Annotated in this window: 55 protein-coding genes and 1 tRNA gene (1 of these 56 cut by a window edge); 27 read left to right on the forward strand and 29 right to left on the reverse strand. The window is 71.8% G+C overall.

Annotated features, from left to right (window positions below; genetic code table 11):
• The first annotated feature begins 134 nt into the window (after positions 1–134).
• The gene (locus ACFTXQ_RS28825; protein ID WP_382646009.1) at positions 135–1,394 is read left to right on the forward strand and encodes a cytochrome P450; all 1,260 of its coding nucleotides are present in this window, start codon (positions 135–137) and stop codon (positions 1,392–1,394) included.
• Positions 1,395–1,502: 108 nt separating this feature from the next.
• Here the strand turns inward: ACFTXQ_RS28825 and ACFTXQ_RS28830 are convergent, their stop codons facing one another.
• Complete coding sequence (locus ACFTXQ_RS28830; RefSeq protein ID WP_382646012.1) at positions 1,503–1,997, reverse strand: DUF5949 family protein; 495 nt, start codon at positions 1,995–1,997, stop codon at positions 1,503–1,505.
• A 57-nt stretch (positions 1,998–2,054) separates the two neighbouring features.
• Complete coding sequence (locus ACFTXQ_RS28835) at positions 2,055–2,660, reverse strand: DUF4352 domain-containing protein (RefSeq protein ID WP_382646015.1); 606 nt, start codon at positions 2,658–2,660, stop codon at positions 2,055–2,057.
• A 182-nt stretch (positions 2,661–2,842) separates the two neighbouring features.
• Between ACFTXQ_RS28835 and ACFTXQ_RS28840 the strand changes: the two genes are divergently transcribed.
• Positions 2,843–3,280 (forward strand): DUF6299 family protein, encoded by a 438-nt coding sequence (locus tag ACFTXQ_RS28840; RefSeq protein ID WP_382646018.1) that lies wholly within the window; start codon positions 2,843–2,845, stop codon positions 3,278–3,280.
• Between the two features lie 117 nt (positions 3,281–3,397).
• Here the strand turns inward: ACFTXQ_RS28840 and ACFTXQ_RS28845 are convergent, their stop codons facing one another.
• The 5 genes from ACFTXQ_RS28845 to ACFTXQ_RS28865 form a co-directional block, all read right to left on the reverse strand.
• A complete protein-coding gene (locus ACFTXQ_RS28845) occupies positions 3,398–3,565 on the reverse strand; it encodes a hypothetical protein (RefSeq protein WP_382646021.1) in 168 nt (55 codons plus the stop codon).
• Positions 3,566–3,636: 71 nt separating this feature from the next.
• Complete coding sequence (locus ACFTXQ_RS28850) at positions 3,637–5,724, reverse strand: SpoIIE family protein phosphatase (protein ID WP_382646024.1); 2,088 nt, start codon at positions 5,722–5,724, stop codon at positions 3,637–3,639.
• A 12-nt stretch (positions 5,725–5,736) separates the two neighbouring features.
• Positions 5,737–6,096 (reverse strand): hypothetical protein, encoded by a 360-nt coding sequence (locus ACFTXQ_RS28855; RefSeq protein ID WP_382646026.1) that lies wholly within the window; start codon positions 6,094–6,096, stop codon positions 5,737–5,739.
• Between the two features lie 12 nt (positions 6,097–6,108).
• Positions 6,109–7,377 carry an NAD(P)-binding domain-containing protein gene (locus ACFTXQ_RS28860; RefSeq protein WP_382646148.1) on the reverse strand — a complete coding sequence of 423 codons (1,269 nt, stop codon included), beginning with the start codon at positions 7,375–7,377 and terminating at the stop codon, positions 6,109–6,111.
• Between the two features lie 61 nt (positions 7,378–7,438).
• Positions 7,439–8,695 carry an ATP-grasp domain-containing protein gene (locus tag ACFTXQ_RS28865; protein WP_382646028.1) on the reverse strand — a complete coding sequence of 419 codons (1,257 nt, stop codon included), beginning with the start codon at positions 8,693–8,695 and terminating at the stop codon, positions 7,439–7,441.
• A gap of 294 nt (positions 8,696–8,989) precedes the next feature.
• On the opposite strand from ACFTXQ_RS28865, the gene ACFTXQ_RS28870 reads away from it, so the two are divergent.
• Positions 8,990–10,813 (forward strand): glycosyl hydrolase, encoded by a 1,824-nt coding sequence (locus ACFTXQ_RS28870; RefSeq protein WP_382646031.1) that lies wholly within the window; start codon positions 8,990–8,992, stop codon positions 10,811–10,813.
• A 5-nt stretch (positions 10,814–10,818) separates the two neighbouring features.
• Here ACFTXQ_RS28870 and ACFTXQ_RS28875 read toward each other — a convergent pair whose 3' ends face one another.
• From ACFTXQ_RS28875 to ACFTXQ_RS28915, 9 genes are all read right to left on the reverse strand, one after another.
• Positions 10,819–11,961 (reverse strand): GNAT family N-acetyltransferase, encoded by a 1,143-nt coding sequence (locus ACFTXQ_RS28875; protein WP_382646034.1) that lies wholly within the window; start codon positions 11,959–11,961, stop codon positions 10,819–10,821.
• The gene (locus tag ACFTXQ_RS28880) at positions 11,958–12,770 is read right to left on the reverse strand and encodes a YveK family protein (RefSeq protein WP_382646037.1); all 813 of its coding nucleotides are present in this window, start codon (positions 12,768–12,770) and stop codon (positions 11,958–11,960) included. The genes ACFTXQ_RS28875 and ACFTXQ_RS28880 overlap by 4 nt, the downstream gene beginning before the upstream one ends.
• Positions 12,763–13,992 carry a glycosyltransferase gene (locus ACFTXQ_RS28885; protein ID WP_382646039.1) on the reverse strand — a complete coding sequence of 410 codons (1,230 nt, stop codon included), beginning with the start codon at positions 13,990–13,992 and terminating at the stop codon, positions 12,763–12,765. The genes ACFTXQ_RS28880 and ACFTXQ_RS28885 overlap by 8 nt, the downstream gene beginning before the upstream one ends.
• Positions 13,989–14,765 carry a polysaccharide deacetylase family protein gene (locus ACFTXQ_RS28890; RefSeq protein ID WP_382646042.1) on the reverse strand — a complete coding sequence of 259 codons (777 nt, stop codon included), beginning with the start codon at positions 14,763–14,765 and terminating at the stop codon, positions 13,989–13,991. Before ACFTXQ_RS28890 ends, ACFTXQ_RS28885 begins: the two co-directional genes overlap by 4 nt.
• A complete protein-coding gene (gene murJ / locus ACFTXQ_RS28895; RefSeq protein ID WP_382646150.1) occupies positions 14,755–16,497 on the reverse strand; it encodes a murein biosynthesis integral membrane protein MurJ in 1,743 nt (580 codons plus the stop codon). Before murJ ends, ACFTXQ_RS28890 begins: the two co-directional genes overlap by 11 nt.
• A 578-nt stretch (positions 16,498–17,075) precedes the next feature.
• Positions 17,076–18,500: an O-antigen ligase family protein gene (locus ACFTXQ_RS28900; RefSeq protein ID WP_382646045.1), complete on the reverse strand. Its 1,425-nt coding sequence runs from the start codon at positions 18,498–18,500 to the stop codon at positions 17,076–17,078.
• Positions 18,501–20,021, reverse strand: coding sequence for an exopolysaccharide biosynthesis polyprenyl glycosylphosphotransferase (locus ACFTXQ_RS28905; protein ID WP_382646153.1), 1,521 nt, complete (start codon positions 20,019–20,021; stop codon positions 18,501–18,503).
• Positions 20,022–20,023: 2 nt separating this feature from the next.
• Positions 20,024–21,223 carry a glycosyltransferase gene (locus ACFTXQ_RS28910; RefSeq protein ID WP_382646047.1) on the reverse strand — a complete coding sequence of 400 codons (1,200 nt, stop codon included), beginning with the start codon at positions 21,221–21,223 and terminating at the stop codon, positions 20,024–20,026.
• A gap of 19 nt (positions 21,224–21,242) precedes the next feature.
• The gene (locus ACFTXQ_RS28915; RefSeq protein ID WP_382646049.1) at positions 21,243–22,340 is read right to left on the reverse strand and encodes a DUF3344 domain-containing protein; all 1,098 of its coding nucleotides are present in this window, start codon (positions 22,338–22,340) and stop codon (positions 21,243–21,245) included.
• 173 nt (positions 22,341–22,513) lie between these two features.
• Between ACFTXQ_RS28915 and ACFTXQ_RS28920 the strand changes: the two genes are divergently transcribed.
• The 5 genes from ACFTXQ_RS28920 (at position 22,514) to ACFTXQ_RS28940 (ending at position 25,626) form a co-directional block, all read left to right on the forward strand.
• A complete protein-coding gene (locus ACFTXQ_RS28920; RefSeq protein ID WP_382646052.1) occupies positions 22,514–22,762 on the forward strand; it encodes a chaplin in 249 nt (82 codons plus the stop codon).
• Positions 22,763–22,880: 118 nt separating this feature from the next.
• Complete coding sequence (locus tag ACFTXQ_RS28925) at positions 22,881–23,291, forward strand: rodlin (protein ID WP_382646055.1); 411 nt, start codon at positions 22,881–22,883, stop codon at positions 23,289–23,291.
• Between the two features lie 247 nt (positions 23,292–23,538).
• Positions 23,539–23,772: a chaplin gene (locus ACFTXQ_RS28930; RefSeq protein ID WP_382646058.1), complete on the forward strand. Its 234-nt coding sequence runs from the start codon at positions 23,539–23,541 to the stop codon at positions 23,770–23,772.
• Positions 23,773–23,893: 121 nt separating this feature from the next.
• Positions 23,894–25,081: a chaplin gene (locus tag ACFTXQ_RS28935; RefSeq protein WP_382646061.1), complete on the forward strand. Its 1,188-nt coding sequence runs from the start codon at positions 23,894–23,896 to the stop codon at positions 25,079–25,081.
• A gap of 194 nt (positions 25,082–25,275) precedes the next feature.
• A complete protein-coding gene (locus ACFTXQ_RS28940) occupies positions 25,276–25,626 on the forward strand; it encodes a hypothetical protein (protein WP_382646063.1) in 351 nt (116 codons plus the stop codon).
• An 85-nt stretch (positions 25,627–25,711) separates the two neighbouring features.
• Here the strand turns inward: ACFTXQ_RS28940 and ACFTXQ_RS28945 are convergent, their stop codons facing one another.
• The gene (locus ACFTXQ_RS28945) at positions 25,712–25,951 is read right to left on the reverse strand and encodes a chaplin (protein ID WP_382646065.1); all 240 of its coding nucleotides are present in this window, start codon (positions 25,949–25,951) and stop codon (positions 25,712–25,714) included.
• A gap of 144 nt (positions 25,952–26,095) precedes the next feature.
• Entirely contained in the window at positions 26,096–26,542 is a 447-nt protein-coding gene (locus tag ACFTXQ_RS28950) for a hypothetical protein (protein ID WP_382646068.1), read from the reverse strand.
• Positions 26,543–26,810: 268 nt separating this feature from the next.
• Between ACFTXQ_RS28950 and ACFTXQ_RS28955 the strand changes: the two genes are divergently transcribed.
• Positions 26,811–27,221: a rodlin gene (locus tag ACFTXQ_RS28955; RefSeq protein ID WP_382646072.1), complete on the forward strand. Its 411-nt coding sequence runs from the start codon at positions 26,811–26,813 to the stop codon at positions 27,219–27,221.
• Positions 27,222–27,292: 71 nt separating this feature from the next.
• On the opposite strand, the gene ACFTXQ_RS28960 is transcribed toward ACFTXQ_RS28955, so the two are convergent.
• Positions 27,293–27,934: a vitamin K epoxide reductase family protein gene (locus ACFTXQ_RS28960; protein WP_382646075.1), complete on the reverse strand. Its 642-nt coding sequence runs from the start codon at positions 27,932–27,934 to the stop codon at positions 27,293–27,295.
• A gap of 192 nt (positions 27,935–28,126) precedes the next feature.
• Here ACFTXQ_RS28960 and ACFTXQ_RS28965 point away from each other — a divergent pair, with 192 nt between their 5' ends.
• Positions 28,127–28,897, forward strand: a complete 771-nt coding sequence (locus ACFTXQ_RS28965; RefSeq protein WP_382646078.1) for a DUF6227 family protein — start codon at positions 28,127–28,129, stop codon at positions 28,895–28,897.
• 59 nt (positions 28,898–28,956) lie between these two features.
• Here the strand turns inward: ACFTXQ_RS28965 and ACFTXQ_RS28970 are convergent, their stop codons facing one another.
• Positions 28,957–29,142 carry a hypothetical protein gene (locus ACFTXQ_RS28970; RefSeq protein ID WP_382646081.1) on the reverse strand — a complete coding sequence of 62 codons (186 nt, stop codon included), beginning with the start codon at positions 29,140–29,142 and terminating at the stop codon, positions 28,957–28,959.
• Positions 29,143–29,155: 13 nt separating this feature from the next.
• Positions 29,156–30,367, reverse strand: coding sequence for a glycosyltransferase family 2 protein (locus ACFTXQ_RS28975; RefSeq protein WP_382646084.1), 1,212 nt, complete (start codon positions 30,365–30,367; stop codon positions 29,156–29,158).
• 445 nt (positions 30,368–30,812) lie between these two features.
• Between ACFTXQ_RS28975 and ACFTXQ_RS28980 the strand changes: the two genes are divergently transcribed.
• Positions 30,813–32,237, forward strand: a complete 1,425-nt coding sequence (locus ACFTXQ_RS28980; RefSeq protein WP_382646087.1) for a cellulose binding domain-containing protein — start codon at positions 30,813–30,815, stop codon at positions 32,235–32,237.
• Between the two features lie 31 nt (positions 32,238–32,268).
• On the opposite strand, the gene pfkB is transcribed toward ACFTXQ_RS28980, so the two are convergent.
• The 3 genes from pfkB to ACFTXQ_RS28995 all read right to left on the reverse strand — a co-directional run bounded on the left by pfkB (position 32,269) and on the right by ACFTXQ_RS28995 (position 35,717).
• Positions 32,269–33,225 (reverse strand): 1-phosphofructokinase, encoded by a 957-nt coding sequence (pfkB, locus tag ACFTXQ_RS28985; protein ID WP_382646090.1) that lies wholly within the window; start codon positions 33,223–33,225, stop codon positions 32,269–32,271.
• Entirely contained in the window at positions 33,222–33,983 is a 762-nt protein-coding gene (locus ACFTXQ_RS28990; RefSeq protein ID WP_382646093.1) for a DeoR/GlpR family DNA-binding transcription regulator, read from the reverse strand. The genes pfkB and ACFTXQ_RS28990 overlap by 4 nt, the downstream gene beginning before the upstream one ends.
• A 135-nt stretch (positions 33,984–34,118) precedes the next feature.
• Positions 34,119–35,717, reverse strand: a complete 1,599-nt coding sequence (locus tag ACFTXQ_RS28995) for an MFS transporter (protein WP_382646094.1) — start codon at positions 35,715–35,717, stop codon at positions 34,119–34,121.
• A 62-nt stretch (positions 35,718–35,779) separates the two neighbouring features.
• On the opposite strand from ACFTXQ_RS28995, the gene ACFTXQ_RS29000 reads away from it, so the two are divergent.
• On the forward strand, positions 35,780–36,724 hold the full coding sequence (locus ACFTXQ_RS29000) for a helix-turn-helix transcriptional regulator (RefSeq protein WP_382646096.1): 945 nt from the start codon (positions 35,780–35,782) through the stop codon (positions 36,722–36,724).
• A 269-nt stretch (positions 36,725–36,993) separates the two neighbouring features.
• Here ACFTXQ_RS29000 and ACFTXQ_RS29005 read toward each other — a convergent pair whose 3' ends face one another.
• Complete coding sequence (locus ACFTXQ_RS29005; protein WP_382646098.1) at positions 36,994–37,971, reverse strand: RNA polymerase sigma factor RpoD/SigA; 978 nt, start codon at positions 37,969–37,971, stop codon at positions 36,994–36,996.
• A 195-nt stretch (positions 37,972–38,166) separates the two neighbouring features.
• Here ACFTXQ_RS29005 and ACFTXQ_RS29010 point away from each other — a divergent pair, with 195 nt between their 5' ends.
• Together ACFTXQ_RS29010 and ACFTXQ_RS29015 are read left to right on the forward strand one after the other, a co-directional pair.
• On the forward strand, positions 38,167–38,697 hold the full coding sequence (locus ACFTXQ_RS29010; RefSeq protein ID WP_382646100.1) for a GNAT family N-acetyltransferase: 531 nt from the start codon (positions 38,167–38,169) through the stop codon (positions 38,695–38,697).
• Positions 38,698–38,800: 103 nt separating this feature from the next.
• Positions 38,801–39,445 carry a Uma2 family endonuclease gene (locus ACFTXQ_RS29015; RefSeq protein WP_382646103.1) on the forward strand — a complete coding sequence of 215 codons (645 nt, stop codon included), beginning with the start codon at positions 38,801–38,803 and terminating at the stop codon, positions 39,443–39,445.
• On the opposite strand, the gene ACFTXQ_RS29020 is transcribed toward ACFTXQ_RS29015, so the two are convergent.
• The 3 genes from ACFTXQ_RS29020 to ACFTXQ_RS29030 form a co-directional block, all read right to left on the reverse strand.
• On the reverse strand, positions 39,442–40,254 hold the full coding sequence (locus ACFTXQ_RS29020) for a dioxygenase (protein WP_382646105.1): 813 nt from the start codon (positions 40,252–40,254) through the stop codon (positions 39,442–39,444). The genes ACFTXQ_RS29015 and ACFTXQ_RS29020 overlap by 4 nt on opposite strands.
• 111 nt (positions 40,255–40,365) lie before the next feature.
• The gene (locus ACFTXQ_RS29025) at positions 40,366–41,913 is read right to left on the reverse strand and encodes an MFS transporter (protein ID WP_382646108.1); all 1,548 of its coding nucleotides are present in this window, start codon (positions 41,911–41,913) and stop codon (positions 40,366–40,368) included.
• A gap of 73 nt (positions 41,914–41,986) precedes the next feature.
• Positions 41,987–42,742, reverse strand: a complete 756-nt coding sequence (locus tag ACFTXQ_RS29030; RefSeq protein WP_382646111.1) for a TetR/AcrR family transcriptional regulator — start codon at positions 42,740–42,742, stop codon at positions 41,987–41,989.
• A 272-nt stretch (positions 42,743–43,014) separates the two neighbouring features.
• Here ACFTXQ_RS29030 and ACFTXQ_RS29035 point away from each other — a divergent pair, with 272 nt between their 5' ends.
• The 13 genes from ACFTXQ_RS29035 to ACFTXQ_RS29095 all read left to right on the forward strand — a co-directional run bounded on the left by ACFTXQ_RS29035 (position 43,015) and on the right by ACFTXQ_RS29095 (position 54,216).
• Positions 43,015–44,292, forward strand: coding sequence for a M6 family metalloprotease domain-containing protein (locus ACFTXQ_RS29035; RefSeq protein WP_382646114.1), 1,278 nt, complete (start codon positions 43,015–43,017; stop codon positions 44,290–44,292).
• Between the two features lie 570 nt (positions 44,293–44,862).
• Complete coding sequence (locus tag ACFTXQ_RS29040; RefSeq protein WP_382646116.1) at positions 44,863–45,486, forward strand: glyoxalase; 624 nt, start codon at positions 44,863–44,865, stop codon at positions 45,484–45,486.
• 18 nt (positions 45,487–45,504) lie between these two features.
• Positions 45,505–45,951, forward strand: coding sequence for an iron chaperone (locus ACFTXQ_RS29045; RefSeq protein ID WP_382646118.1), 447 nt, complete (start codon positions 45,505–45,507; stop codon positions 45,949–45,951).
• A 215-nt stretch (positions 45,952–46,166) separates the two neighbouring features.
• Positions 46,167–46,439 carry a hypothetical protein gene (locus ACFTXQ_RS29050; RefSeq protein ID WP_382646121.1) on the forward strand — a complete coding sequence of 91 codons (273 nt, stop codon included), beginning with the start codon at positions 46,167–46,169 and terminating at the stop codon, positions 46,437–46,439.
• 60 nt (positions 46,440–46,499) lie between these two features.
• On the forward strand, positions 46,500–46,805 hold the full coding sequence (locus ACFTXQ_RS29055; RefSeq protein ID WP_382646123.1) for a hypothetical protein: 306 nt from the start codon (positions 46,500–46,502) through the stop codon (positions 46,803–46,805).
• A gap of 465 nt (positions 46,806–47,270) precedes the next feature.
• Positions 47,271–47,633, forward strand: coding sequence for a hypothetical protein (locus tag ACFTXQ_RS29060; RefSeq protein WP_382646125.1), 363 nt, complete (start codon positions 47,271–47,273; stop codon positions 47,631–47,633).
• A gap of 87 nt (positions 47,634–47,720) precedes the next feature.
• The gene (locus tag ACFTXQ_RS29065) at positions 47,721–48,623 is read left to right on the forward strand and encodes a hypothetical protein (RefSeq protein WP_382646127.1); all 903 of its coding nucleotides are present in this window, start codon (positions 47,721–47,723) and stop codon (positions 48,621–48,623) included.
• A gap of 15 nt (positions 48,624–48,638) precedes the next feature.
• On the forward strand, positions 48,639–49,535 hold the full coding sequence (locus tag ACFTXQ_RS29070) for an ABC transporter ATP-binding protein (RefSeq protein WP_382646130.1): 897 nt from the start codon (positions 48,639–48,641) through the stop codon (positions 49,533–49,535).
• A complete protein-coding gene (locus tag ACFTXQ_RS29075; protein ID WP_382646132.1) occupies positions 49,535–50,422 on the forward strand; it encodes an ABC transporter permease subunit in 888 nt (295 codons plus the stop codon). The genes ACFTXQ_RS29070 and ACFTXQ_RS29075 overlap by 1 nt, the downstream gene beginning before the upstream one ends.
• Before the next feature lie 19 nt (positions 50,423–50,441).
• Positions 50,442–51,995, forward strand: coding sequence for a peptidoglycan-binding protein (locus tag ACFTXQ_RS29080; RefSeq protein ID WP_382646135.1), 1,554 nt, complete (start codon positions 50,442–50,444; stop codon positions 51,993–51,995).
• A gap of 77 nt (positions 51,996–52,072) precedes the next feature.
• On the forward strand, positions 52,073–52,738 hold the full coding sequence (locus ACFTXQ_RS29085) for an ABC transporter ATP-binding protein (RefSeq protein ID WP_382646156.1): 666 nt from the start codon (positions 52,073–52,075) through the stop codon (positions 52,736–52,738).
• Positions 52,735–53,991 (forward strand): ABC transporter permease, encoded by a 1,257-nt coding sequence (locus tag ACFTXQ_RS29090; RefSeq protein ID WP_382646137.1) that lies wholly within the window; start codon positions 52,735–52,737, stop codon positions 53,989–53,991. The genes ACFTXQ_RS29085 and ACFTXQ_RS29090 overlap by 4 nt, the downstream gene beginning before the upstream one ends.
• A 152-nt stretch (positions 53,992–54,143) precedes the next feature.
• A tRNA-Arg gene (locus ACFTXQ_RS29095) sits at positions 54,144–54,216 on the forward strand.
• 55 nt (positions 54,217–54,271) lie between these two features.
• Here ACFTXQ_RS29095 and ACFTXQ_RS29100 read toward each other — a convergent pair.
• A protein-coding gene (locus ACFTXQ_RS29100) for an ATP-binding protein (protein ID WP_382646140.1) crosses the window boundary here: on the reverse strand, positions 54,272–54,853 show its final stretch. 675 nt of this gene lie beyond the right edge of the window; 582 of the gene's 1,257 nt are visible here — the last part of the coding sequence; its start codon lies beyond the right edge, outside the window; the stop codon is at positions 54,272–54,274.

Here is a 54,853-nt window from a genome sequence, read left to right on the forward strand (position 1 = left end):
CATCCAGACCCGCCGGCGTTTGAGGCGCGGGGTCCGGGGCGGAGCCCCGGCAACGGCGTCGCGCCGAACCGTCACTCCTGCGCGTTCCCGCCCGTTTTCCCCCACATACGACGCGTTGCAACTGGAGGCAGGCCATGACACTCCCCGCACCACGCCCCGGCAGCGGACCCGTCCCCGGAGGGGAACTGGCCGAGCCCGGCTTCTGGCAGGCGCCCCCCGCCCACCGCCTGGCGGCGTTCGCCCGGCTGCGGGCCGAGGAGTCCCCCGTGTTCGTCCCCGAAGGGCCCCGCACCGGCCACTGGGCCCTCGTGCGCCACGCCCAGGTCCAGGAGGCCAGCCGGCTCCCCAAGGTGTTCGCGAGCGCCCCCGGCGTGACCACCCCCGAGCCGCCCCGCTGGGTCCGCGCGCTGTTCGGGGACTCGATGGTCAACCTCGACGGCGCCGACCACGCCCAGCTCCGCAAGATCGTGCAGCGGGCCTTCACGCCCCGCCTGCTGGCGGCGGCCGAGGAGGACATCCACACGGTCGCCGCCCGCATCGTGGACGACGTACTGGCCGACTGCCCGGACGAGTTCGTCTCGGCGGTGGCCTCCCGCCTGCCCCTGGAGGTCATCTGCAACATGATGGGCATCCCGGAGCGCTACCGCGCCGAGATCGCCGACCGCGTCAACCACGCCTCGGAGAACATCGGCGTGGAACGCGGCCTGGCCGCCCGCCTGCGGATGCCCGGACGCGGCCTGCGGGCCCTCGCCCGCATGCAGCGGATGGTGGCCGGCATCGGGCGGGAGCGGCGCAAGAACCCCACCGACGACCTGATCTCGGCACTGGTCTGCGCGAACGTCGACGGCCAGGCCCTCGGGGCCCGCCAACTCGGCGCGTTCTTCTCGCTCCTGATGGTCGCCGGGGTGGAGACCACCCGCAACGCGATCACCCACGGGCTGACCCTGCTGACCGACAACCCCGACCAGCGGGACCTGCTGCTCTCGGACTTCGAGAAGTACGCGGACGGCGCGGTGGACGAGATGATCCGCCACTCGACGCCGATCATCCAGTTCCGCCGGACGGTCGCCGCCGAACACACCCTGGACGGGCACCTGTTCCGCCCGGGCGACAAGGTGGTCCTGTACTACGCGTCCGCCAACCGCGACGAGGCGGTCTTCCCGGACCCCGACGCCTTCGACATCACCCGCTCGCCCAACCCGCACCTGGGCTTCGGCGGCGGCGGCCCGCACTTCTGCCTGGGCGCGCACCTGGCCCGGGTGGAGATGAAGGCCCTCTTCCGGGAGCTGCTGACCCGCCCGGTCGGACTGCGCGCGGTGGGCCTGCCCGATCTGGCGGGCTCGAACTTCGACAACCGCGTCCGCTCACTGAAGTTCGCGTTCGAGCGGCCCTGAGGGACCCGGGGTCCGGGGGGGCCGGGGGTCCGGGCATGCGGAACCGGCCACCGGGCAGGCTGGGAGCCCGGCGGCCGGAGCTGTACGGCACCGCTGCCGCCGGCGCGGCTACTGCAGGGTCTGCACCGCGATGACGCAGTGGGCGCTGCTGGTGAGCACCGCCTCGTCGCCCGCGAACGCCTGGAGGAGCTCCGCGGTCACCGGCCGGCCCGGAACCGCCTCGGGCCAGGCGCGCGTGGCGAAGAGGAAGTACGCCTGTCCGCTCTCGAGCGCGGCGGCGACCCACTCCTTGGGGGCGACGCAGGTGGCGTTCAGGCCGGGCATGGTCAGCGTGACCTGGTCGCCCGCCATCAGCACGATCTGCACCGCGAAGGTGCGCGGGCTGCGGGTGCCGTCCATGACGACGTCGCCGATGGGCAGGCCGATCTCCTCCAGCAGCCCGCGGGCCGCCGCCTCGCCGGCCTCCCGGCCCTGCGGGCCGTCCCCGAGGGTGTAGGCGAGGAGGTACGGGATGTCGTGGGCCTCGGAGGGGTCGCCGATCCAGGCGAGCACCGAAAGGGTGCCGAGCTGCGACCGGTCGATTTCGGCTTGAGTAGAAGTCATGCGCCGCACCCTAGTCGCCTCTCCCCCGGCCTTTTCACGGCCTTTCACCCGGGCGGGCTAGACCGCCCAGAAACCCCCTCCGGAATTCGCCTGGATGTTCGCGTCCTGGTACTGGAGCCGCTCAATGCGCGCGTTTTCCGGGATTTCGAACACCACCCACCCCTCGGCCCGTTCACCGACCGCGAGGGAATCGAAGACGAGCGGTTTGCCGGTCGTCAGTTCACCGGTCGGCACCACCGGATGGCGCTGCCCCGCGCTGTCGTGCGCCCACATGCGTCCGAGCGCCCCGTACGAGGCCCCGCCCACGTTGACGAAGGACATCGAGGCGGCCACCCAGCGCTTGCCGGCCGGCGGGGCGTAGTTCTTCTCGATGCTGACCGCGGGGTCCACGTAGGCGTTCAGCACCACCTGGAGGTGGCGGCCGACCTGCCGGCCGTTCACCTGTACGGGGTCACCCACATGAGCCTCCTTCGCCCCGGTCCGTGCGGGGGCCTCCTCGGCGCCGGGCGCCCCGTCGTCCACCGGGACGGCGGGTGCCGCGGCGGGGGCGAGCGCGGCTCCCTCGGGGGCGCTCTGGCAGGCCGTGGCGCCGAACAGGAGGAGCGGGAGCACCGCGGCGGCGGCGAGGACGGGGGTCTGGCGACGGACGGCGGACTGACGCATTCGCGATCCCTTCGGGGCGTATTTCGGCCAGTCTCACGCGCCCGAGCGGGCAATTGCACTCACCGACACGAGTGCGCCCGGGGAGTGTGTGCGGCGGGTTGCGGCCAACTGCCAGCACAATGCGTTCCGGCGGATTCCCGCCGCCCCGTTCCATCCGCGATCCATCTGGAGGAAAAATGCGCATGTCCGGCCGCCGAATGGCACTGGCAGCCCTCTCCGCACTGGCCGCCACCACGGTATTCACCGTCCCGGCCGGGGCCACCGTTTTCGAGCAGGGTATTTCCGTACATCCCGACGCTCACATCGCCGAGGACGGCGGCGTCACCCTTTCCGGGACCTACCACTGCGAGCAGGCGTCACCCGTGGGGGCGATGCAGATCAAGGCGACCGTCGTGCAGGACGACAGCCGGCTCAGCATCGGCGCGGAGGAGGTCGTCTGCGACGGCACGGAGCGCAGGTGGGTGGCGCACGCGCCGGGCTTCCTCGCGGGCGTGCACCCGGGCCACGCGACGGTCACCGGGGAGCTCCAGGAGATCCACCTGTCGCCGAACCTGATGCCGCGCTCGGTGGCGACGGTCGCCCAGGACACGCAGGACGTCGAGGTCCACGAGGGGCACTGAGCGACACCGGGCCCGTGGCCCGCGCCCGCCGGTCCGGTAGCCGCCGCTACCGGGACCGGGCGCCCGGGGCCCGGCCCGCCCGGCGCACCGGCATCCGGACCGGGATCCGTACCGCCGTCAACGGCAGGCGGGCGCCACACCCGTCATCGACATGAACGCCGCCGAATGGCATCCGGGGTCCGCGTGCGGGCGCCCCGTCGTCCAGTCCACGACCGTCGGCACTCCGGCGGCCAGCAGGAGCAGGGCCAGGATGCCCGTAACGGCGCCCTTGTTCAGCCTGCGCACAGCACGTTCCGTTTCATGGTTCGCATCATCACCCCGCCCCCGGCACCCCACAACTCGGCGTGACGGCGGGGTCACTCCACGCTCCGCGGGTTGCCTCCGGCGTCGAACTCGCACCACACCGCCTTGCCGTCGCCCCGGGACTCGACACCCCAGTGGGTGGCCAGCGCGTCCACCAGCAGCAGTCCGCGCCCCGTGGTGGCAGCCTCCCCCGGGGTGCGCCGGCGCGGCCACACGCTGGAGCGGTCCTTGACCCACAGCCGGATCCGCCGGACCGGCTCCGGCAGCACCTCCATGGTCAGCACCGCCCCGCCGTCGGTGTGCAGCAGGGCGTTGACCAGCAGTTCCCCGGCCGCCAGCTCCACGTCGTCGGCGAGGTCGGGCATGCCCCAGTCACGCAGGGCCTGGCGCAGGGCGTAGCGGGCGTCCGAGAGGCCCTCGGGGTCGGCCTGGTGGACGTACTGGTGGATGCGCGGCGCCCGGTGGGTGCCCGGGTCGGGGGCCCGGCGCAGCACGAGCAGAGCCACGTCGTCGCCGGAGCCCCAGCGCTCCCACAGCCGGTCCAGGAGGTGGTCGGCGAGCGCCCCGGCGCCCTGCGGCCCGCTGCGCACCGCGTGGGCGAGGGCGTCCATGCCCTGGGTGATGACGGACCCCGGCTCCTCCACCAGGCCGTCCGTGCACAGCACCAGCGTCTCCCCGGGGACCAGGTCGAGGCGGGTCTCGGGGAAGTCCTCCTGCTCGAACACCGAGGCCAGTCCCAGCGGCAGCCCGCCGCGCACGTTGGGCCAGCCCGTGCGCCCGTCCGTGTGCCGGATCAGCGGGCCGAGGTGGCCCGCGCGGACCGCCCGTACGCCCCCTGTCTCCAGGTCCACCTGCGCGTACATGCAGGTCGCGAAGCGCTCGGTGTCCAGCTCGGCGAGGAAGCGGGAGGCGCGCGCCAGCACGGTGGACGGCGGATGGCCCTCGCCCGCGTACGCCCGCAGCGCGATCCGCAGCTGGCCCATGATGGCCGCCGCGTGCGTGTCGTGGCCCTGGACGTCGCCCACCACGATGCCGACGCGGTCACGGGGCAGCGCGATCACGTCGTACCAGTCCCCGCCGACCTCCCGCCCGCTCCACGCGGAGTGGTAGCGGACCGCGATCTCCCCGCCCGTGATCTCCGGGATCCGGCGGGGCAGCATGGCGGCCTGCAGGCCGGTGGCGAACTCGCGCTCCTGGTCGAAGAGGAGGGCCCGCTGGAGGGACTGGGCCACGATGCCCGCGAGGCCCAGGCACAGGTTGCGCTCCTCGGGGCTGAACTCGGTGCGCCGCCGGTAGAAGAGCACCAGCCCGCCGATGGCCTTGGCCTGTGCGATCAGCGGCAGATAGGCGGCCGCGTCGAACTGGATCCGGTTGAGGTAGTCGCTGAGCAGCGGGAACTCGTCGCCGAGCGCCCTGAGCGAGGTGACGAAACGTGCCTGCCGGGTGATCACCGCCTGCGACAGCGGCAGCGAGCCGTCCAGCCGGGTGAACCGCCGCTCGCTGAGGATCTCCAGCGTCTCCCCGCTCAGCGCGATGATCTTGATGGTGCCGCCCTCGACCAGCCCCAGGGCCAGCCCGTCAGCACCGAGCCGCTCCAGCGCGCCCGCCCCGGTCAGGGCCGCCGTGACGTCGTCGACCGTCACCGCCCGCGACAGGGCCTCCGTGGTCCGCTGGACGATCGTCGTCTGCTGCGCCCGCGCCGACTCCAGCTTGCGCAGCTGCGTGGCCTGCGCAAGTTCCGCCGTCGCGTCCCGGACGATCCCCACGATCCGGTACGCCTGCCCGTCCTCGCCGCGCAGCACCCGGCCCCGGGTGTGCGTCCACTGGTCGCGGCCGTCGCGCCGCTGCACCGTGAAGTAGGCGCCGTACGACTCCCCGCCGCTCTCCAGCACGTCCTCGACGGCCTGGCGCAGCCGGGCCGCATCCGTGGGCGGGATCCGCAGCCCGAGCGCCTGCGGGGTCCCGTCGAGGTCCTCCGGCTCCAGGTCGAAGACGGCCGCCCCGGCCTCGTCGATCTCCAGCGTCCCCGCCGCCAGGTCCCACTCGAAGCTGCCCATGCCGTTCAGCGCGAGCCGCTCCCCGGGCCCGGTCTCGGGGGGCTTGCGGCCCTGCCCGGATCTGTCGCGCTCCGCCGCTGCCACGAGTCACACCACCTAACGGCCGGGCCAGCACGGCTGGGAGATCAGCCGCTCCCACTCCTCGTCAGGATGCCCCGGAAGAGTGCGCCCGGCCTCCCGCCAGCGCTTGACGAGGGTGAGGTAGATGGTGGGCTGGACGATGTGGGGGGCCGTCGCGTACGGGGCGTGGTCGTAGGCGGCGGTCCTGTCGTAACCGGCCGCGCGGTCGTACCCGGCCGCCCGGTCGCGGTCGTATCCGGCGGGCCGGTCGTATCCGGCCGCCCGGTCGTACCCCGTCGGCCGGTCGTATCCGGCGGTCCTGGCCGTGGCGGGCTGTTCCCCACGGCTGGCGGGAATGCGTACCCAGCCGCGGCCCTGTGCTCGCTCCGCGCTCATCGCGGACCCCTCTCACCGCAGATACGTCTGGGGTTGCCCGGAGGCAGCCCGGTCGTAGGTCGTGGTGGAACCCGGCAGCGGACCCCGGGCGCCGAGGCGCTTGCGGACTCCTTTCACCAGTCTCCCCGCCGTGAAGCCCGCACCGTGCACGAATCGCATGGAAGGGCCGAATGAGGGAGCCGTGAGGAGCCCCGCGAAGAACAGCCCGGGATAAGAGGACTCGAAGCCGGGGCTCAGCTCCGGCGTCCCGGTGTCGCCCACCGTCTCCAGCGCAGCCCGCAGCCCCGCGTCGAGCAGCTCCAGCCGGGCCAGGTCCGGGCTGAAGCCGGTGGCCGCGATGACGTGCGCGGTGTCCAGCACCACGGACTCCCCCGACCCGGTGGTCAGCCCGAGCCTGGTCCGCCCGCCCACCGCGACGGCCCGGTGCAGGTGGTGCCCGAGCAGGACGGGAACGCGCCGCTCGAAGCGGTCCCGCAGCCACCAGGCCCCGGCCGGGCCCAGCGCGGTCGCCGCGATCCGCTCCCGGGTGGCCGCGGGCAGCCGGCGCACCGCCCAGGGCAGCTCCGACCACACCCAGCTGCGCCAGCCGGTGCCCAGCCCGCTGTGCGGTTCGCGCAGGGCCCGCAGCGGCGGCCGGCTCAGCGGCTGCGGCACCGTGTTCCAGTTCAGCCGGGAGCGCCGGGCCACCAGACACGGCCGGGCGCCCTGCTCGGCCAGCAGGGCGGCCGTCTCCAGGGCCGCCTGCCCGGCCCCGAGCACGGCGACCTCGCGGCCGGCGAAGCGGGCCAGGTCACGGTGGCCGCTGCTGTGGGAGTAATGACTCGGCGGCAGGTCCCGCAGCGCCGGGGGCAGGTGGACGAACGGCATGACCCCGACCGCGAGGGCGACCGTACGGGCGAGCAGCGGCGGCCCCTCTGCGGTGCGGACGCGGAAGCCGTCGCCCTGCGGGGTCACCTCCGTGACGGTCACCTCCTCCACCTCCGGCGCGGCGTGCCGGGCGAACCACATCCCGTACGAGCTGAACGTGCCGATCGGCAGCGGAGTGCCGTGTTCCGAGACCAGTCCGCGGGTGGCGCAGTAGTCGGCCAGGGTGTAGCGCCCGCCCGGCGCGGACAGGTTCGAGGACCACGGCTCCGACTTCAGGTACATGCCGTCGGGCATGTGGTCGCGCCACGAGGCCATGGGCCGCCCCAGCAGCCTCACGTCGAGCCCCGCGCCCGCAGCGTGCGCGGCGATCGACAGCCCGTACGGGCCCGCGCCGATCACCACGAGATCGTTCATCCGCGTCACGGCTGCCGTCCCTTCAGCTCCATCGTCTGCGTACTCGGCCCGGGCGCTGTCGCTACCGGGTGACCAGCTCGTCCGGCGCCGCCGGGGCCTCCGGCGGCGCGGGGCGGGAGGCCGGGCCCCCCAGTTCGGCGGGCGGCTGCTCCCGGCCACCGCGCTGGCGGGGGGCGCGTACCGCCGCACGGGCGGTACGCCGGCCGTGTACCGGGACCCCGCGCAGCGCCCGCACCCCCTTCCCCGCGCCCCGGCCGAGGAACGCGGCGAGCATCGCCAGGAACGGCATCGGATCGTCGAGGGCGAACCAGGCCGGCTCGACCCGCGCCCGCCCGCCGGACCCGGCGGGCCCCGCGAGGCCCGCAAGGCCCGCCGCGAGGCGACGCGGCAGGGAGCCGCCCCGCACCGCGGCCAGGAGCGCGTAGTTCTCGGCGACGAACACCCGGCCCGGCCCGCCCGAGGGCGCCGGGACCCGTTGGCCCGTCAGATCCAGGTACAGGGCCTGTACGACGTCCAGCCCGGCCGTGTCCGTGAACAGCCGGAACTGCGCGCCCGGCCGGGGGTTGAAGTCCACCAGCCGGAAGGTGCCGCGCTCGTCCCGGCGGAAGTCCAGGTCCAGGATCCCCTGGTAGCCGAGGCGTTCGGCCAGCCGCAGCCCCGCCTCCTCCACCGCCGGGTCCGGCAGCCAGCGCCCGACCGCGGTCAGCCCCGTCCGCACCGGCCAGGACAGCTCCTTGCGGCCCGATCCCGCGAACAGCGGATGCCCGCCCCGGCCGAAGGCACCGTGGAAGAACCAGTCGGTGTCCGGCCCGGCCGGCAGGAACCGCTGGAGCAGCAGCCTGCTCCCCGCCTCGGCGGAGCGCTCGTAGAGCCGGCGCGCCTCGGCGGCGGTGTGCAGCAGCGTGGTGCTCCGCAGCCCCGCGCCCCCCGCCGGCAGCAGCCAGGGCCGGCTCCACTTGGCGACCACCGGCAGGCCGAGCCGCCAGGCGGCCTCCGCCGCCTCGGCCCCGCTCGCCGGGACGACGGTCTCCGGGTGCGGGATGTCCCAGCGCGCGCAGAGCCGCGCCAGCTCGGCCTTGTCCGCCACCCGCGCGGGCAGGTTGTCGGGCTGATGGGGGATCCGGTAACGGTCCATCAGCATCGGCGCGACCCGGGACACCGCGATGGCGCTCAGGTCGTCCATGGCAACGAGCACGGCAGGCCTGCCGATCCGCTCCGAGACCCCGGTCAGGCACTCCAGGAGGGATTCCGGAGCCTCCGGGTCCAGCCCGCCCCGCGGCCCGGGATGCACGGCGTGCAGATAGCGCGAACGCCCCATGGGACCTCCCCCGGCCTCGACGACGGCATGGACCTCCACGCCCTTGCGGCCAAGGGATCTGACGGCGCCAAGGGTTCCGTGGTGGAACGGATTCCGATCGAGTCTGAGCAGAACTGCGGGCACATGGTTGAGATAGGCGTGCATGGCAACGGTGTCTTTCACCTAGTCGGACCAAGCGGGGATGGTGCGCAGATGCGAATGGCCTACGCAGCTGTCACCGGACAGGCCAATCGTCAGATCTGATGCCTAACGTCTTTGGTAAGCACACCGATTCGGGAAAACTCGGGAGACGCCATGCCCAGACCACGCCGCCGACTGGCGAGCACCTGCGTCGGCACGGTCACGGCCGGACTGCTCGCGACGACCGGGGCCGCGCTCGCGGCGCCCGAAAAGGGCCCGCCCCAGGGCTCGGACATCGCCATGGGCGCCTATCTCGACTACGGGCCGCCCGGGGTGGCCCGCATCCCGTACCTCTCGCGCTGGCTGGGCGGCAAGGAGATCCGGGTCGGGCACACGTACCTCCCCGGCGACAGGTGGGAGGGCATCGAGGGGAACGTCGACTTCCTGGAGGACTGGGCCGAGTGGCGCCAGGCCCGGGACGGCCGGATGTTCGTCCTCAACGTGCCCATGCAGGCCCGGAACGAGGACCGGGTCCCCGACGACCAGGTGGCCCGGCTGATCAGGGCGGGCGCGGCGGGCCGGTACGACCGGCACTTCCGGCGGCTCGCCGAGCGGCTGGTGGAGCTGGGCGTCCCGGACACGGTGATCGTGCTCGGCTGGGAGATGAACGGCGTCACCTACACCCACCGCTGCGGGCCGGACCCGGAGAACTGGAAGGCGTACTGGCGGCGCATCGTCGACAGCATGCGGTCGGTGCCCGGACAGAAGTTCAAGTTCGATTTCGCGCCGAACAGGGGTAAGGACGCGATCGGCTGGACCAGGTGCTACCCCGGCGACGACGTGGTCGACATCATCGGAATGGATTCGTACGACCAGGCTCCCGGCCGGAGCTTCGACGACCAGATCACCCAGCCGTACGGGCTCCAGAAGCACGTCGACTTCGCGAAGGCACACGGCAAGCCGATCTCCTACCCGGAGTGGGGGCTGTTCCGGCGCGGGGACAATCCGGAGTACGTGCGGCGCATGCTGCAGTGGATCGAGCAGCACCGGCCGATCTACCACACCATCACCGACTACTGCCCGCACGGCGTGTGGCAGTGCAAGCAGAACCCGCTGTCCGCGAAGGTGTTCCGCGCCGCGCTGAGGCAGGAGCGGCCGGGACCGGTGATCCCGACCCCGGTGGTACCCACGCCCGTGATCCCGACCCCCGTGATTCCCACGCCGGTCGTGCCCACGCCGGTCGTCCCGCTGCCCGAGATCCCGACGCCGCAGATCCCGAAGCCCGAGATCCCGAGCCCGCAGATCCCCAAGCCCGAGGTCCCCAAGCCCTCGCCGGAGGCCCCGCTCCCGGTGAGCCCCAGCCCCGAGGCCCCGAGCCCGGCGACCCCGAGCCCGGTCGCCCCGAGCCCCGAAGCACCGAGCCCGGTCACCCCCAGCCCAGAAACCCCGAGCCCAGAAGCCCCGAGCCCGGTCACCCCCAGCCCCGAAGCACCCAGCCCGGTCACCCCCAGCCCCGAAGCACCCAGCCCGGTCACCCCCAGCCCAGAAGCACCCAGCCCGGTCACCCCCAGCCCAGAAGCACCGAGCCCGGTGGCGCCGAGCCCCGAAGCGCCGGGCCCGGTCGTCCCGTCGCCCCAGGCACCGCTGCCCGTGACCCCGAGCCCGGTCGTCCCCACACCCGAAGACCCGGTCACGCCGAGCCCCGAGGCGCCGGGCCCGGTCACCCCGAGTCCCCTCGTCCCCAGCCCGGAGGTCCCCGCACCCGAGGACCCGGTCACGCCCGCGCCCTCGCCCGTGGCGCCGAGCGCCCCGGTACCGAAGCCCGAGTCCACGCCCACGCCGAAGCCGACGCAGCCCGATCCGGTCGACCCGCCGGTCAACATCAGGCAGTGGTGCATCCCGCTCAACTTCGGCGAGTGGCTGTCCAAGCTGGTCGGCAAGCAGTCGGTCTGCATCCAGCTCGACTGGGGCAAGGACTCCGGCTTCTGGCCCTTCTAGACGGGTCATCGCACCCGCAGTTCGTTGAGCCGCGCCCGCCAGTCCCTGGCGGCCGGCAGCGCCTCCCGCAGCGCGTCCACCGCCCGCTCGCGCCCCGTCACCTGCGACTCGTGCAGCCGCAGCAGGGGCGCGAGCGCCGACGTGGCCAGCAGGAACCGCTGGTTGACCACCGTTTCGGGCCGCCAGTGGTTCTTGTACGGCTCGTTGCCGCGCAGGAAGCTCACCACCGGCCGGCCCTCCGCGAGCGCCCGCCCGGCCTCGTAGCGCAGCAGCAGCGTCGCCACGTCCACCTTGCGCGTGCGCAGGTCCGGGTCGGCCCCGTACAGGTAGCCGCCGCTCAGCGCTGCCGACAGCAGCGTGAGGTTGACCGCCACCACCTTGCCGTCCAGCCGGAACTCCGTCAGCCGGCCCTCCCCGGCCCGCACCATCCGCCGGGCGGCCCGGGTCAGGTGCTCGGCGAAGCGGGGCCTGAGGTGCTCGGGGGTCACCCCGCGGCCGCGCCACTGCTTCTCGTGGAGCCGCAGCAGGGTCCGTACGGCACGCGGCACTTCCTGCTCGGTGACCTCGTGCTCCTCGATCCCGGCCGCGTCGGTCTTGCGCAGTTTGGCCCGGACCCGCTGGGCGCCGGAGGCCGGCATCCGCTTGACCAGCTCGTCGAAGGGCAGCGCGGGCAGCTCCATGCAGGTGGAGTCGGCGAGCCGGGCGCCGACCCCGGGCCAGTGCTTGTGGAGCTGCTCGACGGCGGCCCCGGGCCGGACCTCCCGCAGGTCGACCACCGCGCCCCGGGCGGCCCGGTGCAGCCCGCGGGCCAGCGCCGGGACGACCTGGTCGGCGTGCTCCGCCGCCACGAGCACGTCGAAGTAGTCGGTGATGTTGCCGCCGAGCGGCACGAGCAGCGGGAGCGGCCGGTGTACGAGCATCAGCGCGGCCGCGCCGACCAGTTCCCCGCCGCGCCGCACGAGGACGATCCGGAGCCGGCCCTCCTTCCCGTACGACAGCCACCAGGAGTGCAGCCAGGCGTGGCTCTGGAAGGGGGTGGCGCTGGGACAGCCGCGGACGAGCCGGTTCCACGGCTCCTCCAGCGCGGCGAACTGCCGGGGGTCGCGGCACAGCGCCACCGACAGGGCCCCGGCGGAGCCCGACGTCATCGCACGGACTCCTTCTCCTTGGTCTCGGTGTGCTCACCCTGGGCGGGGAGCGAGGCGTACTCCTCGACGACGGGCGGCGTCGTGACGGTCGCCGTCGCCTCGTCCCGCTGCTCCGGCGCCTGCTCCTGCTGCGGCCGGCGGCGGCCGGCGGCGGGCCGGGCGAGCAGCCAGAGCCCGCCGAGCAGGCCGCCGGCACACATGCCGACGGCTCCGCTGATGGGGGCCGACGGGGAGGCGGGGTCGCTCGGCGCGACGGCCTGGTTGAAGAGGAGCAGCTGCACGCCCGTGTTCTTGGCGGCCTGATTGCTGCTCAGCGACAGGGCGTCGGCGACGGCGTTGGCGATGTCGGCGGCCTCGGCGGGGCTGGTGGAGGTGCCGGTGATGGCGATCATCGGGGACTCGGGGGACGTCTCGGCCCGCACCTGGGTCCGCAGCTTCTGGGCGCCGATGCCCGCGCGGGGCTGGGCGTAGGCGAGGGTGGAGCTGCTGGTGGCGATCCGGGCGTACGCCTGGGCGAAGCCGAGGGCCGTGGCGGGTTCAGTGGTGTCGTCGGGGACGGCCACGACGTAGCTGGTGGCGGCGTACTCGGGGGTCTTGAGCACCCCGTACGCCCCGCCCACGGCGAGCCCGAGCAGCGCGCAGGCCGGCAGCGGCCACCACGCGGGCGGCACCACCCGGCGCCGGGCCCGCCGCAACCCCCTCCTCACGCCCTTCCGCGCGACCTGCTTCTCGCCCTGCTTCTCGCTCTGCTTCTCGGCCTTCTTGTCGGTCTTCTTGTCGGTCTTCGTCTGATCGACGGTGTCAGCCATGTGCGTGCTCGCTTCCTGGGTGGAGGGGAGTGGTCAGGGGGTCGTCGGGCAGCCCCGCCGGCGTGCGGGGCGCGGCCGCCCGTGCGCGGGGGGTGCGGGGCGGTGGGGTGGACAGGGCCAGGTCGTAGACGTCCAGGAGCCGGCGGGCGCTGCGGGCGATGTCGTAGCGGCGGACCACCGGCGGCGGGGGGAGGCGACGGGCGCCCGCCTCCATGTGCCCCCGGAGGGCCGCGACCAGTTCCTCCGTGCCGCTGCCGATCCGCCGCGCACCCGGGGCCTGGGCGGCGGGGAGGTCGTCGATCGCGGGGCACGTCACGTGGAGCACCGGCAGCCCCGCCGCCAGGGCCTCCACGACCGCCAGCCCGAACGCCTCCTCCCGCGACGGGGACACGAAGACGTCCATGGCCGCCAGCAGCGCCGGGATCCCCGGCGTACGCCCGTCCGCGCTGTCGCCCAGCGGATCCCGCTCCCCCAGCAGGTGGATCCGGCTCTGTGCGCCGAGTTCCGCCGCCAGGGAGCGCAGGAAGGCCCGCTCGGGCCCGTCCCCCGCCAGCAGCAGGTGCGCCCCCGGCAGCGCCGCCACCGCCCGCACCAGCACGTCGAACCGCTTGCCGGGGACCAGCCGCCCGACACCGCCGACCACGAAGGCCCGCTCCGGCAGCCCGGTCCTGGCCCGCGTGGCCCTCCGTACGCCCTCGTCGAAGCGGAAGCGGGCGGCTTCGATCCCGTTCGGGACGACGTGCACCCGCGCCGGCGGCACCCCCCACCCCTCCAGGCGGGCCGCCACCGTGTCCGACACGGCCACGGTCGCCGCTCCCAGCCGCTCGCTCGCCAGGTACAGCGCCCGGACCCCGCCCGACAGCGGCCGCCCCTCGATCTCGGCCTCCCCGAGGGAGTGTTCGGTGGCCACGGCCGCCCCCGCCCCCGCGAGCCGGGCCGCGAGGCGCCCGTACACGCAGGCCCGGTACAGGTGCGTGTGCACGAGGTCGTAGCGGCCGCGCCGGATGAACCGCACCAGCCTCGGCAGCACCCCCAGGTCCCGGTTGCCCCGCATGCCCAGGTGCACGACCCGCACCCCGTCGGCGCGCAGCCCCTCGGCCACCGGCCCGGGGTTGGTCAGCGTCAGCACGTCGCACCGCATCGGCATGTGCCGCAGCAGCAGCCGCAGTTGCTGCTCGGCGCCGCCGACACCGAGGCCGGTGATGACGTGCAGGGCCTTCACGTGCGCACCCCCCGCCGCAGCCCCCGCACCTGGTGCCGCAGCTGCTTGACGCGCAGCCGCGCGCCCCCGTCGGCCTGGCTGACGTGCGTACGCGGCAGGGCGTGCGGGCCGGCGAGCCGCCCGGGGTCGATGGCGCAGGCGTACCCGTAGCCGGCGTCCCGGGTGGCGGCGACGACCCGCTCGTCGAGGTGCCCGTACGGGTAGCAGAAGCCCTCGGGCAGCGTGCCGGTCAGCTCGCGCAGCAGGTCGCGGCTGCCCCGCAGCTCCTGCTGGAGCACGTCGTCGGCGGCGGCCGTGAGGTCCTGGTGGAGCAGCCCGTGCGAGCCGATCTCCTGTCCGGCCGCGGCGACTTCGCGGATGCCCTCGGCGGTGAGCAGGGACTTGCGGGGGCCCAGCGGGTCCCACACGTTGTCCACTCCGAGTCGACCGGGCAGGACGAACAGGGTGGCGGTGCAGTCGTGGCGTTCCAGCAGCGGCAGCGCGTGCGTGAGGAAGTCGGTGTAGCCGTCGTCGAAGGTCAGCCCGACCAGCCCGGCCCCGCGTCCGGCCGCGCGGGCCCGGAGCAGTTCGCCGACCGACACCCCGCGCAGCCCGCGCGAGCGCAGCCACAGCAGCTGCGCCTCCAGGGTGCGGGGGGTGACGGTGATCCCGTACGGGTCCTCGGCGGGATCGGTGAACTCGGCGACCGAGTGGTACATCAGGACCCACGGCGATGCGGTCCTGCGGGCGGGGACCACCACGGCGGCGGGCGCCGAGTCGGTGTCAGCGGACATTGCGGAACCTCTGCGTGAACTGGGAGATCTGACCGGGCAGGGCGGTGACTTCGAGGGCGCGTATGGCCATGCCGGTGGCGCCGAACATGGCGGGAACCAGCAGGCAGCCGAGGGCGGCGCTGAGCATCGGGTCGGGGACCATCGGCCCGGCGATCCAGCCGGTGGCGCAGGCGGCGGCCGCGGAGACGGCGAGCCGGCCGATGCTGACGGCGACCCGGCGGACCTGGATGGCGATGATCCGCGAGCCGAGGCCGGTGAGCAGGAGCGCGGCGGTGGTGGAGATCCCGGCCGCGTTGGCGGCGGCGAGTCCGTAGGTGCCCCACCAGCGGACGGCGACGGCTCCGGCCACGATGTTGACGAGGAGCCCGCCTCCCATCGCGAGCGCCGGGAACCAGGTGGGCCGGGCGGTCGAGAAGAAGGGCCGGGACAGCGCCCCGACGAGGCAGTGGCCGAGGAGTCCGAGCCCGTAGACGCGCATGACGGAGGCGGTGGCGAGGGTGTCGGCGTGGGTGAACGCGCCGCGTTCGAACAGGACCTGGATGATCTGCGGCGCGTAGCCGATGACGAGGGCGCTGCCCATGAGGACGGCGAGGGAGGCGAGCGCGAGGTCCTGCTCGACGCGCCGCCGGGCCTTCTCGCGCTCCCCGCCGGCCATGGCCTGGGCCACGACGGGGAAGGTGACGGTGCAGATCATCAGCGACAGCACCATCGGCATCTGCGCGACCTTCTGCGCGTAGTTCAGGTGGGAGATCGCCCCGGGAGGGAGCGAGGCGGCGAGGAAGCGCTCCACCAGGACCTGCGACTGCCGGAAGACGGCGAAGAAGATGACGGGGGCGATGACCCCGAAGGCGATCAGGGTGGGCCGGTCGCGGTCGCGCTGGCTGCGCGGGGGACCCGCAACATGCGCGGCCCGGGGCGGGCCGAAGCCCACGTTCCGGATGAAGGCGGGCAGTTGGACGAGGACCATCAGCAGGCCGCCGACGGCGACCCCGGCCGCGGCGGCCCGTACGCCCCACAGGGTGTGGAGGGCCACCATCGTCCCGATGATGCCGATGTTGTACGAGACGTAGATCGCGGCGGGCGGCACGAAGGAGCGGTGCGCGCGCAGCGCGGCGCTGAAGTATCCGGCGAGCCCGAAGGACAGCACGGTCAGTGCCGTCATGCGGGTGCACTGCACGGCCAGTGCGGGGTCGGGCAGGCCGGGGGCGAGGACGGCGACGACGGCCGGGGCGGCCACGATCAGTACGGACGCCACGGCGGCCAGGAACACGGCGAGCCGCGGCAGGGTCGCCCCGACGAGCAGCCGTACGGGGTCCTGTGCCCGGGCCTCCTTGCGGGTGAGGCCGGCCCGGCTGGCGGCCCGCCGGGCCAGGGCCTGGCTGAAGGCGGGCACCATCAGCAGCGCCATGGCGTCCTCGATGAGCAGCGTCGAGGCCATCTCGGGCACGGTCCAGGCGATCAGGAAGGCGTCGCTGTCGTGCCCGGCGCCGAAGAGGTGCGCGATGGTCTGGTCGCGGACCAGCCCGAACACCGCCCCGGCGGCGGTCAGCCCGGCGGTGACGGCGGCGGCCTTGGCCAGGAACCGCCCGAGCCGGGGGTTCCCGCCGGGGGCCTCGGGTGCGGACCGGGGGTACCCCTCCGGCCCCGCCGGGGCCTCGGTGGGGCCGGTGGCCGCTCCGGCGCGGGCCCGGGCCCGCGCGGCTGCGGCCACCGGCCCGTTCGGAGCGGCCACGCGCAGGCCCGGCAGCCCGGCCGCGCCGGGGTATCCGGCCGATCCGGGCAGCGCCGACACGTCGGCCGGCCGGACGGCCGAACTCCGCCCCGGCACCCCGCCCACGACGAACCCGGGATCCGCCGACCCCGGAGCGAGCCCCGGCAGAACCGGCCCCCGCGACACCGACCCCGAACGCGGCTCACCCGACGCGGAGTTCCGCCCCGGCACGGCGCCGCCCACGAACCCGACATCCCCCGAACCCGGAGGGAGACCGGGCAGGACCGGACCCCGGGACACCGGGCCGCGGGAGAGCGGGCCCGGACGGGGCTCCGGCGGGGCTCCCTTCCGGCCCGGCCGCGGCGCGGCCGGGTCACCGCCCGGAACGGGCGCCGGCGCGGCGGAGCTCCACTCGGGCGCGATCGCGGCGACGAACCCGGGATCCGGGGGCACCGGCGGGCGGCCCGGCAGGACCGGGTCCCGGGGCGTCACCGGAACCGCGTCCGGCCCGGTGCCGGGGTCGGCGGGCCCGCCCGGGACGCGGGCGGGGCCCGCCCCGGCCGCAGGGCCGGAGGCGGGCCGCCAGGGCGTCGTGTCCGTCACCGGCCGCTCGAACCCGCGGGGGTCCCGCCGGACGCACCCGCGCCGACGACGCCGACGGCGGCGAGCCCCGGCGCACCGGGGCCGCCCCGGACCGCATCCCCCCGGGAGGGCACCGGCAGGGCCCACCAGGCCGCCAGGCCGATGATCACCCCGGTCAGGACGGTCGACGGGCCGCCGATGTCCGCGTAGAGAAAGTCGGTCAGCTGCCACACGAACAGCCCGGTCGCGACCAGCCCGCAGTCCCTGACGGCGCGACCGCCGGAGGCGTACCGGCGCAGACCCGCCACCAGCAGCGCCGCCCAGCCGCCCGCCAGCGCGGTCAGTCCGATCAGCCCCTGCTCGCTCAGGATCAGCAGGTACATGTTGTGCGGGGAGAGCAGCGGCTGGCGGACGTACGCCTGCCCCGCGCCCGCGGTGTCGCTGCCGGAGGAGAGCCCCAGCGAGGAGTGCCCGTCACGGTGTGCCGGGAAGCCCTTCAGGCCGACCCCAGCCGCCGGCCGCTCGCGCCACATCGACCCGGCGGCGGCCCACATCGTGTAGCGGTCGGTCACCGACTGGTCGGGGGCGCTGGAGACCTGCGTGATGGAGGTCAGCCGCTCGGCGACCATGTCGGAGCCGACCCCGAGCCCGCCCACCAGGACGACCCCGGCCGCGGCCAGCGCGACGAGCACCTTCAGGGCCCGCCGGATCCCGGCCATGCCCATCACCAGCACCGCCGCGCCGACGGTGGCGATCCACACGCCCCGGCTGAACGACAGCACCAGCGGCAGCACCAGCACCAGCGCCGTGCCCCCGGCGATGCGCCGGACCCTGCGCGCCTGCCCGGGCGCCAGCGCCAGGGCGGTCGCCACGACCAGCCCGTACGCCACCACCGTGGCCATGCCCATGACGTCACCGGGGCCGAAGGTGCCCACGGCCCGGATGTCCTGGCCCTGGTACGAGGCCCCGGTGTGGGTCGCGTACTGCACGACCCCCACCGCTCCCTGCACCAGCGCGAGCACCACGAAGCACCCGGCGGCGATCCGGAACTCCCCGGCGTCGCGCACCAGCAGTACCACCGCGGCCGGGACCAGCACGAACACCTGGAGGTAGCGCACGAAGCCGGGCAGGGCGGCGTACGGATCCCCCGCGGTCACCGTCGCGACCGCGAGTCCGACGGCGGGCAGGCCGAGCACGAGCACGCCGAGCGGGGTCAGCTCCCGCACCCGGCCGCGCAGCGCCTGCACCGCGCAGACGAACACCAGCAGCAGCGAGGCCGCGTCGGCGGGGCCGACCTTCCCGGAGGCGGTGGCGTCGCCCGCCGGGAGCGGGGCGAGGAGGAAGAGCACGGTCGCGGCGAGCGGCAGCAGCGGCCAGTGCGTGCGCAGCAGAGCCGGCAGATCGGGCCGCCGGGCCCGGTTCACGGATACGGCAAGGCTCATTCAGCTGCCCCCCAGCCGGAAGCGGAAGAAGGAGGCCGCGGTGCGGGCCAGGATCCACAGGTCCTGCCACAGCGACCAGGTGTCGATGTAGTGGTTGTCGAAGCGGGCCCGGTCCTCGATGGAGGTGTCCCCGCGCAGGCCGTTGATCTGGGCCAGGCCGGTGATGCCGACGGGCATCCGGTGCCGGGCCTCGTATCCGGGGTGGACGGTGGTGAACTTCGCGACGAAGAAGGGCCGTTCGGGGCGCGGGCCGACCAGGCTCATGTCACCCCGTACGACGTTCCACAGCTGCGGCAGCTCGTCCAGCGAGGACTTGCGCAGGAAGGAGCCGACCCGGCTCATCCCGCGGTCCCCGGCGACCGTCCAGCGGGTGGCGGACTCGTGCTCGTCGGCGCGCAGCGTACGGAACTTCAGCAGGGTGAAGGGGCGCCCGTACAGGCCGACCCTTTCCTGACGGAAGATCACCCCCGGCCCGTCGCAGATCCGTACGGCCAGCGCGCACGCGGCCATCACGGGCGCGGCGGCGACCAGTGCGACGAGCGCGAGCACGGCGTCGAGGCCGCGCTTGGCCCAGCGTTCGACGGGCCGTGCCGGCCGGGGCAGCAGCGGCTGGACGGCGTACCCCCACAGCTGGTCGGCGGGGTGCGCCACCCGCATGCCGGTGACCTTGGCGGTGCCGGCCGGGTCGGCGAGCCAGAGCCGGCAACCGTGGTCGTGGAAGAGCCGGACCAGGGCGGCGGTGCGCTCGTCGGCCTCGGGCGGGCGGGTGAACACCGCGTGGCGCACGGAGTTCTGGATGACCGCCCGCCGGACGTCCTCGTGGGTGGCGAGAACCGGCAGGGCGCCGGGGTCCGCGCCGTCGGCGGCGGCCGTGTCGGCGAGCCCGACGGGGCACAGCCCGTACTCGGGGCGGCCGTGCAGGGCGGCGGCCACCGCGGCGGCTCCGGCGCCGGGACCGACGACGAGGGCGGAGCAGGGCCTGCGGACGGCGGTGCGGCGGTGGAGCCGGTTGACGAACCCGCGTCCCGCGCACGCCAGTACGACCTGGAGGCACACCACGGTGAGCAGGACGCTCCAGCCCAGGGCCCGGCCCGGATCCACGGCGGCCACGACGGCGCCGGTCCCGCACCACAGGACGGCGGCCCGCCCGGCCAGCGCGGGCAGTTCGAGCAGGGCCGAGGGGGCCAGGCGCGGCCGGTAGAGCCCGGCCTGCGCGTGCAGCGCGGCGAGCAGGACGGCGACGGGCGCGGCCGCGGCGGCCGGCAGGGCCCCGGCGGGCAGGGCCGTCGCGGTGAGTACGGCGGCCAGCGCGTCGGCGGTGAGCAGCGGGAGCAGCCCGTCCAGGCGGCGGACCCGCTGCGGGCGTACGGCGGCCCGGGCCCGGTCGGCCCTGGGTCCGCGCGGGGGGTGGATGGCGGTCGCGGAACGGCGGGCTCCGCCCAGTGGCGCGGGCGCGAAGGCGCTGCCGCCGGCGGGCCCGTTGCCGCCCTGCCCGGTGTGCCGGGCGGCTGCGCTGTCCATCGTCATCGGCTGATGCGCTCCTGGTTCAAGGGCCGGGGCCTGCCCAGCAGTTCGTGGTACAGGCCGGTGACCGCGTCCGTGGTCCGCCGTACGTCGAAGTCGGTCCGGGCGTGCTGCCGGGCCTGCTCTCCGAGTTCGGCGAGCAGCCGCGGTTCGGCGAGGAGCCGTCCCAGGGCCTTGGCCAGCGCCGTCGGGTCCTCCGGCGGGACCAGGCACAGCCGTCCCTGGCCGGGCGGCAGGCTCTCCCGCGCACCGCTGACGTCGGAGACCAGGACCGGGCGGCCGCAGGCCATGGCTTCGAGCGGGGCGAGCGCCATGCCTTCCCACCGCGACGGCAGTACAACGAGATCGGCGGCCCGAAGCCACGGTCGGATGTCGGAGGCGGCGCCCGCGAAGTGCACCCCGGGCGGGGCGAGGCGGCGCAGCCGTTCGGTGTCGGGGCCGTCGCCGACGAGGGCCAGTCGGGCGCCGGGGACGGTACCCAGGGCCTCCGGCCAGGCCCGCAGCAGGATGTCCTGCCCCTTCTGGTGGCAGAGGCGGCCCACGCAGACGGCGAGCGGTCCCCCGTCCGCCAGGCTGCCCCGGAAGGCCTCGGGCAGCGGCAGCCCGGCGCGCGCCCGGGCCTTGTCCCGTCCCGGGTCGGGGCCGCCGGGCCGGAAGTGGTCGAGGTCCACTCCGTTGCGGACCACCGACCAGCGGGCGGTGATCCCCTCGGACTCGCCCGCGCGGCGTTCGGCCTCGCTGACGCAGAGCACCCGGTCGGCCCAGCGGGCCCCGTACCTCTCCCAGCGCAACGCGAGTGCGGCGGTGGCTCCGCCGACGGCGTCGAAGGACCAGGCGTGGGGCTGGAAGACGGTGGGGACGCTGCCGCGCGCGGCGAGCCGGCCGGCCAGCCCGGCCTTGGCGCTGTGCGCGTGCAGGAGGTCGGGGCGGACGCGGCGCAGCAGGCGCCGGGCGCCGATCACCTCGGCGGGCAGTGCGGGGCCGGGAGCCCGGCCGGCGCGCCAGGTGAGCACCTCGGCGCCGGCCTCGCGGGCGGCGTCGGCGAGCATGCCGCCGCCGGGGCAGCCGACGACGGCGCGCAGGCCGGCCGCGGACTGGGCGCGGACGAGGTCGACGACGACGCGGGCGACGCCGCCCTCGACGGGCTGGGTGAGATGGAGGACGGTCGTGGGCTGTGCGGCCCCATGCTGTGTGGGCACGAGCAGTGCTCTCCTGCGTTCAGCGGCGCGCGTCTGTCTGAACGAAGAGCACACCGAGGAAATGACCCTGGCCTTCACCCGTGAACCTGAAGCTCAGACTGCGGGCGCCACCGGACAGGGCAGGACTCAGGTCGAACTCGTCCGCGTCGTATCCGAGATTGTTCACATAATCGGGTTGCCGCACGGACGTTTGATGTCCGAATTCCGTGATCGTGGAATTCATAACATCATTAAAAGGATTTTCGGCATCGCTGAGGCTCACCCGGCGCCCGCTGTCGGCCGTCACGGTGAGCGAGTCCCCGAGGACGCCCCGGTCCCCGTCGTACGCGACCACCCCGACCCGCCCCGGAGACCCGGCCGGCGCGTCCAGGCCGTCGACCTCGACCAGCCCGTCGCCGGTGCCCGGGCGGCCCGCGAGCCCCTCGAAGCCGTCCCACAGCGAGATCCGGCGCACCGGCTCCTGCGGGTGCTCGTAGGCGACGACCAGCGTCCAGCCGCCCCAGGCCCCGACATCGGAGTGGCCCATGGCGATGTTCAGCTGGGCCACCGTCCACATCCCGGCGCCGCCCTTGCGCACCAGCGGGGTCACGTCGGCGGAGGCCTGGTAGGCATCGCTGCCGGCGTCCGAGCGGTGGCCCATCACCGTGTCGGCGACGACCTCCTTGTACGCGCCGCCCGGCTCGGCGACCAGCACGCGGCCGTTGTCCTCGGGCGGCTTCTGCTCGCCGACCCGCAGGTTCCCGCCCCAGTAGAGCCGGGCGTACGAGACCTTCGCGCCCTGCGGGACCTTGAGCTCGGCCCGCGTGGAGTTGTAGGTGTCCGGGTCCTTGTCGACCTCGCTGTAGAACATCTCGTAGTCGCTGTTGACCCCGGGCGCGCCCCGCCTGACGTCGCTGCACAGCTCCACCTGCGGGGACTCCTCGCGGCGGCAGCTGATGCCCGAGTTGGAGGCCCGTACGAGCCCGCCGTGCTGCACGGCCTGGTAACGCTGGGTGAACGGAACGCGGGGCAATTCTTTGGGAGCCGGGGCCGCGGCCGACGCCGCCGGTACGTTCCCGGAAAGTGCGAGGCAGGACAGCAGACCGAGCGTGCCGAGGATTCTGCGGGAGGAACCCATGACCCTGACTCCATTTTCGATCAAGGGGACAAAACAGGAGTGAACTTTGTCAGAAATCGGGCTGGAAATCACGTCGGACTCGCTCGTACGGCCTTTTGGGCGATAGCACGCACCCTCGAAGCGGGCGGGTCGTTAAGACGTGCACCATTGTTCGAACCGAAAGGAAAACGGAGATGAAGAAGCGGCTGGTGCGCGGCACCACCCTTGCCGTCGCGGGCGCTGCCATGGTGATGGGCGGCGCGGGCCTCGCCTCCGCGCACGGCGGCGCGACGGCGGACGGCGTCGCGGCCGAGTCCCCCGGTGTCGCGAGCGGCAACGTGGTCCAGGTCCCCATCGACATCCCGGTGAACGTGTGCGGCAACACCGTGAACATCATCGCGCTGCTGAACCCGGCGTTCGGCAACACCTGCGTGAACGCCTGAGCGTCAACCACGCCGTGCGAAACGGCGGCATCCGAGTGAAGTCACGCAACCCAGGCGGGCGGCGGGGCGTTGATCCGGGTGCTCCAGTACCGGGCAATCCTGCAAAAAAGGGACGACAATGATCAAGAAGATGATGGCCACGGCAGCGGTTGCGACCTCGGTCGCAGGCATGGGCGCTGCCATGGCCCCGCAGGCGATGGCCATCGGGAACGACAACGGCGTCACCACCGTGAACGGCAACGGCGCCGCGCAGATCTACGGCAACCAGGCCACCTACGGCAACATGAGCCCGCAGATGGCCCTGATCCAGGGCTCGTTCAACAAGCCCTGCATCGCCCTGCCGGCCAAGGCCAACGTGCAGTCCGTGATCGGCCTGCTCAACATCGGCGTCCAGGACATCCCGATCCTGTCCAGCCCGCAGAACCAGCAGTGCACCGAGAACTCCACCCAGGCCAAGGGCGACGAGGCCCTCTCGCACATCCTGGACAACATCCCGATCCTGTCGGGCAACATCTCCAACGGCAGCTGATCCCCGCGCCAGCGAGGCCGCCGCACCTCACGGTCGCGGCGGCCTCGCCGCATGTAGGGATCCGCCGCACGGCCCCGACCGCGCGGCCTTCGAATATCCGACACCAATCCACCGGCCGCCTGAATTCACCGACAGGGCATTGGGGTGAATTGCACGTCGGCCGCCGAAAATGTGCGGTTTCTTTTCCCCGGTCCGCTCGTTGTTATTTCTGCAGTGGATACGCCTCTGCGGGAAGGATTGAAATCAAATGACGTACAAGAAGGCAGTGGTGCTGGCCGCCGGCATTCTGATGGCCGCCGGTGCCGCTTCCCCCGCCATGGCCGACGCCGACGCCGTGGGCCACGCCGTCGGTTCCCCCGGCGTCCTGTCGGGCAACGTGGTTCAGGTCCCGATCCACATCCCGATCAACGTCTGCGGCAACACCGTGAACATCATCGCGCTGCTGAACCCGGCGTTCGGCAACACCTGCATCAACTACTGACGAAGCGCTTGAGCCCGCAAGGGCGAGCCTCCTCGGGGTGGCCTCGGAGTGCACGGCGGTGCACTCCGAGGCCACCTTCGATTCAGCACCGGCGTCCGTGCCGGTAGACAGGGAAGGACCCATGCGACAGGTACTGAGCCGACAGGTACTGGGCAAGGGCATGCTCACGGCGGCGGCCGCGTCGAGTCTGCTGTCGATCGCGACCGGCGCGGCCTACGCACACCCCGGCGCCACGGCCGAGGCCTCGCATTCGCCGGGCGTGCTGGCCGGCAACAGCGTCTCGGTACCGGTCACCCTCGCCCCGAACGTGTGCGGCAACAGCGTGGACGGCGGTGCGGCGCTCAACCCCGCCATGGGGAACACGTGCGCCACGTCGACCGGTTCGCACACCCACGACGGCTACGACTACGGGCGCTACCTCAGCCCCGAGAACGCCGAAGCCTTCGAGCGCTACCTCGAGGAACGCGAGGGGCCCCGCACGGTGCCTTCGCAGCGCCGGGAGGAACCGCGCCACCAGGGCGGCTACGGCGCTTCCGATGAGGAGCGGCACGAGGAGCAGCCGCGGGAGGAGCCGCGGGAGGAGCCCCGGCACGGGGCCCCCGCGGACCACGGAGGTCCCGCGGACCACGAGGGCCCCGTGGACCACGGCGGCTACGGCGGGGACCAGGGCCCGGAGCAGCCGCGGCACGAAGGCGGCGAGGAGCAGGGCGGGGAGGAGTGCGACGACCACCCCGGGGCCGTGCCGCCCCCGCCGGCCCACCACGCGCCGCCCGCGCCGGAACGGCCCCACCCGAAGCCGGAGCCCGTGGCGGAGCACCCGGCCCCGCTGCCCGCCCCGGCGCCCGTCGAGGAGGCGCCCGCCCCCGCCCCGGTCGAGGAGGCTCCGCAGCCGCTCCCCGCGCCCGTGGAGGAGGCGCCCGTAACGCTCCCCGCCCCGGCACCGGTCGAGGAGGCACCCGTAACGCTCCCCGCTCCGGCGCCCGCCCCGGGACCGGAGGCTCCCGCGCCCCGGCCGCCGCACGGGAGCCAGCTCGTGGAACACCCGGCTCCGGCACCCGCCGACCAGCCCCCGGCCGCCCCCGCCGGTGACCTGCCCGTCCACCTGCCCCCGGCGCCCGCCCCCGCGCCGGGACCGGCACCGGCTCCCGCGCCCGTCCCGGCGCAGCAGCCGCAGGCCCCCGCGCCGGCGCACGTGACCGGGCCCATGCTGGCCCAGACCGGTGCGGGCCAGCCCGCGGCCGCGGCGGCCCTCGCCTCGGCCCTGATCCTGGGCGGCGCGATTCTGTACCGGCGGTCGCGCATCGCCTGACCGGCATTACCGGTAATCAGAAGAAATATCGGCCGGAGAATCCCTTGTCGGATTCTCCGGCCGCTGTCATGAACCCGTTCCGTACCGCACGCGTGATCGCGTTTCCGTAGTGGCGGGGAATCGTTAGCCAGGGCGAAAGCGGCGCGACGGTCGCCGCTGACGCCTCTGTCCACGAAAAGAAGAGGATTTCGATAATGAAGCTCTCGAAGGTCGCCGCTGTCGTTGCCGGATCCGTCGCCGCCCTCGGCGCCTCGGCTTCCGCCTTCTCGGCACAGGCCGCCCCGGCGATGCCCCCCATGAGCCTGACGAGCGGGGTGACGGAGACGCTGAACGCCGTCGCCCCCGTCACCGAGTCCCTCCCGCAGACCGTGGGCAACGGGCTGGCCGAGCAGGGCGACAACGTCAACAAGGTCGTGGGCACGGTCCAGAAGGTCAACAAGGTCCGCAACGACGTACCCGGCACGGTCCTCGGCCTCGCGAACGGCGCCACCCAGGCGTCCCCGGCGCTCGGCGGCGTGCACCTCAACGGCGGTGCCAACCACTGAGCCGGCCCTTCGCGCAGGGACGCGCAGACGACTGTGGGCGCCACCGGCGAGGCCGGGGCGCCCACAGTCGGGTCTGCGGCCGACGTCAGTCGTTGAGGCAGACGTTGCCGAACGCCGGGTTCAGCGCCGCGATGATGTTCACGGTGTTGCCGCAGACGTTGATCGGGATGTGGACCGGGACCTGGACCAGGTTGCCGGAGAGGACACCGGGGGAACCCACGGCCGCGCCCTCAGCCGTCGAGTCGGCGACGGCGGAGCCGGCGGCACCGGCCGCAGCGAGACCGGCGGTGGCCAGGACCAGGGCGGCCTTCTTGGCAGAGTTCATGGGAAGTGCACCTTCTGTTCGATGTTCTGCCCCGATCCGGGGCTCACATCGAGCGAAACGGTCCAGCTTCCCCGGCGACACGGGTTGAACCGCGATCGAACCTGTTCAGCTCAATCACCGTAACCGCGTTGCCACCCACCGCCGTTACGAACGGCCGCGCTCGGCGTCCTGGAAGCCGGGGATCTCGACGTCCGGGATCTCGGGGATCTCGGGGATCTCCGGCACCAGTTCCACCGGCGCCGCCGGATCGGGCAGCACGGGCGGCTGCAGCCCCGGGATCGGCGGGATCTCCACGCCCGGGATCTTCGGGAGTTCCACGCCCGGGATCTCCGGCAGCTTGATCTCCGGGAACTTGATCTCCGGGATCTTGATGTCCGGCAGGCTGATGCCCGGCGGCAGCAGCGCCTTGATCTGGTCGAGGATGCCCTTGATGAGGTCGTCGATGGGGCCGGCGGCCGCGGCCGCCTTCGAGGGCACCGCACGCGACCCTTCTTCGGCGGCGCACGCGGGGGCCGTCGCGGCGGTCAGTATGACGGCGGCGAGGACCGAGGGGACGAGGACTCGGGCGCGGGACGGCTTCGTGCGGTGCATGGGGGTTCCTTCGCGTGGGGACACACGAGCGGACCCGAGCGGTCCGCTCATTGCTCACCGTGCGAACACCTCACACGGAGCGCAACCGGAACCTGAGCGGCTGCGGGCTGCGTACGGGCTTCGCGCAGGCGTCCGGGGGCCCCTCACCCGGGCCGGGGAAAACCTCGCACCCCACAGGCCGTTTGAGTGAAGCAGCGGAACCAACCCCCGACCGGGCAGTTGAACAGGACGCTCCATTGGCGGGCACTCGTGCGACAAAAGGATCAAGATGTTCAAGAAGTTCATGACCGCCGCCGCGGTCTCCGCCGTTGCCGTCGGTGTGGGCGCTGCTGCCGCGGCCCCGGCCATGGCCATCGGGAACGACAACGGCGTCACCACCGTCAACGGCAACGGTTCCCAGCAGATCTACGGCAACCAGAAGACCCACGGTGACATGAGCCCGCAGCTCAGCCTGGTCCAGGGCACCCTCAACAAGCCCTGCATCGGCCTGCCCCTCAAGGGCAACGTGCAGTCGGTGATCGGCGCGATCAACATCGGCGTCCAGGACATCCCGATCCTGTCGAACCCGCAGAACCAGCAGTGCACCGAGAACTCGACCCAGGCCAAGGGCGACGAGCCGCTCTCGCACATCCTGAGCAACATCCCGGTCCTCTCGGGCAACTTCTCGGCCGGCAGCTGACCTTCCGAGGGCCCCGGCAGCGTCCAGCTGCCGGGGCCCTCGCATGCGCCGCCGCCCGCTCCCCCGTTCCGTCAGCCGGTCCAGAAGTCCCACCAGCGGGTCAGGATCAGCATGCCGATCACGCCGATGTGCAGGGCGGGCGGCGCCCAGCCGAACTCTGCGAAGAACCCCCGCACCGGGCCGGGGGAGGGGAGGACGCCCGTACGGACGTTGTGCGCGGTGACCGCCCAGAACATCAGCAGGGTCGCCACCCAGGCCAGGCAGCACCACAGGCAGAGCGCGTTGATCTCGTAGAGGGACTGGACCATCAGCCAGCCGCAGAAGCCGGTGCCGAAGAGCGTTCCGGCGTTCAGTCCCAGCCAGAACCAGCCGCGGTAGCGGGCGCCCGCCAGCAGGCCCGCGCCGACGCACACCACGACGCCGTACCCGACCAGGCCCAGCATGGGGTTGGGGAAGCCGAAGGCCGCCGCCTGCTCGCTCTGCATCACGCTGCCGCAGGAGACGACCGGGTTGAGACTGCAGGCGGGCTTGAAGTCCGGGTCCTCCAGCAGGAGGAACTTGTCCAGGGTGATCACCCAGGAGGCCAGCAGGCCGGCCGTCCCGGTGAGCACCAGCAGCCACGCCAACCCCCTTGGTGCGGCTTCCCGTTCGCCCTCGTGTCGACTGCCGGGCCGCCCCTGCTGGCGGGGAACGCCCACTGTATTCGTTGCCATGCGGCCCATAGTCCCGCGCTCCCCCACAGAGCGGGCCTAACCATGCCCATCCGTACGCAAGTTGACCTGAAGGGGTGGCGGGAACCCCTGATGCTTCCCGGACGTTTTACCGAACCCCGGACGTGATGTCAGAGCCAGGGGCTACGTTGAGCTTCCGCGAAGTGACAAGCTGCGACGGCCTGGAGACCCACCTTGAGCGATCCGTACGAGACAACCGAGGCGCACCTCGACCGACTCCTCGGCCGCGCCCTGAACTCCTTCGACCTGCCGGACGGGCTCGTCGAGCGCCTCGGCACGGCGCTCGCCCACAGCTCTTCGCTCTACACCACCCACCAGAGCCCGGAGACGGGGGCCTGGCGGGAGACCCACCAGCACACCTACCTGCTGGCCGACGGCGGTTCGGTGTCGCTGTGGGAGCTGGCGTACCTCCAGGAGGGCGACCGGACGGTCCGCCACGAGGTCTTCGCGAGCAAGGCGGAGACCTGCCTGGCGGTCTCGCGGCTGTTCGGGGAGGGCCCGGCCGAGGCCGCCCTGGACCCGGCGCTCCCGCTCGGCGAGGAGGACCGTGAGCACGACGTGGCGGTGCTGAGCGCGCTGTTCGCGGCCTCCGCTCCGGCGCAGCGCCACCGGGAGTACGTGGTGGAGCAGTCCGCGGACCACGCCCGCCGGGTGCTGCGCCGCGCGGAGAACGCGGACCGGCCCGGCGAGCCGGTGGCGGCGCTGCTGCGGTCGGCGTACGCCCACCAGATCACGCAGGCGTTCGGGCCCAGGCAGTGCCTGTCGGACGGGCGGGACGCCGGATTCAGTCTGTACGAGCACGCCTTCGTCCTGCTGGACGGGAGCGAGGTCAGCCTGTGGGAGGTCGAACACACGGCGACGCCGGACGGGCGGCACATGTGCGAGGTGTACGAGACCGAGGAGACCGCGCGCGAGGCGATGGAACTGCGCGCACGGGTGAGGTGAACGCGTGACGGCCCTACGGCAGGGCTGCCGGCGGGGCCGTCACGAGGATTCGGCGGGTGCTACTCGCCCGCGACGCGGTAGTCGTTCCGGCGCCGCCTGACGGATGCCGCGTAGGTGAACAGCGACACACCGATGATCGCGAGACTGAGGCCGAAAAGCAGTTTGGACATGTCCTCGATCTGGGTCAGCGCGTAGGCGATGCCCGCGAGCACCACGCAGACCCCCAAGCCTTTCAGGGGATTCATTTCTCTCCTCGGTTCATTTCCACGCGGATACGCGCGTCACGTAGGACTTGATGAGCGACGACACGAGCCAGTAGGTCCGCACGACGGTGTACACCAGCTCGGGGATGAGTACGGCCTCGACGAGCATCGCCTTCCAGCCCAGGTTCCGTACGCGGAGCGCGGGATAGAAGACCCAGAAGCCGACGAGCGCCAGGAAGATCGGCTGGGTGGAGAAGCCGTGCTTCGCCGCCAGCCAGAGTTGCGTCGAGCCCCACCCCAGGACGTAGGCCGATCCGAGCAGGGCGAGAACCATGGTGGTGATGGAGTGCCAGGTGAACTTCGTCCAGCCGCGGCCGCGCAGGGTGTCCACCGTGCCGCGGCTCCACCGCTCGCGCTGCTGAATCAGTTCGCGCAGGGTGGGCATGAGGTCGGTATAGGCGATGCAAAGCTGGTTGGCGGTGACTTTCCAGCCCGACTCCTTGAGCGCCAGCGTGGTCTCGTAGTCCTCGACGAGGTTGGCGTGGTCCTCCCAGAAGACCTCGCCCCGCCAGTCGAGCAGGCTCTGCAGGGCCTCGGCCCGGTAGAAGGAGCCGGCCCCGGACATGGTGTGGACGTCTTTGCGGTAGCGGGAGTTGGCGGCCCGGCCGTATTCGATGATCTGCATGCCGAGGAGGTAGCGCTGCCACGGGTTGCGCCACAGGCCGGTGCGGCCGAGGCAGGCGGCGCTGACGCCGCCGAGCTCCGGGTCGGAGGCGATGACGTTGCGGGCCCGTTCGACGAACTTCGGGTGCAGCTCGGTGTCGGCGTCCATCACGAGCACGTGGCGGATCTTGTTGGTCAGCCGTCCGCCGACGGCCTCCCTGAGCCAGGCCAGGCCGTGGTTGAGCGCGCCCGCCTTCTTGTGCGGGTTGTCGTCGAGGTTGAGGACCACCGTCGGCGGTGTGTGCGGGTCTTCCGCGAACTGGAGCGCGAAGTCCTGTGTACGGTCGGTCGAGTTGTTGACCACGACGATGATGAGGTCGGGACGCCGGGTCTGGCCGGCCAACGACTCCAGCGACGTGAGTACTCCGGCTTCCTCGTTCCGCGCCGGGACGAGGATGACGGTGTCGTACAGCGCGCCGTCACCCGCCGCGTCGGGGGAAATCCGGCCTCTGCGGTGCCGACTGCGCGTGGCGCGCGGCGCTTCGGTGCGCGCACGGCGCGCCCGGCGCCCACGGCGCCCACGGCGCTCGATGGTGCCTGACAAGGCCTTCCCCCCCGGGTTGAAAGTGTCGAACTCACAAGACCCTGCGTAGGTCCCCACCTACGTCTTGTGAGTGCACACGGAGAAGTTACCCCACGCCCCTCCGGGATCACCGGTCTGGAATCGGCCACCGATAGGCGTCCACGTGAACATTTCATGTACTCCACCTGGCAAAACATGACAAGTCAGGTACTCGGGACCGGCTGGATAGGTCGATTAGTGATCTAGGCCACTTCTTCGGCCGGGCTTTGCCGCGTCCCTCCGCCGAATGCACTGAATGGAATCCTCCGCTTTATGAAGCAGGGCAGTTGGGCGGTCTGTGGCCCCTATCCGGGGCTCACCGCACGGGACGAACCGTGGTTACGATGGCGCCGAATATGACCAGTCTTAGATCCGATACGCAGCGCCTGCGCGCATTACCGCGCACGCATCGCCCCAAGGAGCTTCCGTGAGCCGTGCCCGCCGCAACCCTCGTCGTCGCGGCGGGACCGTGCTCACCCTGGTGCTGCTCCTGGGCGCGCTTATCGCCGGCGCCTTTGTGCTCTATCCGAAGTTGCGTCCCGCGGAACCCGATCCCACCGGCCTCGCGGTCCGCTACCGGACCGACGGTCCGGCCAGGGGTGCCGTGGCCAAACCGTCCCTGGAAGTCGTCAACTATTCCAAGGAGACCGTCGCCCTGAGCGGCGTGACCCTTCGGTACTACTTCAGTTCCGACGAAGATTCCGCTTACGGCTCCAACTGTGTCGAAAGCACGGTCGGCTGCACGAATATCACCACGAAGCTCAATGCCGTGGCCACTCCGAGCTCCGACACCAGCCATTACCTCCAGATCGGCTTCACGACGGAGGCCGGCAGCCTGGCTCCCGGCAAGAGCAGCAAGGGGATCGCGCTGCAGCTGTACCGCCTGGACCACAAGGAGTTGAACCAGGCGAACGACCGCTCGTTCAAGGCCAAGACGAGCAAGTTCGCGCTGTCGAAGCAGGTGACCGCCTACACCGGCGGCACGCTCGTCTGGGGTGAGGAGCCGATCGGCGGCGCCCCCGCGGCGGGGCAGGAACCGCCCGCTCCGGCCACGGCCGCGCTGCCGGCGGGGGTCATGTTCGACGCATTCCGCTACAGCGGTCCCGAGGACCCCGCACTCGTCAACAACGGCTGGAAGGTCCGCTCCGGCGAGGGCGGCCCGGGCATCGCCGACACCTGGTCGCCCGCGAACGTCAGCTTCCCCGCCGAGGCGACCGCCAAGGGCGGCCAGTCGATGCTGCTCCAGGCCGTCACCGACGGCACCAAGGAGGGCACCAGGCAGGCCGAGTTGCAGAGCGCCGCACCCCAGTACTTCACGGGAACCCTTGCCGCCCGGGTCTACCTCACCGACAAGCCCACGAGCGGTCCCAACGGCGACCACGTCGTCCAGACCTTCTTCGCGATCTCGCCCGCGGAATCCTCGCCGCAGTACAGCGAACTCGACTTCGAGTACACGCCGAACGGAGGGTGGGGCGCACCGGGCCCCCGGCTCGACACCACGAGCTGGCGTGACGCCAAGAAGGGCGACCGGGTCACCCAGGCGCACAAGCAGAGCGTCCAGGGCTGGCACACCGTGGTGATCACCGCCATGAACGGGAAGGTCACCTACAACCTGGACGGGCGCGTGATCTTCACCAGTGACAGCAAGTACTTCCCGCGCGAGCCCATGGGCATCCAGTTCAGCAACTGGTTCATCGACCTTCCCCTGAAGGGTGCGCGCACCTGGGACATGCGGGTCAACTGGGCCTACTTCCAGGCCGACAAGGCCGTTTCCCCGGCGGACGTACAGAAGGCCGTGGACGGCTTCTACGCGGGCGGCACCAACTACGTCAACACGCTGCCCAAGTCCTGACCCGGCCTGCGCAAAGACCCGTTCGCGCGCGTCAGGCCGTGGCGGGGTCGGTCAGCGGGAGGTCCAGGGGCGGGGTGTCGGTGATGCGGGCCTCGTCGGGGCGGAGGTCCGAGGGGGTGGGCATGGCGCTGCCGGGGAGCTGGACCGCGGCCGCGCCGTGGGCCAGGGCCGAGGCGAGGGCCGCCGGGCCGGTGCCGCCTGCGATGAGGAAGCCGGCCAGGGTGGCGTCGCCCGCGCCGACGTTGCTGCGAACCCGGGCCGGGGGGACCGGCGCCGTGCCGTAGTGGGTGCCCGCCGCGGAGACCAGCAGCTGGCCGTCCGCGCCGAGGGAGGCCAGTACGGCGCCCGCGCCCAGGGAGCGCAGCTCCTCGGCGGCCTTGACCACGTCCCCGAGGGTGGACAGCGGCCGGCCCACCGCTTCGGCGAGTTCCCGGGCGTTGGGCTTGATGACGTCCGGGCGGGCCGGCAGTGCCGCCCGGAGAGCGGGGCCCGAGGTGTCCAGGGCGATACGGGCGCCGGCCGCGTGGGCGCGGGCCACGAGGTCGGCGTACCAGGCGGGGCCGAGGCCGCGCGCGAGGCTGCCGCAGCAGGCGATCCAGGCGGCGCCGCCCGAGCAGGTGCGGACCGTGTCCAGGAGGAGGGCGGATTCCTCCCGCGTGAGCTCCGGACCTGGCGTGTTGATCTTGGTGAGGGTGCCGTCCGGTTCGGCGATCGAGACGTTCGAGCGGGTCTGGCCGGCGATCGAGACGGCCGTGACGTCCACGCCCTGCGCTCCGAGGAGTTCGGCGAGCAGGATGCCGGGGGCGCCGCCGAGCGGGACGACCGCCGTGGTGCGGACTCCCGCGGCGGCCACCGCGCGGGAGACGTTGACGCCCTTGCCCCCGGGGTCGACGCGCTCGCCGGTGGCGCGCAGTACCTCTCCGCGGTCCAGCGAGGGGACCTCGTAGGTCCGGTCGAGGGAGGGGTTGGGGGTGACGGTCAGGATCATACGAGCGCAACTTCCGTACCGGCGGCCTCGATCGCCGCCTGGTGGGCGGGGGCGAGCCCCGTGTCCGTGATGAGGAGGTCGACCTCCGCGAAGGAACCGAAGCGGGCGAAGTGCTCCTGTCCGGCCTTGGCGGAGTCGGCGAGGAGGACGACGCGGCGGGCCGCGCCCATCGCGGCGCGTTTGACGGCCGCTTCGGCGAGGTCGGGGGTGGTGAGACCGCCCTCGGCCGTGAAGCCGTTGGCGGCGAGGAAGAGGACGTCGGCGCGGACCTCGGCGTAGGCGCGCAGGGCCCACGCGTCGACGGCGGCGCGGGTGCGGTGACGGACGCGGCCGCCGACGAGGTGGAGGTCGATGCCCGTGTGGTCGGCGAGGCGGGCGGCGACGGGCAGCGCGTGGGTGACGACGGTGAGCGCGGTGTCGACGGGGATCGCGCCCGCGAGGCGGGCGACCGTACTGCCGGCGTCGAGGACGACGCTGCCGCCGTCGGGGAGTTCGGCCAGCGCGGCGGCGGCGATGCGGTCCTTCTCGCCGGCGGCGGTGGCCTCGCGCTCGGTGAGGTCCGGCTCGAAGTCGAGGCGGCCGGCCGGTATGGCCCCGCCGTGCACCCGGCGGACCAGGCCGGCGCGGTCGAGGGCCTTGAGGTCGCGGCGTACGGTCTCGGCCGTGACCTGGAACCGGTCGGCGAGGGAGAGCACGTCGACCCGGCCGGCCTCACGGGCGAGGCGGAGGATCTCCTGGTGGCGCTCCGGTGCGTACATGTGGGTTTACATCCGTTCGATGCCCGATTTTGTTGCTTTTTCTCACCCTACGCCCTCAACGCGGACAAAACAAAGAGAAACGGACACGCCCGCCAACAGGAGCGGGCATGTCCGTGAAGCGGGGCCGAAGGGGCCTCAGGCCACCGGGACCTTCTCGGCGGCGGGGTCGGCAGGACCCGCGGGGCCCGCGTGCTCGGACCCGCCCTCGCGCTGCTCCATGGGGATGGACTTGCGCGGCAGCATGAACATCACCGCGAAGATCACGACCAGGACGGCCACGACCCACCACAGCGCACCCCGGAAGGCCTCGACGTACGGCGGCCCGAGGACCATGTCGTCGTCGATCAGCCCGAAGAAGACGACGGAGGTCAGGGCGAGGCCGAGCGCGTTGCCCATCTGCCCGGTGGTGTTGATCAGGCCGGAGGCGGATCCGGCGTCCCGGCGCGGCACCTCGGACAGCGTGGTGTCGTTGAGCGGGGCCACGATCAGGCCCATGCCGATGCCCATGAGGATCAGCGGGGCCGCCATCTGCCAGGAAACGATCTCCATGCCGTAGCGGTCGGACTCCCAGATGTAGAGGAGCAGGCCGGCGGCCATGACCAGGGCGCCCGCCTGGAGCACCTTGCGGCCGAAGCGCGGGACGAGCTTCTGGACGGACATGCCCGCGGCGGCCGAGACGGCGAGGGAGAAGGGGATGCCCGTGAGGCCGGCGTGCAGGGCGCTCCAGCCGAGGCCCATCTGCATGTACAGCGTCCAGACCAGGAAGAAGATGCCGGTCGCGATGCCGAAGGTGAGCTGCACGGTGACACCGCCGGCGAAGCTCTTGATCTTGAAGAGCGAGAGCTCGACGAGCGGCGAGCCGTCCTTCTTGATCTTGTGCTTCTCGTACGCGATGAAGGCGGCGAAGACGAACGGCACGGCGCCCATGGACACGAAGCCCCACAGCGGCCAGTCGTTCTCCCGGCCGTGGGTGAGCGGGAAGATCAGCATGACCAGGCCCAGGGTGGCGAGGACGACACCGACCAGGTCGAGGCGCAGGGCCTGCGGGGCCTTGGACTCGGTGATGAACTTGCGGCCCAGGATCACGCCCGCGATGCCGACGGGCAGGTTGATCAGGAAGATCGGGCGCCATTCGAGACCGAAGAGGTTCCACTCGGTGAGCAGGGCGCCGAGCATCGGGCCGGAGACGGCGCCGAGGCCCACGATCGCGCCGAACATGCCGAAGACCTTGCCCTTCTCGTGCGGCGGGAAGGTGACGTGGATGATCGCCAGGACCTGCGGGACCATCATGGCCGCCATACCGCCCTGCAGGATGCGGGAGGCCACGAGCACGGAGGGGTTGGCGGCGATGCCGCAGAGCAGCGAGGCGGCGGTGAAGCCGGCGACGCCGACGAGGAACAGGCGCTTGCGGCCGTAGATGTCACCGAGACGGCCGCCGGTGATCAGGCCGGCGGCGAAGGCGAGGGCGTAGCCGGCGGTGATCCACTGGATGGCGCTGGTGGACGCCCCGAAGTTCTCCCGCATGCTGGGTATCGCGATGTTGACGATCGTGACGTCGACCAGGTCCATGAAGGCCGCGGTCATCACGATGGCGAGCGCCAGCCAGCGGCGGCGGTCGGCCGGCTCTGTCGGCGCTGCCGACTCCTGCGGGGTGGGCGCGTCTGCGTCTGTCCGCTCTTCTCGTACGGGCCCGTTCGCTCTTTCGGGCGATGTCTTGGACGTCTCGGTGCTCATGGAGAGAAACCTAGACGGGATGTAGGTCAGCATGTGTCCTATTTCGCTGGCAACCTGATGTCATGACCGACACACCGGCACGGCTCCTCTCCCTGCTGTCCCTCCTCCAGACCCCGCGCGAATGGCCCGGGAGCGAGCTGGCGGAGCGGCTGCGGGTGAGCTCCAGAACCATCCGGCGGGACATCGAACGGCTGCGGGACCTCGGGTACCCGGTGGAGTCCACGCTGGGCGCTGAGGGCGGATACCGGCTGGTGGCGGGCGCGGCGATGCCACCGCTGCTGCTGGACGACGAGGAGGCGGTGGCGATCGCGGTGGGGCTGCGGGCGGGCGCCGGGCACGCGATCGAAGGCGTCGAGGAGGCCTCCGTACGGGCCCTGGCCAAGCTGGAGCAGGTGCTTCCGTCGCGGCTGCGGCACCGGGTGAGCGCGCTGCAGTCGGCCACGAGCGCGCTGACGCGGGGGGACGGGGCCAGCGTGGATCCGCGGACGCTGACGACGATGGCGTCGGCGGTGGCGGGGCCGGAGCGGCTGCGGTTCGCGTACCGGGCGCGGGACGGGGTGCGGTCGCGGCGGCTGGTCGAGCCGTACCGGCTGGTGAGCACGGGGAGCCGGTGGTACCTGGTGGCCTACGACCTGGAGCGGGAGGACTGGCGGACCTTCCGGGTGGACCGGGTGGCCGAGGCGTTCGCGACGGGCGCGCGGTTCGCTCCGCGGGAGCTGCCGATGGATCCGGTGGCGTTCGTACGGAGGGGGTTGCGGGGGGCGGAGAGCTACGCGGTGGAGGTGACCTTTTCGGCGGAGCCGGGGGATCTGCCGGCGTGGCTGCGGGATACGGCGGAGCCGGTCCCCGCGCCGGGCGGGGGCACGCTGGTCCGCTTCGAGAGCGGGGATGCTCCCGAGTGGCTGGCGGCCCGCCTCGCCCTGTCGGGCCTCCCCTTCACGGTCCACGCCCCGCCCGCCCTCTCGGCGGCGGCCCGCGAACTGGGCGCCCGCCTGACGGCCGCCTGACCCGCGGGCCCGGTCCTGGGGCTCCGCCCCAGACCCCGCTCCTCAAACGCCGGAGGGGCTGGATTCGGCTGCTGCCCTCCGCCAGGCGCGGCTGGATTGCCCGCAGGGCAATCTCAGCCTCGCCGGCGATTGAGGCGCGGGGTCTGGGGCGGAGCCCCAGGACGGGGCCCGCCGGATCCGGCAAAGGGGAGCCCCGGCGCCTGGGGGGGATAGGCACCGGGGCTCGTCTGGGGGGTGGGGCCGGGGCCCCGGGGTGGCTGCCGGCCGCGCTAGGCCACCGCGTCGAAGCCCGTGTCGCGGGCCATCCGCTTCAGTTCGAGGAGGGCGTGCTTCTCGATCTGGCGGATCCGCTCCCGCGTCAGCCCGTGCTGCTTGCCGACCTCCGTCAGCGTCCGCTCGCGGCCGTCGTCGATCCCGTACCGCATCTTGATGATCGACGCGGTCCGCTGGTCGAGCTTCCCGAGCAGGTCCTCCAACTCCTCGCTGCGCAGCAGCGACAGCACCGACTGCTCCGGCGAGATCGCCGACGTGTCCTCCAGGAGGTCGCCGAACTGCGTGTCGCCGTCGTCGTCGACCGACATGTTGAGGCTGACCGGGTCGCGCGCCCAGTCCAGTACGTCACCCACCCGCTTCTCCGTGGTGTCCAGCTCGGCGGCGATCTCGGCGTGCTCCGGGTCACGGCCGTTCTCGCGGTTGAACTCGCGCTGGACGCGGCGGATCCGGCCGAGCTCCTCGACCAGGTGGACGGGGAGGCGGATGGTGCGGGACTGGTCCGCGATGGAGCGGGTGATCGCCTGGCGGATCCACCACGTCGCGTACGTGGAGAACTTGAAGCCCTTGGTGTAGTCGAACTTCTCGACCGCGCGGACCAGGCCGGCGTTGCCCTCCTGGATCAGGTCGAGGAGGGGCAGGCCGCTGCGCGGGTAGCGGCGGGCGACGGCCACCACGAGGCGGAGGTTGGAGCGGATGAAGACTTCCTTGGCGCGCTCGCCTTCGGCGGCCAGCGCCTCCAGCTCCTCGCGGGAGGGGGTCTTCGCGGACCGCTCCGTCACGCCGTCGAGGATCTGCTGGGCGTAGACGCCCGCCTCGATGATCTGGGAGAGCTCCACTTCCTTTGCGGCGTCGAGCAGCGGGGTGCGCGCGATCTCGTCCAGGTACATGCCGACCAGGTCGCGGTCTGCGATCTCCCCGCCCACAGCGCGAGCGCTGCTCGTGGACTGACGACGGGCGACGGCGCGGGTTGCCATGCGTGCTCCCTTGCGATGAGTTCGGTCGCGGTGCGGCTGCCGGACGCCACCGATGGTGCGGTGGGGCGTCCCCGGACACTCTCCCGAGTGCCCGCATCCGAAGGAAACAACGACTGGAAACGGGACAGAATTCCCACGTTGCCCCCTCTTTTTCGAGATCTTGCAGTATCCTGCCCCGCCACGAGAGGGGGCACGATGTCAGCAGAGCCCGAAGAGGTGCAGGTCAGGCCCGGCACGGAGGCCGATCTGCCGGCCCTCACCGACGTGTACAACCACTACGTCCGTGAGACCGCCGTCACGTTCGACACGGCCGCGTTCACTCCGGAACAACGCCGTCCGTGGCTGCACTCCTACTCGGAAGACGGCCCCCACCGCCTTCTGGTTGCCTGGACCGGCCAGAGAATCGCTGGATACGCGACAAGCAGCCGATTCCGCCCGAAACCGGCCTACGCCTCGTCGGTGGAGACGACCGTCTACCTCGCCCCGCACGCGGTGGGCCGGGGCGTCGGGACCGCGCTCTACGGCGCCCTCTTCGCGGCCCTGGCCGAGGAGCCGGTCCATCGCGCCTTCGCCGGGATCGCCCTGCCGAACGAGGCCTCGGTCCGCCTGCACGAACGGTTCGGCTTCCGCCGGGTCGGGGAGTTCACGGAGGCGGGCTGGAAGTTCGACCGCTACTGGGACGTCCGCTGGTACGAGAAGCGACTGGGCGGCCACCCGTCCGGGTGAGGGCTTGGCATATTCCTGCGGCATGTGAACCCGCCTGCCTAGCGTCAGGGGGTCGCTTGTGCCGCCCGGTCGGCGACGCCCACACTTAGAGGAGGTGCTGCACATGACCGCTCTCGCCCACGAGACGCTGGAGGCCGTAATGCCGAAGGTCGCGACTCCCCCGTCGGACCTTGACGACGTCCTGTGGCAGGCATGGAAAGCCATGGAACTCCCCGAGGGCTACCACGCCGAGATCGTCGAGGGGTTCATCGAGGTGTCACCCACGGGTCGCTACTCACATGGCCGGATCGCCAATCGCCTGCGAGACAAGCTGGTCGTCTTCCTCGCGGGGAGCGAGTTCACCGCCTGTCAGGACATCAACGTCATCCACGAGCGGAAGGTCTGGATCCCGGACCTGCTCATCGCACCGGCTGACGCGGAGGAGCACGTCACCGAAGACGGGATCGGCATCAACGCCTCGGCCGTCCAGCTGATCGTCGAAGTGGTCTCCCCCGGCAGCGACAACATCACGCGCGACCGGACCCGGAAGCGCCGGGCCTACGCCCGGGCCGGCATCCCCGTCTACGTCCTGATCGACGACTACGACGAACGCGGAACCGTGACCGTGCTGACCGCTCCGGACCCGGACAAGGCCGTCTACGACGACGAGGACCGGGTGGCCTACGGCACCACGGCCACCATCCCCGAAGGGCCCGCCAAGGGGTTCACCATCGGCGAGGACGTCACCGGGCCCGCACGCGTGGCCTAGCCGAACTGGAGGGAGCGCTTCGAGAGGCCCATCCAGAAGCCGTCCACCGTGTCGCGGCGGGCGGTGAGGTCGCCCGTGGCTTCCGCCGCGCCGAGGGTGACGAAGAGCGGGGCGAAGTGTTCCGTACGGGGGTGGGCCAGGCGGCCGGAGGGGGATTTGGCCTCGAAGTCGAGCAGGGAGTCGAGGTCGCCGGCGGCCAGGGCCTCGTGGCCCCAGGCGTCGAACTCCGCGGACCAGGCGGGCACGCCCGCGTGCCGTAGGGCGGCCAGGTTGTGCGTGAAGAAGCCGCTGCCGACGATCAGGACCCCTTCGTCGCGCAGGGGCGCCAGCTTGCGGCCGATGTCCATCAGGCGGCGCGGGTCCAGCGTCGGCATGGAGATCTGGAGGACCGGTATGTCGGCCTCCGGGAACATCTCGACGAGGGGGACGTACGCGCCGTGGTCGAGACCGCGGTCCGGTATGTCCTGCACCGGGGTGCCGGGGGCCTGGAGCAGCGCGCGGACCGAGGCGGCCAGCCGCGGGGCGCCCGGGGCCTCGTAGCGGACCTGGTAGTAGTGCTCGGGGAAGCCCCAGAAGTCGTAGACGAGCGGGACCCGTTCGGTGGCGCCGAGGGCGAGCGGGGCCTCCTCCCAGTGGGCGGAGACCATCAGGATCGCGGTCGGGCGCGGGAGGTTCGCGGACCAGGAGGCGAGCTCGCCCGGCCAGACCGGGTCGTCCGCGAGGGGCGGGGCGCCGTGGCTGAGGTAGAGCGCCGGCATCCGGGTGCCCGGCCCCTGCGGGGTCGTCTGCGGGGGTACTGGGGTCGTCATGGGGGCGCTCCTCCGTCGTCGGTGCGGGGCCGCAGGAAAAGACTAACCCCGCTTGGTTCAAATTTGAACCAAGCGGGGTCTTCAGTCATTCCCGCACGGGCGGCGAGCCCGTCAGTGGGCGATCACCGGGACCTGGACCTCGGCGTCCTTGCCGGTGCCGGTGCCCGAGCCGGAGGCCACCGGGCCGCCCGCACCCGGCCGGCCGGTGTTGATCAGGGTCAGCGCTATGGTCGCGCTCGTGAGCAGGATGCCCACCGCCCACCAGATGGCGGTGGAGTAGCCCTCGACCATGGCCTGCGCCTGCACCAGCTTGGCCGCCGCGCCGCCGCCCGCGGCCTCGGCCGCGTGGTCGGTGAGGTACGCGGTGGTCGCCGAGGCGGCGATCGTGTTCAGCAGCGCGGTGCCGATGGCGCCGCCGACCTGCTGCGAGGTGTTGACCATGGCGGAGGCCACACCGGCGTCGGCCGGGTTCACCCCGTGCGTGGCCAGGGACATGGCCGGCATGAACGCCGAACCCATGCCGAGGCCGAGCAGCAGCTGCGCCGGCAGGATCAGCGCCGGGTACGAGGACCCGACCTCGATCTGGGTCAGCAGCAGCATGCCGGTGGCGGCGACCAGGAAGCCCGGGCCCATCAGCAGGCGCGGCGGCACCCGGGTCATCAGGCGGGCGCCGATCTGGGTGGAGCCCGTGATCATGCCCGCGATCATCGGGAGGAAGGCGAAGCCGGTCTTGACGGGCGAGAAGCCCTTCACGACCTGCAGGTAGTAGGTGAGGAAGAGGAACAGGCCGAACATGGCGATGACGGCCAGACCGAGCGAGAGGTAGACACCGCCGCGGTTGCGCTCCAGCAGGACGCGCAGCGGCAGCAGCGGGGAACGGACCCGGGACTCGGTGAGCACGAAGCCCAGCAGCAGGACGCCTGCGGCGACGAACATCGAAACGGTCACGCCGTCCGACCAGCCGGCCGACTCGGCGCGCGTGAACCCGTACACGAGCGAGACGAGACCGAGCGTGGACAGGACCACGCCGGGGATGTCGAGCGGCGCGCGGTTGCGGGAGCCGGCGGGCTCGCGGATGACGAGCCAGGCGCCCGCGGCCGCGATGATCGCGAAGGGGATGTTGACGAAGAAGGTCCAGCGCCAGTTGAGGTACTCGGTGAGGAAGCCGCCGAGGATCAGGCCGACGGCGCCGCCGCCGCCCGCGATCGCACCGTAGATGCCGAAGGCCTTGGCGCGCTCCTTGGCGTCGGTGAACATGACGGCGAGCAGGGAGAGGGCCGCCGGCGCGAGCAGCGCGCCGAAGGCGCCCTGGAGGGCGCGGGCGCCCAGCATCATGGCCTCGCCGTTGGCGGCGCCGCCGAGCGCGGAGGCCAGGGCGAAGCCGGTCAGGCCGGTGATGAAGGCGTTCTTGCGGCCCCACTTGTCGGCGATGCGGCCGCCGAAGAGGAGCAGTCCGCCGAAGGCCAGCGCGTACGCGGTGATGACCCACTGGCGGTTGCCGTCGGAGATGCCGAGGTCGGTCTGGGCGGAGGGGAGGGCGATGTTCACGATGGTCGCGTCGAGGACGACCATCAGCTGCGCCAGGGCTATGAAGACGAGTGCCTTCCAGCGGCTGGGGTCGGCGGCAGCCGGCGGGGGTGTCGCGGCTGTTTTCGGCATGGGGGTACCCACTTCACTGTGCGGAATGACTGAAAAAGGCTGTTTTGAGACTATTTTGAGAAGCTTCGGGGCGTCACATGGTTTTCTGCCTCAGGTCGTCCAGCGTGGCGGGCGAACCGGGCAGCTCGGAGGGCGCCGGGGCCCGCAGCCCGTCGAGGAACAGCTGGAGGTGGCGGTGGGCGAAGCGGTCCGCGTCCAGGCAGGCGGTGCCGGGGAGGGGGCGGCTGAGCTGGGACAGCGCGATGGTCAGATCGCCGGCGCCGATGTCCGTACGGACCAGCCCGGCGTCCTGGCCGGCGGCCAGGAGGGTCTCGACCGCCGCCTCCAACGCGGCGCGCGCCGCGAGGACTTCGGGGTGGTCGCGGTCGAAGTCGTCGGCGAGCATGGGGCACAGGGCGCCGATGCGCTCGTCGGCGGCGGTGTGCGTGAAGCGGCACAGCGCGGCGAAGGCGTCCGGCTCCTCGGCGAGGGAGGCCTCGGCCAGGGCGGTGACCCGTCGCATGACGAAGAGGACGACCTCGCGGATGAGGGTGGGGCGGTCCGGGAAGTGCCGGTAGAGGGTGGCGTTGCCGATGCCCGCCCGGCGGGCGATCTCGTCGAAGGGGGCCCCGGAGCCGAACTCGACGAGCATCTCGCGGGCGGCCGTCAGGATCCGCTCGCGGTTGCGGACGGCGTCGGCGCGGAGGCGGGGAACCGGCTTCCCGGCGACCGCCGGGGCCCCGCACCGGGGCCCGGCGGCGGGCGATGCCGCGCTCGCGGGCTGCGCCAGGGCCACGGCCGCGCCCGGGACGGGCAGGGCCGTCGGTGCGGCGGTGGTGGGGCGCTTCATTCCGGGGCCTCCCTGGCGCGGTGACGGTGTCGGTGACGCTGTGGTCGATGCGTGCGGCCCCGTCCAAACGGGGAGCCGCTCCCCACTTCGTGGGACTCACGTACAAACGGGGATCGGCTCCCCGGTTATTTCACTCGCCCGTGTGACCTGAGTCACAGCTGGATCCACGTTCGGCCTCTCCCGGCGCGCGGGCGCGCCGCGCCCGTCGGAGGGTGATCGCACGGAGCGCAGACCGGACAGGGCCGGCTGCCGCGGACCCGAAGGCGATCTCCATGCCGCAGACCCGCCACCGGATACGCACATCACGCCGCACCAGCGCGTACATCGGCCTCACCGCGCTGGCCCTCGGCGTCACGGCGACCGCGAGCACGGGGATATCCGGCAGCACCCGTTCGGCGGCGGGGCCCGTGGCCACGACCGCGGAATCGGTTCTGGCGCCGTGCCGGATCGCCGGCACGATGGGCGTGCAGATGTCGGAGGGCCTGCCGACGCCGCCCGGGTACTCCCGCTCGACCGGCGAGGTCCGCGCGCTGAACCTGATGATCGACTTCCCCGACGCGAAGGGCGAGGGCACGGCGGTCGACCGGCTGGCGGAGTTCTTCCCCAAGACCGCCGAGTGGTTCCGCACCAGTTCCTACGGCCGGCTCACCTATCGGGCCGAGGCGCCGATAAAGGCCTGGCTGCGCATGCCGATGCCGTTCGCGGCGTACGGGATCGAGCGCGGGTCCGCGTACGAGCCGGGCTACCGGCAGCTCGTCGAGCACATCGCGAAGGCCGCCGATTCCGAGGTGGACTTCAGCCGGTACGACCTGATCAACATCCTGGTGACCCCGAACGCCGGGCCGTCCGCCCTGGACACGGTCCTGTCCGTGACCTTCTCGGGCAACGGCGAGGCGCCGGTGGCCGACGGGGTGCCGCTCGCCAACACGTCCTTCGTCTACAGCCGCCAGGACGACGGCTCGGGCACCTACCGGGAGACCGGCTACCGGGTGCTCCCCCACGAGAACGGGCACGTCTTCGGGCTGCCGGACCTGTACACCTCCGACGGCGGGGGCACGGTCGGGCACTGGGACATCATGAGCGAGGACTGGGGCGCCAACAACGACCTGCTGGGCTGGCACAAGTGGAAGCTGGGCTGGCTGGACGGGGCGCAGATCAGCTGTGCGTCGAAGTCGGGCGCCAGCGACCACACGCTGTCGCCACTGGCGGTGGCGGGCGGTACGAAGCTGGCGTTCGTACCGCTGTCGGAGAGCGCGGGGTACGCGGTGGAGGTGCGGACGCGGGCCGGGAACGACGAGGCCGTCTGCAAGCCGGGTGTCCTCATCTACAAGGTGGACTCGGACGTGGACACCGGGCGGGGGCCGGTGACGGTGTCGGACAGCGCGGGCGCGAGCGGCGGCTGTACGAGGCGGCCGAATGTGCACGCGGAGCTGTCGGACGCGCCGTTCCGGCCGGGCGAGACGTTCACCGACGAGAAGGCGGGGGTCAGCATCTCGGTGGTGGGCGAACTGCGCAACGGGAGCTACCAGGTCCGCATCATCCGCCCGTGACGCTCCGCCGATGCCGCCCGGCGGGGTTGCGGTTCACCGGGGCCGGGTGGTGGGCCGGCGCCGCTCCGGAGCGTCTCCTCGGCTCGCGCCGATGCCGCCCGGCGGGGTCGCGGTTCACCGGGGCCGGGTGGTGGGCCAGCGCCGCTCCGGAGTGTCTCCTCGGCTCGCGCACCAAGCCATGGCTTCGACTGTTCTGGGGAGTTGCGCGCTCGTCCTGCGGGGACCCTCCTGCGCGTCCCCGCCCCACGGGCGGCTTCGACAGTGCAACCCCCGCCCCGGGGGAGCAGCCTTCGCCCGGGCCGGGGTCCGGGAGGGGAGCGGGGCCGCGCAGGGGGGTCCCCGCAGGACGAGCGCGCAACCACCCTTACGTCACGAAGAGGGCCTTGGTGCGCGAGCCGAGGAGACACCCCGGAGGGGCCCCGCGGACCGGCCCAGACACCGCCGCTCGGCACCGGCACCCTCAACCGCCCCGGCGGCCCGCAAGGGCGCGGCGGCCCGCAAGGGCGCGGCATGCGGACCGGTCAGGAATCGAGAAGCCGTGGCGGCCGGGCCGCGCCTAGCGTGAGGGGCATGAACTCCATCGCATCCGTCACCCTCGAGGTGGCCGACACCACGGCCGCCGACCGCTTCTACGCCGCCTTCGGACTGGCCGCGCAGGTCCGCCTCCGGCCCTCCGAGGCCCCCACCACCGGCTTCCGCGGTTTCGCGCTCGCGCTCACCGTCTCCCGGCCGGCCGACGTCAACGTCTTCGTCGACGCGGCCCTCGCCGCCGGCGCCACACCTCTGAAGCCCGCCAAGAAGTCGTTCTGGGGCTACGGCGCCACCGTCCAGGCCCCGGACGGGACGATCTGGAAGATCGCCACGTCGGAGAAGAAGGACACCGGCCCGGCGACCCGCAGGATCGACGAGATGGTGCTCCTGCTGGGGGTCGAGGACGTGATCGCGAGCAAGAAGTTCTACGTGGACCGCGGCCTCGCCGTGGCGAAGAGCTTCGGCAGCAAGTACGTCCAGTTCGACACCCCGTCGGCGCCGGTCCAGCTGGCGCTGTACGGGCGCCGCGCCCTCGCCAAGGAGGTCGGCGTCCCCGCCGACGGCACCGGCTCGCACCGCCTCATGCTGGGCAGCTCGGCCGGGTCCTTCACCGACCCGGACGGCTTCGCCTGGGAGGCCACGTCCCTGACCGCCACGCACTGACAGGAGAGGAACCCTCCCATGAAGACGCCCGACGCGAAGTACGACGGTTTCACGGACGAGGAACGCGGCGCGATGAAGGAGCGCGCCCAGGAGCTGAAGGCGGCCGCACGGCGCGGTTCGCGCGCGGCCAAGGCCGACCCGGAGGGCGAGGTGCTCGCGAAGATCGCCGAGATGCCGGAAGCGGACCGCGTCCTCGCCGAACGGCTGCACGCCCTCGTCAAGGCCTTCGCACCGGACCTCGCCCCGAAGCTCTGGTACGGCATGCCCGCGTACGCCAGGGACGGCAAGGTCGTCTGCTTCTTCCAGAGCGCCCAGAAGTTCAAGTCCCGCTACGCCACCCTCGGCTTCAGCGACCAGGCGCACCTCGACGAAGGCACCATGTGGCCGACCTCGTACGCCCTGACGAACCTGACCCCCGCCGACGAGGCCCGGATCGGCGACCTCATCGGGCGGGCCGCGAACTGACCCCGCCCCTCCCCGCCTCCAGGAGTCCGATCCCCGGTTCTGTCTCTTTGGTCAGCGTCGGGTCCAGATGAGGATGCCGGCGAGATGGAGTGCGGCCAGGCGCAGCAACGTTCCTGCTTGGGCCGGGCGGGTGGGGTGTGGGTTGGCCTGCTCCGAGGGGGGAAAGCCCGGGCCGCGAGCGGCGCCGGGCCGTCCGCAGAACGGGAGGCGGAGAGATGAGGCACAGGCGAAGCGTCTGGTGTGCGGTGCTCGCGGCCGGACTGCTGGCCGGGACCACCGCGGCGGCGCCCGCGGCGGTCCAGCACGGCGCCGCGCGGGGTGCGCAGACGTTCTACAGCAGCCGGAGGCTGACCCTGGAACCGGGGCAGACGCTGTCCTACGCCCTGAACTGCGGCAACTACCCCGACACCTGGTTCCCCACGGGTGGCGGCATGGAGGGCCTCTACAGCGACCCCGTCCTCGTGGAGTCGTACGCCGAGGACACGTAGGGGCCCGGGGCCCTGCTCACCGATAGCACGCCCGTCTCCGGCAACCCCACCCGATGGTCCGTGACCGCCGTCAACACCGGCCCGGCCCCCGCCGAGCTGCGCGCCCACGCGCGCTGCGGCGCCCCGCCGCACACAGCTGTCTTCGGCGGGCCTGTGGCCCTGCCGCCGGGCGGGTGGGAGTTCGCCCACGCCCAGTGCCCCGTTGGTGAACTCCCCTCCGGCGGCGGCTTCTCGGTGACCAGCGACCGCGTCCGCGTCAACGACTCCTACCTGGACGACAACCGCACGTGGACGGTCCGCGCCACCAACACGGGCACCGGCCCCGCCGAGCTCGCCGCGCGCGTCATCTGCATCCCGTACGCCTAGGTTCTGCCTCTTTGGTCAGCGTCGGGTCCAGATACGGCCGAGCTCTTCGGGCAGGTCCCGCCAAGGCGAGTTGGTGCGGTACTTCCACGCGATGGCCTGTCGGCACGCGCCAGGTCGCCCCGGTCAAACAACTCCGTTGCCCCGAAGGGCAATTGCGCACTCCCTTCTGCTCGGCGCGGCCAAAACAACCCCGCACATGATCATATTCGCGGGGAATTACTGAGTGGTAATCAGTCGCGAGCTGGGCGCCTTTATGTCTGGTAACGGAGCGATTTTCGCGAGATTGCCCCTGTGCTGAAGCGTTAGAAAACATGCCTTGTTCGGTCCGGGAGGGAACTGTAGTGTCCTCACGCAGCGCAAGATCGCTTTAGGAGGGGTGGGGTACATAAAACTCGTGAAAGGCCTTGCCTGCCTTGCGTGGGGCCCTCTCCCCTTCACCATCATCTTCCGTGAAGGGAATGAAACATGCGTATCCGTAGATCAGTCACGGTTGCCGCGTTGGCACTGACCTCCGTTATGGGTATTTCCGCTACTCCTGCTTTTGCCGGATGCGCCGGATACACCTGCGTGTACGACGGAACGTACATGTCGGGTGGCGGCGACTACTGGAACATCGCGGACTCCAACTTCCAGGGCGACGTCTTCGTCAACGGCGTCGGCGAGAACGACGCGATTTCTTCGGTGGACAGCTACTACAGCGGCTCGACGTTTTGGTACGTAGACAGCTGGTGGGGTGGCAGCCGCCTGGAGGTCACGGCGTGGTCGACTCACAACACGCTCAGCAGCACGTTCAACAACAGGTTCTCTTCCTTCAAGTACGGAAGCTGATCTGGCAGTAGCAGTTTGAATAATTCTTGCGGCCGGACATCCTCCGGCCGCAAGAGTCGTTTAAGGCCCGACACCTGGGGATTTGTGATGGAACGCAGATGGATCGGAATAGTCGCATTTCTGGGGGCAGTTACGTTGTCCGCGTGTGGGGCAGGAGGTGGAACCGGGTCGGCAGAGGCGGGGGGCGAACCCTCCATCTCGGAGAATCCATCGCAAGTTGATCCTGCGCAGATCGTCCTGCCTCTCGACCACTACAGGCAGTCTCGCGAAGACCAGAAGATTCTGAACCAGGCGTTCAGCCTGGAGATGACGCACTGCATGGCACGGTACGGCTTCACCTACCCGGCTACACCGACCCCGGCCATGGATGAGATCGGGAACAGCCGGCGCTATGGGATCTACGACGCGGAAGCAGCGCGTGAGCGCGGTTACCATCCGCCGAAGGATCTGCTCGACAAGCAGCGCGCGCTTGAAGCGAGTCAGAATCAGAACAAGCTGAGCGTTGAGGCACAGGCTGTGGCCTCCGGCAAGGGGCAGAGTGAACTCAACGGTAAAGAGATCCCGGTCGGCGGCTGTCAGGGCGAGGTTGCACGGCATCTCCTGACGGGCATCAAGAACATCCCGAAGGCAAGCCTGGTGGACGAGCTTGCGGCCCAAAGCTATGACCGGTCGCTCCAGCACAGCCGGGTGCGCGAGGCCTTTGGGCAGTGGAGCAACTGCATGAAGGAAAGCGGATACAACTACAGGTCCCCCATGGATGCGAACAACGATCGGGCCTTCGCCTCCGAGGAGCCGACGCAGGTCGAGATGGACACTGCTGCCGCGGATATCAGCTGCAAGAACAAGACGCACCTGATTGCCGTATGGTCCGCGGTCGACAGCGCCTACCAGAAGAGGGCAATCGAAGGGAACGCGCCTCAGCTCACCCAGATTCGCGAAGCGCAGGTCACGCAGGTGAAGAACGCGACCTCTTCTGTCGGAGCGCACTGAAAGAGAGACGCGGTCTTGGACAGCGACACGAGAATTGCCGCCCATGGATTGGGCAAGCGCTACGGCGGAGTCGTTGCGGTAAACGACGTCACGTTCAGCGCTGAACCGGGCCGGGTCACCGGGCTGCTGGGGCTCAACGGCGCAGGGAAGACCACCGTGCTGCGCATGCTGCTGGGCCTGGTGAGACCGAGTTCAGGGCGGTCGACCTTCGGTGGGGTCGCATACCAGGACCTGCCCGATCCTGCCAGGCGCATCGGAGCTGTCTTCGCGGCCGGGCCAGGCTGTCCACCCGGAACGGGCAGGGATCACGTTCGGATGGTTTCACACGCTCTCGGGGTGCCTGAATCGCGCGGCTTTGAACTGTTGGAGTACGTCGGACTCGCAGAGGATGCCCGGCGCCACATATCCGGCTACTCGCTTGGCATGCGCCAGCGGCTCGGTATCGCCGTGGCCCTGCTGGGCGGGCCGAGGTATCTGGTACTGGATGAGCCCGGGAACGGCCTTGATCCTTCCGGGATCCTCTGGATGAGGAATCTGGTCCGTGATTTCGCCGATCAGGGGAACGTGGTCCTGGTGTCAAGCCACCAGCTTTCGGAAGTGGAAAGAATGGCGGACGATCTCGTCATTCTCGACCGGGGTTCGGTCATTGCTTCAGGCCCCGTGCCGCAGATCCTGGGCGCGGCAAGAGAACCGCATGTGCGCGTTCGCGGTCCACGCCTCGACGAGTTGCTCTCTTTGCTTCCCGAGGCACGCGGAACCCTCGGTGCGGACGGCGCGCTGAGGATCTTCAGCGCAGACCCTGCTCTCGTCGGGAAGGTGGCCTTGGAGGCCGGCATCGGCCTGGAAGAATTGGTGACCGTGACTCCTGACCTGGAAGACGCATTTCACGCAATCCTCGGATCGGAGTCGTGATGTCTGAGGAATCAGCGGGAAGCCGGCTGAACCGACTGCTCGGAGCCGAGATATTTCGACTTCGAGTATCGAAAGGAACGCGCCTGACCTTTGCGGTGTTCCTGCTGGCAATGATTGTGATATCAATCGGAAACTCGATGCATGTCCAAAACTATTTGGCCATGTTGAGTGATATGTCGCCGGCTGGAGCGGGTAACCTCTCCCTCGATCAGCTGGATGAGCTGGCCGAAGGACAGATCGAGGCCGGACTGGCGGACCAGGCTGCCCGACTCTACACGTCCGGACAGTCCGTGGGGTGGTTGATCGCGGGCCTGATAGGCATCGGACTGATAGGTGGCGAAGTCTCGCGCGGGACGTCGTCGATCACCTACTTGATCACGCCTCGGCGCAACTCGGTCGTCTTCTCGAAGGTTGCCGCTTCTCTCCTCATCGGACTCGCCATGTTCTTGGCTGCTACCGGCGTGGCCTTGATGGCCGGCATGTGGACGATGAATTCACAGGGCAAGGCGTACTACCTTACGTCCGGGATAGCCCTGTCCGCGATCCTGTCCAACCTCGTCGGATACCTGGCGTGGGGAGTCTTCGGAGTCGGCCTGGGGGCCTTGCTCCGTCGGCAGAGGATTGCAGTGGCGGTATTCCTTCTGCTGTACCTGACGGGCAGGCCGTTGCGGGATGCGGTGTTCACGATGGCCGGCGATTCGTCGAGCGCGGGCTGGATCCGTGAGGCCATTGTGTTCTTCCCGTCGATCGCCGCCGATCAGATGTCGTCCGGCTATGTGAACCCGGGCGAGCCGATCATCTGGACCGGTGCGCTGGTCATGGCGGGGTATGCCTGCGTTTTCACCTTGATCGGACTTCGGGTTGTGACACGACGTGATATCGCCTAGGAATGAGGAGCGAGGAGCAGTGTCCGAGGGCGATGAGCACATCGTGACCGAGCACTCAGAAAAGTCGACCGCCGAACACCACGTGGCCCAGCGAAAGAAATGGGTGGTACTGGTTGCGGTGAATGCCGTGCTCTTGGCAGGCCTCGGAGTGGGGGCTTCGATGGTGATCAAGTCGCCCGCTCAGGCAGCCGCGGACGCGAAGGCGCCGCAGGCGGATGTGCTGACGGCTCCGGTGGAACGCCGAGTACTCAAAGAGACGGTCGTGCTGCGGGGGCTCGTATCGGCAGGCCAGTCCGTGGAAGTGACACCCACGGCGGTGGTCGGCGAGGGGGCCGGCTCGCCGGTGGTCACCAAGCTGCGCGCGAAGGCCGGCGGCGCGGTGACCGAGGGCCAGGTGCTCCTGGAGGTTTCCGGACGGCCGGTGTTCGCGCTCAAGGGAGCGCTGCCCGCGTACCGGGACCTCAAGCCGGGTGCGAAGGGCGAAGACGTCGCCCAGTTGCAGAAGGCCCTGCAGAACCTGGGGCATCGCACGGGCGCGGATGCCTCGGGAACGTTCGGAGCCGGAACGAAGGCCGCGCTGTCGTCGTTCTACGGCTCGATCGGCTATGAGCCTTTGCCCGCTCAGGGCGACCCGGGGGCGGTGAAGGCCGCCCAGGATGCGGTGACCGGCGCGGAACGCGCCCTGGAGGATGCCCGCCAGGGATGGGCGATGGCGATGGCTCAGAGCCGCGGCGGTACCGCGACCGGCGAGCCGAGTCCCGGGCCGACGGGCAACACCACGAAGCCGGAGGAATCGCAGCCGCCCGCCGACAAGGAGCACGCCTCGACAGCCGGCCTGCAGAAGGCCGTGCAGAGAGCCGAAGAGGATCTCGCCGAGGCGCGCAGGACGCTCGGCGCGGTGCAGGCCGCCTCGGGGCCGATGCTGCCGTCCGGCGAAGTGGTCTTCCTGCAGGGCTTTCCGGCCAGGGTCGACTCCGTGACGACCAGGGTCGGCGCACAGGTCTCGGGCAAGGCGCTGACGGTTTCGGCCGGCGAGGTGGTCGTACACGCCTATCTCCAGGAACACCAGAAGGGTCTGGTGCGCACCGGCCAGCAGGTCGAGATCCTCTCGGAATCGCTGGGAACCACCGTGAAGGCGACCGTGCGGTCCGTCGCGGACACGAAGGAGACCGGACGGTCACCGGCGGCCGACGGCGACAAGGACGCCCATGCCGCCGCGACCGGCAAGGAGGGCTATCTCCTCGTCGTGGAAGCGAGCGGGCATCTGGACGCACAGATGGTCGGGCAGGACGTACGGCTCACCATCGAAGCCGCTTCCACCAACGGCACGGCACTGGTGGTGCCCGTCACGGCGATCACTTCCGGGGCGGACGGCAAGACCGCGGTCACCGTCCTCGAGGAGACGGGCGCGCAGCGCCGCGTGCACGTGCGGACGGGCACCCAGGGCGACGGTTACGTGGAGGTGATCCCGGTATCCGGGATGCGGCTGGCGGAGGGCGAGGAAGTCGTCACCGGCGTACGGCCGAGTGGCGGGGACACCGCGGACCACAGGGCGCCGGGGAGCACCCGGTGAGGCTCCGACGCCGACAGGGCGGCCTGCTGACCGGGGAGTCGGCGGCGGAGCGGGTCATACGGGAAGACCAGCCGGTGATGGAGTTCCGGCAGGTGGGGCTCACCTATCCCGGGCCGCCGCCGGTACCCGCGTTCAGGCCGTGCGATCTGACGGTCGGGCGCGGGGACTTCGTGACGGTGGTCGGCCCCTCCGGTTCCGGCAAGTCGACCTTCTTGAACATCGCCGGTCTGCTGGATGCCCCCACCCACGGCACGTATCTGCTGGACGGGATCGACACCGGAGCGCTGAAGGACGCCGACCGCACCGCGTTGCGCGGTCGCCGGATCGGCTTCGTCTTCCAGTCCTTCCATCTCCTGCCGCACCGCAGCGCGTTGGAGAACGTGCTGCTGGCCATGGTCTACAACGGGGTACCGCGCGACGAGCGCGCCCGTCGGGCACGTGAAGCCCTGGTCCGGGTCGGTCTCGGCCACCGGATCGACGCGCTGCCCACCCGATTGTCGGGCGGCGAAAGGCAGCGGGTGGCGATCGCCCGCGCGCTGGTCGCCCGCCCCTCCCTGCTGCTCTGCGACGAGCCCACGGGAAACCTGGATACGAAGAACGCCGAGACGGTTCTCGCGCTGCTGGACGAACTGCATGCGGAGGGTATGACCGTCGTCGTCATCACCCATGATCCGGCGGTGGCCGCAAGAGCCGCCCGCAGAGTCACGATTCGTGACGGTGTACTACGCGAGGTCAGTGCATGAAGCCCTTCCGGATCCGGTACCGGTTCCTCCGCCAACGTGGGCGTGAGTCCTCGACGTTCGCACTGCGCGACCTGCTGTCGGAGTCGCTGGCCGGGACGCTGCAACGGCCCGCCCGCTCGGCGCTGACCGGGTTGGGCACGGTCCTGGGGGTGGGCACCTTCGTGGCGATCCTGGGCCTGACCGCCACCACGTCCTCGCAGATCGACTCCCGCTTCAATCGGCTCACCGCGACCGAGGTGACGGTCGAGGACATCGCCGGCGAGCAGAACCAGTTCGCGGGAATGGCGTTCCCCACCGATGCCGATGCCCGCATCGAGAAACTCAACGGCGTGGCGAACGCAGGCGTCTACTGGAACGTACGCCTCGCCGCCGGGACCACGGTGCGGTCCATTCCGACGGTGGAGGGGGGCGGCGGGGAGCAGGTCGAGATCGTCGCGGCATCCCCCGGTCTGCTGCGGGCAGCGGTCCCCACCATGGCCCAGGGGCGCGTCTTCGACGACTACCACTCGGAGGGCGCCCAGCCCGTCACCGTCATCGGCGCCAACCTGGCCGCCCGGCTGGGCATCACCACCCTGGAGACCCGCCCCGCGATCTTCATCGGCGAGCAGCCCTTCATCGTCGCGGGCATACTCCAGGACGTCGAACGCAAGCCCGACTTGCTGCTGTCCGTCATCGTTCCGCGCACCACCGCCGAGAGGCTCTGGGGGCCGCCCACGGAGTCCGGCACCAAGATGCTGATCTCGACGAAGGTCGGCGCGGCCGGCCAGATCGCGTACGAGGCCCCCACCGCGCTACGCCCCGACCACCCCGAATACTTCAAGGCCGTCCCGCCCCCGGACCCCAAGACGCTGCGTGGCAACGTCACCTCCGACCTCAATCAGCTCTTCCTCCTGCTCGCCGCGATCTGTCTGGTCATCGGCGCGGTGGGCATCGCCAACACCACCCTCGTCGCCGTCCTCGAGCGGACCGGCGAGATCGGCTTGCGCCGTGCGCTGGGCGCACGGGGCCGCCACATCACCCTCCAGTTCCTCGCCGAATCGGGTGCCCTCGGCGCCCTCGGCGGCCTGGTCGGCACCAGTCTCGGCACCGTCACGGTCGTCACGGTCGCAGTGATCCGGGACTGGACCCCCGTCATCCACACCGGAACGGTTGCCGCCGCCCCCGCCATCGGCCTCCTCACGGGAGTCCTCGCCGGCCTCTACCCGGCCTGGCGGGCCGCCCGCATCCAGCCCGCGGAGGCCCTGCGCCGCTGAACGAAAAGGCCGGCCCCGCCACACCCCGGCGGCCCTCCGGCCCCGCGCCAAGCCTGCTGGGAGCGCGGGACGGCATGGATCTCAGATGCGGATCAAGCGTCACCCGCTACACTGACCGCGGTGGTCCGGCCTCGTAGGCTGGGCTGCGGCCCGCCTTCGTAGCTCAGGGGATAGAGCACGGCTCTCCTAAAGCCGGTGTCGCAGGTTCGAATCCTGCCGAGGGCACGATGGACGAGGACCCCCAGCCGTGTGGCTGGGGGTCCTCGGTGTTTGGTCGGGTTTAGGGGGCATCTCGGGGGTTGGGTCGGGGAGTTGCCGGGAAGGTCAGGCGGGCTTCGGCGCCCGTGGGGGTGCGGTTGTGGAAGGTCAGGGTGGCGCCGAGGGTGCGGGCCTGGCCCGTGGCGATGGTGAGGCCCAGGCCGTGGCCCTTGCTCATGCCCTCCGTACGGAAGCGCTGGGGGCCGGCCGTCAGGAGGTAGTCCGGGTAGCCGGGGCCCTCGTCCGCGACCGTGAGGGTCGGGCCGTCCACCGTGACCGTGACCGGGGCGGCGCCGTGTCTGTGGGCGTTCGCGATCAGGTTGCCGATGATGCGCTCCAGGCGGCGCCGGTCCGTTTCCAGGAGCGTGGAGGAGGCCACCACCAGGGTGGTGGAGGTGCCCGAGGCGCGGATCGTGCGCGCCGCCAGGTCGGCCAGGTCGTAGGAGTCCAGCTCGACGCGCTCGCTGCGCGTGTCCAGCCGGGAGATCTCCAGCAGGTCCTCCGTCAGTGCGCGCATCGCCCGCACGCGGTCCCGTACGAGTTCGGCCGGGCGGCCCGGCGGCAGGAGTTCGGCGGCCGCGTTCAGGCCGGTCAGGGGGGTGCG

Source organism: Streptomyces sp. NPDC057010, from assembly GCF_042673805.1.
Lineage (GTDB): Bacteria > Actinomycetota > Actinomycetes > Streptomycetales > Streptomycetaceae > Streptomyces.

Bases quoted from the DNA above. Each gene is read 5' to 3' on its own strand.
- ACFTXQ_RS28950 (WP_382646068.1), bottom strand. From the start codon at position 26,542: ATGCACCGCACGAAGCCGTCCCGCGCCCGAGTCCTCGTCCCCTCGGTC.
- ACFTXQ_RS28825 (WP_382646009.1), top strand. From the start codon at position 135: ATGACACTCCCCGCACCACGCCCCGGCAGCGGACCCGTCCCCGGAGGG.
- ACFTXQ_RS28925 (WP_382646055.1), top strand. From the start codon at position 22,881: ATGATCAAGAAGATGATGGCCACGGCAGCGGTTGCGACCTCGGTCGCA.
- ACFTXQ_RS29060 (WP_382646125.1), top strand. From the start codon at position 47,271: ATGCGTATCCGTAGATCAGTCACGGTTGCCGCGTTGGCACTGACCTCC.
- ACFTXQ_RS29000 (WP_382646096.1), top strand. From the start codon at position 35,780: ATGACCGACACACCGGCACGGCTCCTCTCCCTGCTGTCCCTCCTCCAG.
- ACFTXQ_RS29025 (WP_382646108.1), bottom strand. From the start codon at position 41,913: ATGCCGAAAACAGCCGCGACACCCCCGCCGGCTGCCGCCGACCCCAGC.
- ACFTXQ_RS29035 (WP_382646114.1), top strand. From the start codon at position 43,015: ATGCCGCAGACCCGCCACCGGATACGCACATCACGCCGCACCAGCGCG.
- ACFTXQ_RS29075 (WP_382646132.1), top strand. From the start codon at position 49,535: ATGTCTGAGGAATCAGCGGGAAGCCGGCTGAACCGACTGCTCGGAGCC.
- ACFTXQ_RS29065 (WP_382646127.1), top strand. From the start codon at position 47,721: ATGGAACGCAGATGGATCGGAATAGTCGCATTTCTGGGGGCAGTTACG.
- ACFTXQ_RS28830 (WP_382646012.1), bottom strand. From the start codon at position 1,997: ATGACTTCTACTCAAGCCGAAATCGACCGGTCGCAGCTCGGCACCCTT.
- ACFTXQ_RS28840 (WP_382646018.1), top strand. From the start codon at position 2,843: ATGTCCGGCCGCCGAATGGCACTGGCAGCCCTCTCCGCACTGGCCGCC.
- ACFTXQ_RS28855 (WP_382646026.1), bottom strand. From the start codon at position 6,096: ATGAGCGCGGAGCGAGCACAGGGCCGCGGCTGGGTACGCATTCCCGCC.
- ACFTXQ_RS28835 (WP_382646015.1), bottom strand. From the start codon at position 2,660: ATGCGTCAGTCCGCCGTCCGTCGCCAGACCCCCGTCCTCGCCGCCGCC.
- ACFTXQ_RS28920 (WP_382646052.1), top strand. From the start codon at position 22,514: ATGAAGAAGCGGCTGGTGCGCGGCACCACCCTTGCCGTCGCGGGCGCT.
- ACFTXQ_RS28955 (WP_382646072.1), top strand. From the start codon at position 26,811: ATGTTCAAGAAGTTCATGACCGCCGCCGCGGTCTCCGCCGTTGCCGTC.
- pfkB (WP_382646090.1), bottom strand. From the start codon at position 33,225: ATGATCCTGACCGTCACCCCCAACCCCTCCCTCGACCGGACCTACGAG.
- ACFTXQ_RS28870 (WP_382646031.1), top strand. From the start codon at position 8,990: ATGCCCAGACCACGCCGCCGACTGGCGAGCACCTGCGTCGGCACGGTC.
- ACFTXQ_RS29050 (WP_382646121.1), top strand. From the start codon at position 46,167: ATGAGGCACAGGCGAAGCGTCTGGTGTGCGGTGCTCGCGGCCGGACTG.
- ACFTXQ_RS28930 (WP_382646058.1), top strand. From the start codon at position 23,539: ATGACGTACAAGAAGGCAGTGGTGCTGGCCGCCGGCATTCTGATGGCC.
- ACFTXQ_RS28865 (WP_382646028.1), bottom strand. From the start codon at position 8,695: ATGGGGCGTTCGCGCTATCTGCACGCCGTGCATCCCGGGCCGCGGGGC.
- ACFTXQ_RS29040 (WP_382646116.1), top strand. From the start codon at position 44,863: ATGAACTCCATCGCATCCGTCACCCTCGAGGTGGCCGACACCACGGCC.
- ACFTXQ_RS29005 (WP_382646098.1), bottom strand. From the start codon at position 37,971: ATGGCAACCCGCGCCGTCGCCCGTCGTCAGTCCACGAGCAGCGCTCGC.
- ACFTXQ_RS28935 (WP_382646061.1), top strand. From the start codon at position 23,894: ATGCGACAGGTACTGAGCCGACAGGTACTGGGCAAGGGCATGCTCACG.
- ACFTXQ_RS29090 (WP_382646137.1), top strand. From the start codon at position 52,735: ATGAAGCCCTTCCGGATCCGGTACCGGTTCCTCCGCCAACGTGGGCGT.
- ACFTXQ_RS28860 (WP_382646148.1), bottom strand. From the start codon at position 7,377: ATGAACGATCTCGTGGTGATCGGCGCGGGCCCGTACGGGCTGTCGATC.
- ACFTXQ_RS29030 (WP_382646111.1), bottom strand. From the start codon at position 42,742: ATGAAGCGCCCCACCACCGCCGCACCGACGGCCCTGCCCGTCCCGGGC.
- ACFTXQ_RS29020 (WP_382646105.1), bottom strand. From the start codon at position 40,254: ATGACGACCCCAGTACCCCCGCAGACGACCCCGCAGGGGCCGGGCACC.
- ACFTXQ_RS28995 (WP_382646094.1), bottom strand. From the start codon at position 35,717: ATGAGCACCGAGACGTCCAAGACATCGCCCGAAAGAGCGAACGGGCCC.
- ACFTXQ_RS28905 (WP_382646153.1), bottom strand. From the start codon at position 20,021: ATGGACAGCGCAGCCGCCCGGCACACCGGGCAGGGCGGCAACGGGCCC.
- ACFTXQ_RS28990 (WP_382646093.1), bottom strand. From the start codon at position 33,983: ATGTACGCACCGGAGCGCCACCAGGAGATCCTCCGCCTCGCCCGTGAG.
- ACFTXQ_RS29015 (WP_382646103.1), top strand. From the start codon at position 38,801: ATGACCGCTCTCGCCCACGAGACGCTGGAGGCCGTAATGCCGAAGGTC.
- ACFTXQ_RS28945 (WP_382646065.1), bottom strand. From the start codon at position 25,951: ATGAACTCTGCCAAGAAGGCCGCCCTGGTCCTGGCCACCGCCGGTCTC.
- ACFTXQ_RS28900 (WP_382646045.1), bottom strand. From the start codon at position 18,500: ATGAGCCTTGCCGTATCCGTGAACCGGGCCCGGCGGCCCGATCTGCCG.
- ACFTXQ_RS28875 (WP_382646034.1), bottom strand. From the start codon at position 11,961: ATGACGTCGGGCTCCGCCGGGGCCCTGTCGGTGGCGCTGTGCCGCGAC.
- ACFTXQ_RS28960 (WP_382646075.1), bottom strand. From the start codon at position 27,934: ATGGCAACGAATACAGTGGGCGTTCCCCGCCAGCAGGGGCGGCCCGGC.
- ACFTXQ_RS28970 (WP_382646081.1), bottom strand. From the start codon at position 29,142: ATGAATCCCCTGAAAGGCTTGGGGGTCTGCGTGGTGCTCGCGGGCATC.
- ACFTXQ_RS29010 (WP_382646100.1), top strand. From the start codon at position 38,167: ATGTCAGCAGAGCCCGAAGAGGTGCAGGTCAGGCCCGGCACGGAGGCC.
- ACFTXQ_RS28940 (WP_382646063.1), top strand. From the start codon at position 25,276: ATGAAGCTCTCGAAGGTCGCCGCTGTCGTTGCCGGATCCGTCGCCGCC.
- ACFTXQ_RS28880 (WP_382646037.1), bottom strand. From the start codon at position 12,770: ATGGCTGACACCGTCGATCAGACGAAGACCGACAAGAAGACCGACAAG.
- ACFTXQ_RS29085 (WP_382646156.1), top strand. From the start codon at position 52,073: ATGGAGTTCCGGCAGGTGGGGCTCACCTATCCCGGGCCGCCGCCGGTA.
- ACFTXQ_RS28915 (WP_382646049.1), bottom strand. From the start codon at position 22,340: ATGGGTTCCTCCCGCAGAATCCTCGGCACGCTCGGTCTGCTGTCCTGC.
- ACFTXQ_RS29045 (WP_382646118.1), top strand. From the start codon at position 45,505: ATGAAGACGCCCGACGCGAAGTACGACGGTTTCACGGACGAGGAACGC.
- ACFTXQ_RS28890 (WP_382646042.1), bottom strand. From the start codon at position 14,765: ATGTCCGCTGACACCGACTCGGCGCCCGCCGCCGTGGTGGTCCCCGCC.